General features: G+C 70.9%; 29 protein-coding genes (2 of these 29 only partly in view). 15 read left to right on the top strand and 14 right to left on the bottom strand.

Going from position 1 to position 57,671, the window contains the following annotated elements:
• The 3 genes in view from ORI60_RS02135 to ORI60_RS02125 are tightly spaced (at most 3 nt apart) and all read left to right on the top strand, a layout consistent with a single transcriptional unit that may run on beyond the window.
• Positions 1-349, top strand: partial view of a geranyl diphosphate 2-C-methyltransferase gene (locus ORI60_RS02135; RefSeq protein ID WP_266033367.1) — the 3' portion only. Its footprint begins 506 nt before the window's first position; 349 of the gene's 855 nt are visible here — the last part of the coding sequence; the start codon falls outside the window, past its left edge; the stop codon is at positions 347-349.
• Positions 349-1,413: a family 2 encapsulin nanocompartment cargo protein terpene cyclase gene (locus tag ORI60_RS02130; protein ID WP_266033364.1), complete on the top strand. Its 1,065-nt coding sequence runs from the start codon at positions 349-351 to the stop codon at positions 1,411-1,413. The genes ORI60_RS02135 and ORI60_RS02130 overlap by 1 nt, the downstream gene beginning before the upstream one ends.
• Before the next feature lie 3 nt (positions 1,414-1,416).
• A complete protein-coding gene (locus ORI60_RS02125; protein ID WP_266033361.1) occupies positions 1,417-2,232 on the top strand; it encodes a nucleotidyltransferase domain-containing protein in 816 nt (271 codons plus the stop codon).
• Here the strand turns inward: ORI60_RS02125 and ORI60_RS02120 are convergent.
• From ORI60_RS02120 to ORI60_RS02095, 6 genes are read right to left on the bottom strand one after another with little or no spacing between them, the layout of a single operon-like run.
• A complete protein-coding gene (locus ORI60_RS02120; RefSeq protein WP_266033359.1) occupies positions 2,212-3,099 on the bottom strand; it encodes an alpha/beta hydrolase in 888 nt (295 codons plus the stop codon). The two genes, ORI60_RS02125 and ORI60_RS02120, sit on opposite strands and share 21 nt — an antisense overlap.
• Complete coding sequence (locus ORI60_RS02115; RefSeq protein ID WP_266033356.1) at positions 3,096-3,914, bottom strand: carbohydrate ABC transporter permease; 819 nt, start codon at positions 3,912-3,914, stop codon at positions 3,096-3,098. Before ORI60_RS02115 ends, ORI60_RS02120 begins: the two co-directional genes overlap by 4 nt.
• Positions 3,904-4,791 (bottom strand): carbohydrate ABC transporter permease, encoded by an 888-nt coding sequence (locus ORI60_RS02110; RefSeq protein ID WP_266033353.1) that lies wholly within the window; start codon positions 4,789-4,791, stop codon positions 3,904-3,906. Before ORI60_RS02110 ends, ORI60_RS02115 begins: the two co-directional genes overlap by 11 nt.
• A complete protein-coding gene (locus ORI60_RS02105; RefSeq protein ID WP_266033350.1) occupies positions 4,788-5,981 on the bottom strand; it encodes an ABC transporter substrate-binding protein in 1,194 nt (397 codons plus the stop codon). The genes ORI60_RS02110 and ORI60_RS02105 overlap by 4 nt, the downstream gene beginning before the upstream one ends.
• Positions 5,982-5,996: 15 nt before the next feature.
• Positions 5,997-7,592 carry an FAD-dependent oxidoreductase gene (locus ORI60_RS02100; protein WP_266033348.1) on the bottom strand — a complete coding sequence of 532 codons (1,596 nt, stop codon included), beginning with the start codon at positions 7,590-7,592 and terminating at the stop codon, positions 5,997-5,999.
• Between the two features lie 14 nt (positions 7,593-7,606).
• Positions 7,607-8,614, bottom strand: a complete 1,008-nt coding sequence (locus ORI60_RS02095) for a LacI family DNA-binding transcriptional regulator (protein ID WP_266033345.1) — start codon at positions 8,612-8,614, stop codon at positions 7,607-7,609.
• A 135-nt stretch (positions 8,615-8,749) separates the two neighbouring features.
• Between ORI60_RS02095 and ORI60_RS02090 the strand changes: the two genes are divergently transcribed.
• The 3 genes from ORI60_RS02090 (at position 8,750) to ORI60_RS02080 (ending at position 11,761) form a co-directional block, all read left to right on the top strand.
• On the top strand, positions 8,750-10,528 hold the full coding sequence (locus tag ORI60_RS02090; protein WP_266033342.1) for a hypothetical protein: 1,779 nt from the start codon (positions 8,750-8,752) through the stop codon (positions 10,526-10,528).
• Between the two features lie 154 nt (positions 10,529-10,682).
• A complete protein-coding gene (locus ORI60_RS02085; protein ID WP_166051932.1) occupies positions 10,683-10,859 on the top strand; it encodes a hypothetical protein in 177 nt (58 codons plus the stop codon).
• 80 nt (positions 10,860-10,939) lie between these two features.
• Positions 10,940-11,761 carry a mechanosensitive ion channel family protein gene (locus tag ORI60_RS02080; RefSeq protein WP_266033336.1) on the top strand — a complete coding sequence of 274 codons (822 nt, stop codon included), beginning with the start codon at positions 10,940-10,942 and terminating at the stop codon, positions 11,759-11,761.
• A gap of 46 nt (positions 11,762-11,807) precedes the next feature.
• Here the strand turns inward: ORI60_RS02080 and ORI60_RS02075 are convergent, their stop codons facing one another.
• Positions 11,808-12,164 (bottom strand): DUF6401 family natural product biosynthesis protein, encoded by a 357-nt coding sequence (locus ORI60_RS02075; protein ID WP_266033334.1) that lies wholly within the window; start codon positions 12,162-12,164, stop codon positions 11,808-11,810.
• Positions 12,165-12,284: 120 nt separating this feature from the next.
• Between ORI60_RS02075 and ORI60_RS02070 the strand changes: the two genes are divergently transcribed.
• Genes ORI60_RS02070 through ORI60_RS02055 form a run of 4 tightly spaced genes read left to right on the top strand, consistent with a single transcriptional unit; the run spans position 12,285 to position 13,878 of the window.
• Positions 12,285-12,620: a hypothetical protein gene (locus ORI60_RS02070; RefSeq protein WP_266033331.1), complete on the top strand. Its 336-nt coding sequence runs from the start codon at positions 12,285-12,287 to the stop codon at positions 12,618-12,620.
• 57 nt (positions 12,621-12,677) lie between these two features.
• Positions 12,678-12,866 (top strand): DUF3072 domain-containing protein, encoded by a 189-nt coding sequence (locus ORI60_RS02065; RefSeq protein ID WP_266033329.1) that lies wholly within the window; start codon positions 12,678-12,680, stop codon positions 12,864-12,866.
• 55 nt (positions 12,867-12,921) lie between these two features.
• Positions 12,922-13,374 (top strand): general stress protein, encoded by a 453-nt coding sequence (locus ORI60_RS02060; RefSeq protein ID WP_266033327.1) that lies wholly within the window; start codon positions 12,922-12,924, stop codon positions 13,372-13,374.
• A gap of 3 nt (positions 13,375-13,377) precedes the next feature.
• Positions 13,378-13,878: an MSMEG_6728 family protein gene (locus tag ORI60_RS02055; RefSeq protein WP_266033325.1), complete on the top strand. Its 501-nt coding sequence runs from the start codon at positions 13,378-13,380 to the stop codon at positions 13,876-13,878.
• On the opposite strand, the gene ORI60_RS02050 is transcribed toward ORI60_RS02055, so the two are convergent.
• Positions 13,812-14,729, bottom strand: coding sequence for a sensor histidine kinase (locus tag ORI60_RS02050; RefSeq protein ID WP_266033323.1), 918 nt, complete (start codon positions 14,727-14,729; stop codon positions 13,812-13,814). The two genes, ORI60_RS02055 and ORI60_RS02050, sit on opposite strands and share 67 nt — an antisense overlap.
• 174 nt (positions 14,730-14,903) lie before the next feature.
• On the opposite strand from ORI60_RS02050, the gene ORI60_RS02045 reads away from it, so the two are divergent.
• Positions 14,904-15,266, top strand: a complete 363-nt coding sequence (locus ORI60_RS02045) for an STAS domain-containing protein (RefSeq protein WP_266033320.1) — start codon at positions 14,904-14,906, stop codon at positions 15,264-15,266.
• A gap of 7 nt (positions 15,267-15,273) precedes the next feature.
• Here the strand turns inward: ORI60_RS02045 and ppk2 are convergent, their stop codons facing one another.
• From ppk2 to ORI60_RS02030, 3 genes are read right to left on the bottom strand one after another with little or no spacing between them, the layout of a single operon-like run.
• Positions 15,274-16,224, bottom strand: a complete 951-nt coding sequence (ppk2, locus tag ORI60_RS02040; RefSeq protein WP_416234344.1) for a polyphosphate kinase 2 — start codon at positions 16,222-16,224, stop codon at positions 15,274-15,276.
• A 48-nt stretch (positions 16,225-16,272) separates the two neighbouring features.
• Positions 16,273-17,082, bottom strand: a complete 810-nt coding sequence (locus tag ORI60_RS02035; protein ID WP_266033314.1) for a lipoyl protein ligase domain-containing protein — start codon at positions 17,080-17,082, stop codon at positions 16,273-16,275.
• Between the two features lie 24 nt (positions 17,083-17,106).
• Positions 17,107-18,924, bottom strand: coding sequence for a sigma-70 family RNA polymerase sigma factor (locus ORI60_RS02030; RefSeq protein WP_266033311.1), 1,818 nt, complete (start codon positions 18,922-18,924; stop codon positions 17,107-17,109).
• Positions 18,925-19,169: 245 nt separating this feature from the next.
• Here ORI60_RS02030 and ORI60_RS02025 point away from each other — a divergent pair, with 245 nt between their 5' ends.
• The 3 genes from ORI60_RS02025 to ORI60_RS02015 all read left to right on the top strand — a co-directional run bounded on the left by ORI60_RS02025 (position 19,170) and on the right by ORI60_RS02015 (position 23,409).
• On the top strand, positions 19,170-20,048 hold the full coding sequence (locus ORI60_RS02025; protein WP_266033309.1) for a hypothetical protein: 879 nt from the start codon (positions 19,170-19,172) through the stop codon (positions 20,046-20,048).
• Positions 20,038-20,550, top strand: coding sequence for a hypothetical protein (locus tag ORI60_RS02020; protein WP_266033307.1), 513 nt, complete (start codon positions 20,038-20,040; stop codon positions 20,548-20,550). The genes ORI60_RS02025 and ORI60_RS02020 overlap by 11 nt, the downstream gene beginning before the upstream one ends.
• Positions 20,551-20,625: 75 nt before the next feature.
• Positions 20,626-23,409, top strand: coding sequence for an AfsR/SARP family transcriptional regulator (locus ORI60_RS02015; RefSeq protein ID WP_266033304.1), 2,784 nt, complete (start codon positions 20,626-20,628; stop codon positions 23,407-23,409).
• A gap of 315 nt (positions 23,410-23,724) precedes the next feature.
• On the opposite strand, the gene ORI60_RS02010 is transcribed toward ORI60_RS02015, so the two are convergent.
• From ORI60_RS02010 to ORI60_RS02000, 3 genes are all read right to left on the bottom strand, one after another.
• The gene (locus ORI60_RS02010; RefSeq protein ID WP_266033303.1) at positions 23,725-24,135 is read right to left on the bottom strand and encodes a Calx-beta domain-containing protein; all 411 of its coding nucleotides are present in this window, start codon (positions 24,133-24,135) and stop codon (positions 23,725-23,727) included.
• Between the two features lie 61 nt (positions 24,136-24,196).
• On the bottom strand, positions 24,197-25,138 hold the full coding sequence (locus ORI60_RS02005) for a hypothetical protein (protein ID WP_266033302.1): 942 nt from the start codon (positions 25,136-25,138) through the stop codon (positions 24,197-24,199).
• Between the two features lie 83 nt (positions 25,139-25,221).
• On the bottom strand, positions 25,222-26,727 hold the full coding sequence (locus ORI60_RS02000) for a glycosyltransferase family 39 protein (RefSeq protein ID WP_266033301.1): 1,506 nt from the start codon (positions 26,725-26,727) through the stop codon (positions 25,222-25,224).
• Positions 26,728-27,563: 836 nt separating this feature from the next.
• Between ORI60_RS02000 and ORI60_RS01995 the strand changes: the two genes are divergently transcribed.
• On the top strand, positions 27,564-57,671 hold the 5' portion of the coding sequence (locus ORI60_RS01995) for a non-ribosomal peptide synthase/polyketide synthase (RefSeq protein ID WP_266033300.1). Its footprint extends 792 nt past the window's final position; only the first 30,108 of its 30,900 coding nucleotides appear in the window; its start codon is at positions 27,564-27,566; its stop codon lies beyond the right edge, outside the window.

Below are 57,671 nucleotides of genomic sequence, written 5' to 3'. Positions count from 1 at the left end.
CGTGGACCTCCAGCAGCTGTACGGCGAGTTCGCGCGCCTGATCGCGCCCGGCGGCCGGTACGTCTGCATCACCGGCTGCTCCAACGACCTGACAGGCCTGCGTTCGCGCGCCGTCAGCCAGATCGACCAGCACTACATCTGCAACATCCACCCGCGCAGCGAGTACTTCAGGGCGTTGGCGGACAACGGGTTCGTGCCGATCAGCGTGGTCGACCTGACGCCGGACACGATCCCGTACTGGGAGCTGCGCGCCCAGTCGTCGGTCGCGACCGGCGTGGAGGACCCGTTCCTGACGGCCTACAAGGAAGGCAGCTTCCACTACCTGCTGATCGTCGCGGACCGCATCTGATGAAGGACCTCCTCACCGGGCCGTCCGGGCTGGGCACCTCCGCTGCCCGGCTCGGGCGGCCCGAGGCCGTCGCACTGCCACCGGAACCCGGTTACGCGGAACGCCCGTGGGGCGACGGCACCGCGCCACCGCTGTACGTGCCGATGCCCGAACGCGAGGACGCCCTGCTGGCGGCCGCCGTGGACGAGCGCCTCGTCGCGTGGGCGGGGGAGTGCGGGTTCTCCGAGCCGGAACGGTTCCTGGGCGGCATGTTCGGCCGGCTCGCGGTGCTGACCCACGTCGACACCGACGACGTCGACCAGCTGCTGATCGCGGCGAAGCTGAACGCGGCGTGGTGGGCCGCAGACGACCTCTACGCGGACGACACCGAGATGGGGGCGATCCCGGCCGAACTGCCGCCGCGCCTGGCCCTCGCGATGGCCGCGATGGACCCGGTCGCGCCCGCCGCCGAGTTCACCCTGGACCTGGAGGAGAGGATCTCGTCCGACCCGGTCCTCGTCGGCCTCCGCTCGGGCATCGCGCACCTCACGTCGCGCAGCACGGCGACCGTGGTGCAACGCGTCTGCTACTCGACGTTCGCGATGTTCGTGTCGTGGGGCGCCTACGCGGCCTGGCGGCACACCGGTGACTACCCGCCCGCGTGGCAGTACCTGGCGACGAGGCAGCACGACACCTTCTACACGTCGATGACGCTGATCGACGCCGTCGGCGGCTACGAACTACCTGCGCCGCTGTACTACGACCCGCGCGTGCGGCAGCTGCTCACGGCCGCGGGCACGGCGTCGGTGATGGTGAACGACCTCGTGTCGGTGGAGAAGGACGCCGCCGACGAGAAGCCGGTCTGCAACATGGTGCTGCAGATCGCCGCGGACCGGGAGTGCTCGATCGCCGAGGCCACCGCACGGACCGTGGAACTGCACAACCAGCTGGTGCGCGACTTCGAGGCGGGGCACAAGGCGTTGCTCGCGGTGCCGTCGGTGGAGCTGCACCGGTTCCTGAAGGGCACCAGGGCCTGGATGGGCGGCGGCTTCGAATGGCACACCACGCATCCGCGCTACAAGTAGAGAATGCTTGCCACCCGGAACGCGACCCGCTACCTCGCCGCGGCCGACAGGGTGCTGCCGGGCCGGATCACCGGGTTCTACCTGGTCGGCTCGGCGGCGCTCGGCACCTGGCGTCCTGACCTGAGCGACATCGACTTCATCGCGGTCGTCGACGGTGCCACGTCGACGCGCCGCCTGCGCGCGCTGCACGTGCTGGGCAACCTCACGGCAGCCGCGCGGGCGGTCAGCAGGGCTGATCCCACGATCCCGGGGACGGTGAACGGCGCGTTCGTCGCAGCCGCGGACATGGGGAAGCCGGTGACGGCGATCCGGCCGATCGCGTCCCACAGCGGCAGGAGGTTCCACGTGGGGCGCGGGTTCGACGTGAACCCCGTGATGTGGAAAGTGCTGCGGGAAAAGGGGATCGCGGTGCGTGGACCGGAGCCGGGCCTGCTCGGGCTGGATCCGGAACCGGCGAGGCTGCGGGAGTGGAACCTCGGTCAGCTGCGCGGTCACTGGCGGAGCTGGGGTGAGCGTTTGCTGAGCGGTCCGGCGAGCGACAAGCTGTTCGTGCCGGCGCATCGGGCGGCGATCAGCCGCGTGCTCGGGTCGCCGCGGCTGCACCACACGGTCCTCACCGGAGAGGTGATCTCCAAGGAGGCCGCCGCCGAGTACGCCCTCGACGTCTTCGGCGGAGCGTGGCAGCCGCTCCTGAGGGCAGCGCTGGCCCAGCGGAGTGGGAGACCGGTCGAACTGGCGCCTGCCGAGGCGGTCCGTGCGGCGGGGGAGTTCACACTGGCGGTGGTCGCCGACGCGGAGTCACGCGAAGGTTCGGCGTAGCCACGCCATCCGCGTGGCTCGGGCACGGCGTGACAACGCCGCTTCCGGTGCGAGCTGGTCGAAGCCGTGGCAGCCACCCGGCCACACGTGCAACTCCGCGTCCCCGCCCGCCTGCCAGATCCGCGACGCGTAGCCGACGGCCTCGTCGCGGAACACGTCCACCGACCCGACGTCGACGTAGGTCGGCGGCAGGCCGGACAGATCGGCCGCGCGCGCCGGAGCGGCGAACGGCGACACGTCCGGCCCGCCCCGCGCGTCGCCGAGCAACGCCGTCCAGCCGGTGATGTTCGAGGTGCGCACCCAGGTGGTGCCGTCGAGGAACTGGTGGCTGGACGGCGTTTCGCACCTGTCGTCGAGCATCGGGCACATCAGCAGCTGGCCGCGGACGTCCGGACCGCCGAAGTCGCGGGCCATCAGCGTCACCGCCGCCGCCAGCCCGCCGCCCGCGGACGTGCCGGCGACGACGGGAGAGGCGAGACCGTTGCGGGCCATCCACGTCAGCGTCCGGTAGCAGTCCCGCACCGGCGCCGGGTGCGGGTGTTCGGGCGCCAGCCGGTACTCGGGGGAGACGAGCGTGACGCCGAGCTCCGACACCCATTCGGCCAGCACGTGCAGGTCGGACCGGCGGGTGCCCGCGACCATCCCGCCGCCGTGGACGTGCAGCACGGGCGGACCGGCGGACCCGGCCGGGCGCAGCACCAGCACGGGTACGCCGTCCGCGTCCCGCTCGCTGAACGTCACCGTGCCGTCCCTGGTGAGCTCGGCGTCGGTGACGACCCGGTTGGCGGCCCGCCTCTCCGCGATCCGGTCCGGCGTCAGCGGTGGCCGGGAGAGGTCGGCCAGCGCCGCGATCTCCGGGTCGATCACCCCTTCACGCCCGTGTGCGCGAGGCCCTCGATGAACTGCCGCTGCGCCACCACGAACACCACCAGGATCGGCACGGCCGTCATCGTCGCGGCCGCCAGCTGGACGTTCCACATCGGACCGCCGTAGATGTCCACGAACTGGGTCAGCGCCTGCGGCAGCGTGAACATGTCCGGTGTGGACAGGTACACGATCGGCTCCAGGTAGAGGTTCCACGAGTGCAGGAACGTGAAGATCGCGACCGCCCCGAGCGCGGGCCGCGACAGCGGCAGGGCGATCCGGTAGAAGATCCCGGCGCGGCCGAGGCCGTCCATGCGGGCGGCCTCCTCCAGCTCCGGCGGGAGCGCGATGAAGAACTGGCGCATGATGAAGATCGCCAGCACGCACGGTGCCCCGAAGATCGGCACGATGATCAGCGGCCAGTGCGTGTTCGTCATCCCGAGCGACTGGAACAGCTGGAACAACGGGACGATCGTGACCTCGCTCGGGATGAGCAGGCCGGTCAGCACGACCACGAACAGCACGTTCTGGCCGGGGAACCGGATGCGCGCGAACGCGTAGCCCGCGAGCGCCGCGACGGCCATCGTGCCGGCCGTGACGACCACCGCGATGTAGAGGCTGTTCCAGTACTGCTGCCCGAAGGGCTGCATCTTGAAGACCGTCTCGTACGTGGAGAACGTCCACTCCGACGGCAGCAGCGACTCGGAGAAGATCTCGCTGATCGGTTTCATCGACGAGGTGACCATCCACCACGTCGGGAACACGAACGGCACGCACAGCAGGCACAGCAACCCGTAGAGCGCGACCTTACGACTCATGGAGCACCCACTTCCGGCGCATCTGCCACTGCAGCAACGTCAGGGCGGCGACGATGACGAACAGCAGCACCGAGATCGTCGCGCCGTAGCCGAAGTGGTGGAACTGGAACGCCTGCTGGTACAGGTAGTAGATCAACACGGTCGTGGACGTGCCCGGCCCGCCCTGGGTGAGCACCGCGATCTGCGCGAACACCTGCAGCGAGCCGACGATCGTGATGATCGACGTGAGCAGGATCGTCGGGCTGATCAACGGGATCGTGATGCTGCGGAACCGCCTCCACGCGCCCGCGCCGTCGATCTTCGCCGCCTCGTACAGCGGTGCCGGCACCCCCTGCAGCGCCGCGAGGAACAGCACCATGTTCAACCCGACGTTCTTGATCACCTGCACGACGACCACCGACACCATCGCGGTCGTCTCGCCCCGCAGCCAGTTCGGCCCGTCCACGCCGAAGACGCCGAGCAGCCCGTTGACGCTGCCCTCCGGCTGCAGCATCAGCTGCCAGACCAGCGTCCACGCCACCAGCGACACCAGCACGGGGGAGAAGAACAAGGTGCGGAACAGCGTGGTGCCGCGCAGCTTCTGGTTGAGCAGCACCGCGAGCAGCAGCGCCAGCGACAGGTTCAGCACCACCAGCCCGGCGGCGAACCAGGCCGTGGCGACGAGCGAGTCACGCAGCTTCTCGTCGGCGAGAAGCCGCGCGTAGTTCTCGCCGCCGATGAACTCGAACGTCCCGCCGAGCACGTTCCACTCGTTGAGGCTGTACCAGCCGACCATCCCCAGCGGGACGAGCACGAACGCGAGGCTGCCGAGCAGAGCAGGCGCGACGAACAGGTAGCCGACCAGGTTGTCGCGCCTGCGATACGTCCAGAACGTCACGGGCGCTCCAGCAGCGGCTTGATCTTCGCGCACACGCCGTCGAGCACCTGGCCGACGTTCGCGTCCGGCTTCCACAGCGGGTCGAGCGCCGCCCGGATGGTCTGGTTCAGCTCCTCCTGGCCTTGGTGGCTGGGCTTCACCACGCCCTTGCTGATGCCGTCGATCACGACCGACTGCAGCTGCTCCGGCTTGATGAGCGGGTTGCTCTTCGCCAGGGTCTCGGCGTTGAGCAGCGACTGGCGGACCGGCGGGAAGAACTGGGCGAGCTTCGCGGAGTTGGCCGCGTTGGTGAAGAAGCCCAGGAAGTCCGCGGCGGCCTCGGCGTTCTTCGACCGCTTGAGCACGCCGACGCCGGCCTGGCCGATCACCGCGTAGTCACCCTTCGGGCCCTGCGGCAGCGGCAGCAGCGTCCAGCCGAACTTGGCGTCCTTCAGCGCGCCCGCCCGCGAGATCTGGCTGACCGCCATGGCCGCGTTGCCCGCGAAGAAGTCCACGGTCGTGCCGGGGCCGGGGATCGCCTTGTCCGTGAAGATCGCCTTGTGGACGAACGTCATGGCGTCCTTCATCTCCTGGCTGGAGAAGCCGCACGTCCTGCCGTCCTCGCTCCACGCGTTCGCGCCCCAGCCGCGCCAGATCGCCGAGAGCACCGCCCAGTTCTGGTACTTGAAGTCCGGCAGCACGAGGTTCTTGCCCGCGGAAGCCGCGACGGCCTGCTCCCAGGTCTTCGGCAGCTCCTTCACCAGGTCGGTGTTGACGAACAGCCCGAACGGCGAGGTGGAGAACGGGTACGCGTAGAGCTCGCCGTCCTTCTCCCAGAGCTTGATGGCGGACGGCACGAGCTCGTCGGCCTTCTCCACCTTCGCCCTGATCGGCGCGAGCGCGCCGGAGGAGACGAAGTCCGGTGCGGACTCCTCCAGGATCCACGCCAGGTCCGGCGCGTTGCCACCGGCGATCTGGGTGGTGAGCGTGGTGGTGTAGCCGTCGGCCGGGATCGAGTCGAACTTGATCTCGGTGACGTCGGGGTGCGAGGCCTTGTACTCGGACGCGATCTCGTTGAGCAGCTTGAGATGCGCCTCGTTGGCGGTCCACACGGTCATGCGCAGCGACTTGGGGCCGGACTGCGCGGAGGAACCGCTGCAGGCGGTGAGGGCCAGCAGCGCGGCGACGATCAGAGCGGTGAGGCGGGACATCGTTGTCTCCCTGGACTAGTAACCGGACACGTCCGGCCAGCGGAGCTCGACCCCGTCGCGTTCCAGCCGGTGCTGGAAGTCCGCGAGGAGGCCGGGGGTGTTGCGCACCGCGCGAGGGGTGACTCGGTGCGCCAGGCAGAAGTCCGCGAGCGCGCCCGCGACCTCGCCGACGTTCCACTCGACCGGGTGCAGCCGGTGGGAACCGTTGGTGATGTGGGTGGTGCCGATGTTCTTGCCCGCAGGCAGCAGGTTCTCGACGCGCTGGGGGATGAGCGCGCCGAGCGGGATCTCGAACGGGCAGCTCGCGACGTCGAGGTAGTTGTCGCCGCCGGTCGAGGGGTGCAGGTCGATGCGGTACATGCCGACACCCACGGCGTCGGCGTGCTGCACGGCGCCCTTGTCGCCGCGCACGGCGAGCGAGAGGTCCTGCTCGACGATCGTGTACTCGGTCCGCATCCGCCGCGACTCGCGGATGTAGGGCGCCTGGGCCAGGCCGTCGGCGCTGCCGGTGACGTCGCCGCGCAGCCGCAGACCGGGGAAGCCCGTGCCGCCGTCCGCGCGGGGTGCCTCGGTCTGCAGCCAGTACAGCACCGATTTCGACAGCTCCCGTGCCGCCGCGACGTGCTTCTCCGCGTCCGGCACGTCGATCACCGGTGACTCGAAGTAGTCGATCATCGGCCAGTTGACCAGGCAGATGTCGCTGTCGTAGGCGCCTTCGGTGAAGTTGCGGCGCGCGGCGATGCGGCGGAACGTCCACAGGTTGCTGTCGCCCGCGCTCAGCCGCTGGTCGGAGAGCACCGACAGCGGGTCGTCGTCCGGGTTCGGGGTGAACGTGCGCTCGGCGGTGGTCAGCGTGCGCGGGTCGGGGGAGCGGAACGACAGCATCCGGTCGCCCCAGTAGGACGGCTGGTACTCGCGCCAGAAGTCGTACCGCTCGGGCTTGTCGATGGTGTGGTCGCCGTCGACGTGGTCGATCGCGAAGCACACCGACATCGCCTGCATGTTCGCCGGCTGGGCGGTCTCGGGCGCGCTGGGCTCGCCGGTGTCCAGGGTGGACTCGAAGCCCGTCACGTACTCGGTGCCGGACAACGGGAGCAGCTCGCCGGTCTCGGTCGCGTCGAGGACGTACGGCGCGGCCAGCTCGACCTCGGATCCGTTGTGCTCGACGGTGACCGACACGATCCGGTCCCCGTCGGTGCGCGCGGCGATCGGCCGGGCGGGCTGCAGGACCGTGAGCCTGCCGCTGCCCCGGTAGGGCGCCAGCATCTCGTCGATCACGGCGACGGCGACGCGGGGCTCGTGGCAGAGGCGGCTCACGTTGCCCGCGCCGGGGTTGAGCTCGCGCCACGCCCGTGCCCGCGGGGTCAGCGGGTAGTGGCGGCGGTAGTAGTCGCGGATGCCGTCGCGCAGCGCGCGGTAGGACGCGGTCACGCCGAAGCGCTCGACCCAGCTGTGCTCGTCCGGTGGGACGGCCTGGCTGGTGAGCTGCCCGCCGAGCCACTCGAACTCCTCGGTGAGCACGACCCGGCGGCCGGCGCGCAGCAGGGCGAGGGCTGCGGCGACTCCGCCCAGTCCGCCACCTACGACGACGACGTCAGTGTTGTGCGGCAACAGATTCCTCCAGATCAACGCTGAGCGGTTGAGTGGCCCAGCGTGGTGCCTTCGACGAACTCGCAGGCCAGCAGCTCCTGCGGGGTGGTGCCGTGTGCGAGCACCTCGGTCAGCGCCTGCACCGCCCGCCGCCCCATCTCGCGGCGCGGAATGCGGAAACCGGTCAGCCGGACGTCGTCCGGCGCGGGCCGGGTGGCGGCGCCGAGCGTCAGCACGGACAGGTCACCGGGGACCGACAGACCGCGCTCGCGGGCGGCGAGGACCAGCGCGGCGCCGTCGGAGACCTCCTCGGCGAGCACGCACGTGACATCCGCGTCGAGCAGCTGGGTGAGCCCGGCGAACTGGACGTGCGTGCCCTTGACCCCGTGCGCCGCGACGGCCTGCTTGAACCCGCGCAGCCTGTCGGCCGACGACTCCGCGCCCGTGCCGGCGCCCACGTAGGCGAACTCGCGGTGCCCGAGGGCCACCGCGCGGTCCACCAAGTCCCGCACGGCGGCGGGGTAGTCGGCGCCGATGTGCGGCACCGGGCCGCCCGCGTCGTCACGGCGGCCGACGGAGACGAACGGGATGGCCTCCGTCACGAGCTGGGCCAGGTCGTCGCGGTCGATCGACCGGCCGAGCAGCACGCACCCGTCCGCGAGCCGGATCCTGCTGTCGTCGCTGAAGATCCGCCGCTTCCCGCTCGTCGCCTTGGCGCTGGTGAACAGCAGCAGATCGCAGCCGGCTTCCTCGGCCTGCTCCTCGATGCCCTCGAGGAACGGCTGGTAGAAGTCGGCGCGGGTGCTCGGGAAGACGGCCTCGTAGGTGAAGACGCCGAGGATGCGGTTGCGCTGGTCGTGCAACCGGCGCGCGATCGGGTTCGCGACGTAGCCGGTCCGTCTGATCACCTCCAGCACCCTCGCGCGGGTCTCCTCCGCGATCCGGACGCCGCTGTCGGTCCGGTTGTTGAGCACCAGCGACACCGTGGCCTGGCTGACGCCCGCCATCCGGGCGATGTCCTGCTGGGTGAGCCTCTTCGCCATGAACACCTGCCAATTCGAATTGGCAGGGAGTCTGCGACAGCATCCGCACCGCCGTCAAGCCTGTAATAATTCGAATTAGCATCTTGACGGGCCGGGTGCGGGCGGGCGAGGGTGCCGCACCAAGGAGGTAGGCCCGTGAACGCATTCAGCCGTCGCAGCCTGATCACCGGTGCGGCCGCAGCCGGACTGCTCGCCGCTCTGCCGGCACCGGCGCACGCCTTGCCCGCGCCCCCGCCCGTCGTCCCGGACCGCCGTTCGTTCGCCCCGGACGAGCAGCGGTTCGCGCAGTACCTGATGCTCGTCTCGCCGATGGTCGCGGACATGAACGCGAGCGGTTTCTTCGGCGGGGGCTGGTGGCGCAGCCCCAACGCCTCGTACAACGCCCGCGTCCAGGAGCACGTCTACACGCTGGCCTGGTTCGCGACCCGGTCCCGCTCGTGGAACCCCTACCGCGGCAACGCGGAGGTGCTCGCCGCGCTCGACGCGGGACTCGGCCACTACCTCGGGCTGCAGCACGCCGACGGCTCGTGGCCGGAGTACTCGCGCGACCAGCACTCGCTGGCGGCGACCGGGTTCGCCATGGGATACCTGAGCAAGACCAACGCCCTGCTGAGACGCGCCGGAGCGCTGCGGTCGCGGCAGGCCCAGATCAGCGCCGCGCTGCGGCGGGCCATGACGTGGTTCCTCGACCCGTCCAACGGCACCGTCTGGCAGTCGCCGCTCACGTGGGCGAACCAGACGGCATCAGGCCTCGCCGGTGCGGCGCTGGCGCTGAGGCACGACCCGGACGCGGCGCTGCGGCAGCGGCTGACCGAGGCGTTCCGGCGGCTGGCGGCGGTCGGCCAGAGCCCCGCCGGCTACTTCTACGAGGAGTCCGGCGCGGACACCAACTACAACTTCGAGGTCATGCTGCCGGAGCTGGCCGACGCGTGGCGGCAGACCGGCGACCCGAACCTCGTCGCCATGACCCGGAAGTACACCGACTGGCTCGGCTACAACCTGCTGCGCGAACCGGACGGGTCCGGCTGGTTCGCCAACATCGCCCCGAACTCCCGGACGTCCTCGAAGTTCTACGCCGACGTGCGGCCCGATCCCGAACGGACCGCGCTCAACGCCCAGTTCGTGCCGGAGGTGCCCGATCTGGCCGCGTTCGTGTCGAGCCGTGAGGACCTGGCCGCCGCGCGCACGGCCTGGGCGGCCTCCACGGCGCCGGTGCCCGCGCTCGTCAAGCCGGACACCTCACCGCGCATCCTCGCGCACGCGATCTACGGCGAGCGCTACCCGAGCCGTGCCGAAAGGACGGTGGCCATCGCGCGGCTGCCCTACCGGCGCTCGCACTTCACCGAGCGGCGCAGCGATCAGGGGCAAGACTTCCTGTTCGTGCGCCGCCCGCGCTGGTACGTCGGCGGATACTTCGGCACGCGCCGCGCGACCTCGTTGGCGCGCACCGGGTTGACGTTCCTGTGGCACCCCGTCGCGGGCACACTGGTGCAGTCGGTCAACAACAACGACCACGCGTGCTGGGCCACCGTGCTGCCCGGTCAGGTGCCGGACTCCGACGGTCCGCAGCAGGCGGAGTTCCTCGGCGGTGAGCCGTACCGGTTCCGCTACCGCACGCCGTCCGGTTCGGTCGTGACGGAGGTGGCGGTGGGTGATCGGATCGTGCGGTCGGTGCGGGCCGGCGGCGCGGCCACCGAGCAGATTCCCTTGGTGGTAAGGGATTCCGACACGGTGGCGCTCGACTCGCGTGGCCTCACGCTCACCCGCGGCCGCACGGTGGTCCGGTTCGACTGGGGGCGGGAACTGCAGCCGCGGCTGCGGCCGGCGTCCACGATCACCTATCCCGGCCGCCGGATGCAGATCCTCACCGTGCCCCACGACGGCGTGTTCGCCTTGATCGTCACGGCGCGTTAGTCCACTGTGGACAGAAGAGTTCACTCTGATGTAGCAACGCTCTCGCGAATGTCTGCGCAGCTCACGGGGTATTCGATGATCCCAAACCCCAGGTCCACCGTTCGGGTGGTTGTCCGGACGCGTGCGCCCTCAGCGGTCGTGAGGAGTGGTTGTGATGGCACATCTGCGTCGTCTCGTCGACGTTCGCACCGGTGACGAGTTCGATCAGCCCGTTCCCTTCGGCCTGGTGTACCCGGTGTGCACCGCGGACGGTTCCGCACCGCCCAGCCAGCGCGGCCGGACCTGGGAACACCTCGTGGCCAGTGACCGCGAGTTGCGGCAGGTCTCATGAAGTCCGTGTGAAGGGCGCCCGCCCTGGGTACTGCCAGGTGCGGGTGACCCGGCCGGGCGCCCGTGTGAAGGGAGTTCAACATGGACTTCGGACAAGGGCTGACCGACGCCTGGCGCGCCGTGATCACGTTCGTGCCCAAGCTCGCGGCGTTCCTGCTGATCCTGCTGATCGGCTGGTTCGTCGCGAAAGCGGTGGCGAAGCTCGTCGACAAGGTGCTCGAGCGCGTCGGGTTCGACCGGCTCGTGGAGCGCGGCGGGATCCGCAGGATGCTCGCGAACAGCAAGTACGACGCCTCTGACCTGCTCGCGAAGCTGGTCTACTACGCACTGGTGCTGATCACGCTGCAGATCGCGTTCGGCGTCTGGGGCCCGAACCCCGTCTCCGAGCTGCTGACCGGCATCGTGTCGTGGCTGCCGAAGGCCGCCGTCGCGATCATCATCGTCGTCGTGGCGGGCGCGGTCGCCAACGCCGCCAAGGACTTCATCGGCGGCGCGCTGGGTGGCCTGTCCTACGGCCGCGTCCTCGCCAACATCGCGTCGATCTTCATCTGGGCGCTCGGCATCATCGCCGCGCTGAACCAGATCGGTGTCGCCACCACGGTCACCACGCCGGTCCTGATCGCGGTGCTCGCCACGGCCGGCGGCATCCTCGTCGTCGGCGTGGGCGGTGGCCTGGTGAAGCCGATGCAGCAGCGGTGGGAAGGCTGGCTGGGGCGCGCGGAGCAGGAGCTGCCGCAGGCCCAGGCCCAGGCGGAGGCGTACCAGCGCGGTCGTGAGGACGCCGTGCGCACCGGTACCCCCGTCCAGGCCGAGCCCGTCACCGAGCCGGTGCCGACCACCACCGCGCGACCGGTGGCGGGGCAGGACCCGGTGCTCGGCGAGCGGAGGCTGGACGAGCGCTGAACGAGGATCACCGGCGAGGCGCACCCGCTCGGGTGCGCCTCGTTTCTCATGTGAGCTTCGGAAGCGCGGGCACGTCGTCGGTCAGCGGCTTCGCGTCGTGCAGGTGCGCGAGCTGGCAGACGGCCATCAGGCGGACGCCGAGCCACGACGTCGGCGTCCAGTCCGGATCGAGCGCGTTGTCCAGCAGGCCTCGCCCGTAGGCGGCGAGGAGCACGACCGCGCCCACCGTGCCGGCGCCTTCGACGCCGAGCAGCAGGATGTCGCGCACCGCCGCACCGTGCTGGTCGACCTCGGCGGCGAGGGCGGGGGTGATGGCGAGCGCCGCCCACCCGGCCACGCCGATCCGGTCGGAGAGTTCGGAGATCCACTGTCGCGCGTTCTTCTCGCGCCAGGTCACACGCATTCCGACACCGTAGCCGCGTCCGGTGAAGTACCGGTTTGAGGGCACTCGAACCGGGTACACGTGCGCGTGCGCGCCAAGCAGTCGGCGCGGAACTTCCGGCTGTGAAGGCAGGCGATGACCATGACCACCGAACTCGACGAACCGTCGTCGCGGCACCAGCGCGCGGTCGTTCTGGAAAAGCTGGACAACGCGGTCTGCACCGCGCTCGCGGGTGTCGACCCGGACGTGGCCCGCCGAGGCCTCGACGAGGCGCTGGCCGCCTGCTCGGCCGCGCACGCCGCAGTGTCACCGCAGGTCGTGGGCTGTGTCGAGGCCGCGTGCGAGCACCTGCGCTACAGCGAGCGGATGGAAGCCCGGATGCTGCTGACCGTCGCTCACCGGCTGCTCAGCCGCGTCTCGCGCTCGATGACCGTGCCTGCTCCCTCGGCTCCCGGAGATGTCGTCCTCGGCCGGTGATTGGACCGGTGCGGCCCTGGGTACCTCGAACGCACGTTCGAGTGGAAGGGGATCGCGATGAACCGCACGCCCGAGAAGGACCCGCAGGACTGGACGACCGGTGACGAGCCGATGACCGGTCCGCAGGAGTCCTACCTGCACACACTCGCCCAGGAAGCGGGCGAGGAGGTGCCGGCCGAGCTCACCAAGGTGGAGGCGTCGCAGCTCATCGACCGTCTCCAGGAGAGGACCGGCCGGGGAAGCTGATCGTGTTGAACGTGGTGGCCGTGGGTAACCGGACGACGTGGACATCAAGCACGGAGTGACCCAGACGGAAGTGACCCAGGCGGATTCGTCTCTGCTGGCCAGTTTCCCGGACTACCTCGACGCCCAGCGCCTCGTGGACCGCATGTCCGACGACGGGTTCCCGGTGGAGAGCGTCCGGATCATCGGCGACGGTGTCCGGACGGTCGAGCAGGTGACCGGACGCATGACGCGGGCCCGCGCCGCGGCGACGGGCGCGGCCAGCGGTGCGTGGTTCGGTGTGTTCATCGGCGTGCTCTTCGGGCTGTTCACAGCCGGGCAGACCTGGGCCTGGTTCGTGTTCATCAGCCTCGCGGTCGGCGCGTTCTGGGGCGCGGTCTTCGGGTTCGTGGCGCACTGGAGCACACGCGGACGCCGTGACTTCGCGAGCACCATGACCCTGCAGGCACGCCGGTACGAGGTGCACGTCGACCGGGAACGTGCTGCCGAAGCGGCGAAGTACGTGCTCTGAGCCATGCAGACCTTCCTGCCGTACCCGGACTTCACCGCCACGGCCCGCGTGCTGGACCACAGCCGCCTCGGCAAGCAACGCGTCGAGACGCTGCAGATCCAGCGCGCGCTGGTGGTGCCCGGCCACGGCTGGCGCCACCACCCGGCCGTGAAGATGTGGGCGGGCCACGAGGAAGCTCTCGTCCGGTACGGCATGGAGATCTGCGCGCAGTGGCGGTCGCAGGGGTTCAGGGACACCTGCGAGGCGACGATGCGGTCGGACCTGGCCGAGGCCAGGGGGATCGTCGTCGTGCGCACGCAGGACGAGCTGGCCGCCGCGGACGATCTGCCCGCCTGGCTGGGCGACCCCGAGGTGCACCGCAGCCACCAGTCGGCGTTGGTGCGCAAGAACCCCGGTCACTACCGCAGGTTCTTCCCCGCCGTGCCGGACAACCTGCCCTACGTCTGGCCGCCGACGCTGACCCGCACGGTGAACCCGTCGGCGTCGCGGCCCATGGACACGTAGTCGCACGTGCGGTGCAGGATCCACAGCCCGAGCCCGGCCGACCGGGTCTCGGTCGTCGGCACCAGGCCCGCCATCGGATCCGACGGGCCGGGCCCGCGGTCGCTCACCGCGAGCACCACGCGCGACCCGTCCGCCCACAGCCGGAAGCGGACCGGCCTGATGCCGTGCGTCAAGCCGTTCGTGACGATCTCGCTGGCCGCGTAGACGGCGTCGTGCGCCGCGTCCTCGTCCAGATCCACCCCGTCGATCGCGGCGACCACGGCCTCGCGGACCACGTTGGCCGCCGGGTCGACGAGTTCGAGCAGCGGCAGGCGCTCTTCGAGCACGTCCGGGAGTTGCGGTGACGCGGCGAGACCCTCGCGGTAACCGGGGTTGGCCTCGTGCGTGCCGGGCGCGGTGGCGATGTTCGGGTGCGTGCGCACCACGTCGGCCAGCACCTCGGCGGGCGTCGTCCTCGTGTCGTACGGGCACAGGCCCCACACCGGGAACTCGGCGTACGCCTGGTTCGCCGCGGCCTCGTAGCGCGCCCACCAGTCCCAGCTCGCGCCCGTGCCGGGGTGGGGAACGTCACCGACCACGCGCATCTGGCGCGCACCGTCCGCCGTGTGCTCGCGGAAGAGGTCGCGGTAGCTCGTGATGGCGTCGGACGGGCGGGAGTACTGGTCGGCGCCCGGCCGGAAGAGCACACCGGTGCCACCGAGAACTCCGCGCAGCAGAGCGGTGTTCTGCTCCGAGCACGCCACGACGCACGGCTCCCCACCGCGCAGGCCGTTCTCGATGAACGGCACGGCGTGCGCGAGGAAGTCGTCGTCGGTGCCGTAGAAGGCGGTCTCGTGGAAGAAACCGGTCACGAGGACCGATGCTACGCCTCTTTTCCGGTGGTCCATCTGGGGGAACCTGGCTCCCGGCCGCTGGCCTGGAGACCGCCGAACCGCGTACACACGTGGACTGCGCTACCGTCGGCGGGGGTTGAGCAGCCAGCCCGTTGGACGGTCATGCGCACCGTCATAACTGGAGGTTGCCACGTGCTCACCGACGGTCAAGTTCCCTTCCGCACCGCCTGCGAGAGCGTGGGCGCCGCCGTGCTCGTGCACGTGGCCGGCGAAATCGACTTCACCACCGTTCCCGGTCTCGCCGAACGCCTCGGCGAGGCGGTCAGATCCGTCACCCCGCCCGCTCCCGTCGTCGCCGACCTGAGCGGTGTGCGGTTCCTCGGTGCCCAGGGCATCGGCCTGCTGCTCGACCACCAGGACCTGTGCCTGCGCCGGGGCAGCGCGCTCGTGGTCGTCGCGAACACCGCCGCGGTGCTGCGGCCGTTGCAGGCACTGGAACTGATGAGCGTGCTGGGCGTGCGTTCGTCCGTGCTGGACGCGCTGACGCCCGCGTAGTCCCGCGTCACGGGTGCAGGCCCGGCCCCGGTTCGGCGCTGGGAGCGATCGGGGTGGGGCTGAGGGCGGTGTCGTCCTCACCCTCTTCCAGCAGCGTCGCCGCGGGGCCGACGATGCGCACGTCCGGAGTGCCGACGGCGTCCGGATCCTTGTCGTCGTAGTCGAAACGGGCGAGGACGCTGCGCATGGCCTCGATGCGGGCCCGTTTCTTGTCGTTGCTCTTGACCACGGTCCACGGCGCGATCTCGGTGTCCGTGGCGCGCAGCATGGCGACCTTGGCCTCGGTGTAGTCGTCCCAGTGGTCCAGCGACCTGATGTCGTTGGGACTGAGCTTCCACTGGCGCACCGGGTCGATCTGCCGGATGACGAACCGGGTCCGCTGTTCCTTGCGCGACACGGAGAACCACAGCTTCACGAGCAGCACGCCGTCCTCGACGAGCATCTCCTCGAACACCGGCGCCTGCCGCATGAACAGGTCGTACTCGGCCTGGGTGCAGTACCCCATCACGTGCTCGACGACGGCGCGGTTGTACCAGGACCGGTCGAACAGCACGATCTCGCCCGCGGTGGGGAGCTGGCGCACGTAGCGCTGGAAGTACCACTCGCCCTGCTCGCGTTCGCTCGGCTTGTCGAGAGCGACCGTGCGCGCGCCGCGCGGGTCGAGGTGTTCGGTGAACCGTTTGATCGTGCCGCCCTTGCCGGCGGCGTCACGGCCCTCGAAGAGGATGACGAGGCGTTGCCCCGTCTCGGCCACCCAGTGCTGGAGCTTCAGCAGCTCGATCTGCAGCAGCCGCTTGATGTGGTCGTACTCGTCGCGGGGCATCCGCTCGGTGAACGGGTAGTTCTCCTGCCAGGTGAGCACCTCGCGGCCGTTCGCGTCCAGGAGGATCGGCTCGTCGGCGTCCGGGAACTCGGCGGTGTAGCCCTCGGCGAGTAATTCTGCAGAATCGACAGTCACGAATTCGTACATACCCGACGTATCTGCGGCAAAAACCGCCGTGGGGCGTTACCTGTCCGGGTCCGCCGGCATCGGGTTCGCCCGCGTCCAGTCGTCGACGTGGAACGGCGATCCGCCGCTCGCCCGGGAGGCGTGCGCGACCACCGCGGGCGGCAGCCGTCCGTCGGTCAGGCCGAGCCGGTCGCGGTAGTCGGAGGCGAACGCCGCGGCCACCTCGGCCGGGGTCAGCCCCGGTGCGTAGTCGGCGAGGCCGGCGATCGAGCTCTGCCGCAGGTCGTAACCGAGCGCGCGCGACACATCCGTGATCACGGCGCGCACCCGGTCCGAGACGGCGACCTGGACGACGGTGCTGAACAGGGAACCGGTGGCGGTGACGCGTTGGGCGGAACCCACGACCTTCGTGACGCCGCCGACGTTGACGCTGTACTCGCCGGGGCAGTACTCGCCCTCCACCTCGCCGATGCGGGCGTCGACGTCGCCGAGCCCGCGCAGCACGCGGACGTGGCTCTCGGCGTTCGCGGCGAAGGTCGCGCTGCCCGCGTGGCGGATGTCCGTGGTGCTGTCGAGGTGGTCGATCACGACGGCACCGGCGTCGTAGGCGACCATCCGCCCGCCCGGCGACCTGACCACCGGTGCGAAGCCCGCCTCGCGGGCCAGTGCGGTGGCCTCGGCGATGCCGGGCGAGCGGAGGTCCCTGCCGCTGAAGGCGACGGTGGGACCGGACGGCACGTAGATGTGGATCAGCTGGTGCCACGCCGCGCCGGGGGTGCGCAGCAGCAGGGCCGGGACCACGAGGTCGGTGGTCGCGGCCCCGGTGCTCCCGGTGACCAGCAGGCGGGTGTTCGTCGCGGTGGACACCCGGTGATTCTCGACGACGGCGGATCAGCCCGCGGCGCGGTACGCCTCACCGGCCTCGTTCGGGGTGCCGCCGGGGGTGTAGAGGCCGGTGCCGGGCTTGTCCGCGGGCAGTGCGAACCAGGCGTAGCGCTCGACGTACGGGAGGCCTTCCATCATCGCGCTGGAGCCTTTCGCGAAGGCGGCGAGCTGTGCCTGGGTCGGGAAGCGGGCCGTGCCGCCGGAGAAGTCGATCAGCGAGTACTCGGTCAGCCAGATCGGCTTGCCGTACCTCGCGTGCACCGCGGCGAGGTAGTCGCGCAGGTGCCCGACGGCGGCGTCGCTGAAGTCGGAGCCGTACCAGTGCACCGTGACGAAGTCGACGCGCAGGCCTCGCTGGGCGGCACCGGTCATGAACCGGTCGAGCCAGCCGCCCGCCTTGTCGCCGCTGTGCGCGACGGCCGGACTGCCCAGGCGCAGGCCGGTGGCAGCCAGCTTCGGCCACAGGTCGAGCGCCTGCTCCGGGGTCATGTTCGCCTGGTCGGGGAAGTCGGGCTCGTTGAAGCCGAGCAGCACCTTGCCGTTCGCCTTCGCCCTGGCCAGGGTCGCGTCGTCGGTGAACTTCGCACCCCAGATCATCGGCACGAACTCGACGTTCGGCGGCGTGGGAACGCCGTCCGGGTGCGCGGCCCAGTTGTAGTACCAGCCCGCGCGGACGTCGGTGAGCGCCTTGCCGGCACCGTCGAAGTTCCAGGTGCTCACGCCCTTCTTCACCGACGCCGTCACGGGGACCGCGGGCGGCGGCACGGGCTTGGCGGCCGTGGTGGTCGCCGGCGGCGGCGCCGAGGACGGGACGGATGTGGTGGTGGCGGGCGGGGACGTCGTGCTCTCGGCGGTGGCCACCGGGATCGCGCGGGCGACCGGCTCCTCGCGCGAGGGCAGCACGGCGACCACGATTCCCGCCGCCAGCACCGCGGCCGCGGCGGCAGCGAGGGGCTTCACCAGCGCGCCCTTCAGCAGCAGGCCGGCCTTGCCGCCGGTGACGGGAGCAGAGGTGACCTGGGTGATCGCCACGTGCGACCCGCTGAGCGCGGCCGGGTCGAACCCGAACGCGGCGGGCAGCGGCACCAGGGGCAGCCGCGCGAGCAGCCCTTCGACGGACGCGAGGTCGCGCCCGCAGCGTTCACACCGGGCGCAGTCCCGGCTGTGCCGGGCGATCCGCTTGCGCCACAACGGACTGGGCACGCCGTCCCACTCCGCCACGACGTAGGCCAGTTCCGGGCAGCGCGGCGTGCGCTCCAGCGTCCGCACGACGATGCGCGCGGCGTCGAGCTGGGCCTTGACCCGCTGCACGCGCACGGCGGTGTGCTGCGGCGTCAGTTCCAGCGCGGTGGCGACCTCCGCGCGGGTCAGCCGCCCGGCCGCCTCCAGCCACCACAGCGACAGCAGCTCGCGCTCGTCCTCGCTGAGCCACCGGGTGGCCGTGACGACCTCACGCCGCTGCCCGGAGAGCTGCAGGCGCATGATCGTGAGGTCGACGAAGTCCGCGCCGGGGTCGGCCACGTCCTCCGGCACCGGGCCGGTGACCGGCAGGCGCTGGTGGTCGCGGTGGCGCAGCCGGATCTGGTTCATCGCGATCACGACGAGCCACGACCGGAACCCGGCGGGGTCGCGCAGCCCGGGCAGGCCGTGCACCGCGCGCAGCATGGTCTCCTGGACCACGTCGTCGGTGTCCGGGTGACCGCCGAGCGCGTGCCCGACGATGTTGTAGACGAGGGGCAGGTACCCGCTCACCAGGTCGTCGAGCGCGCGCTGGTCGCCCTCCCGCGCGGCCGTCACCGTCGCGACGCCGGGTTCCTCGGTCATCGCCATGCCCACCTCACTTGCCAGTCCGGGGTCGTCTGACCAGGAGATGTCCCAGGCGGCCGGCGATAACGGAAAATTCCTGCCGACGTGCACCCTACGACGGGTGGCGTTGTGTGCAGGTGCGATCACAGCGGGCGTTCTGTGAAGGATCGCATAGATCGCCGATTGAACCCTTTTCGTCCTTGACGGCCGTGCTACCTGCGACAACACTGCCTCGGACAACGACGAACCAGCTGGGAGCGCCCTTGCTCAACGCCTCCGAGCCCTCGACGCACACGACGAGTCCGGGGCCTGTTCGCCGCTTCTGGTGGCGCAGCGGTCAGCGGACGAGACTCGCGATCGCCGCCGCCGGCGTCCTCGGGGCGCTCGCCGTCACCGGTGCGGCCGGCTTCAGCGGCGACGCGCTTCCCGGGCAGCGCGGCGGACCCGGGGTGGCGGTGCACCGGGGCGACTCCTTCGAGGTGACCGTCCGCGCGGTGTCCGCGGTGGACCTGTTCGAGGGCGTGGAGCCCGACACCGGCCGGGTCTTCGGCGCCCGTGTCGCTGGGGTGAACGCGGCGCCGTGCTGGCAGTCGCAGTCCCTGGCGGCCGCGGAGAACCTGTTGCGCGGCAAGAAGGTGCGGCTCACCGCGAAGAGCGACGGCGAGACCGGTACCGATCGCCTCCTGGTCGACGTGGAGCTGCCGGACGGGACGGACTACGCGTGGACGGTCGTGGGTGAGGGCACGGCGTCCGCGGACCTGGCCGCGCGCGGCGAACTGGCACCGGTCGAGTCGGCCGCGCGCCAGCAGCGCCGCGGCCTGTGGGCGGGCGGGTGCACCGGCTACCGCGACGACGCTCTGGCGACGCCGTCCAGCACGCCGCAGACCTCGTCCACCACCACACCGCCCCCGGCGACGACCACGACGACGACACCACCGCCGGTGCCCACCAGGACGACCGAGGAGCCCGCTCCGAAACCGCCGCCCACGACCACCGCGGAGCCCGGCGACGAAGAGTGGCTCGGCAGGTTCGTCGGCAGGAGGTGCTTCCTCGAAGGTGCGCGGAAGACGTCGCCGAAGGGGACCGAGATCGTCTGCACCCGCGGCCCCAGGGGACAGCTGAGGTGGCAGCGTGCGGACTGAGGACCACGTCGACCTGTTCGCCGAGCAGACCGACGCCGACCCGGCGCCCGCGAGGGCGGACGGCGGACGGCCGCGCGGGCTGACCGCCGAGGGCTGGGTGCGCACGACGGGCTGGCTGCAGGTCGGCGACCACCCCGTGAGCTCCGTGCTGCTGGCCGCGCTGGCGGGACTGCTGTGGGCACTGGTCGGAGCGGCCGCGCTGGTGACGGAGTTCCCGGTCGCCGCCGGCGTCCTGACGCTGACGACCCCGGTGGCGTGCGGGGTGGCGTGGTGGCTCTTCACGACGCGGCTGCGGCCGGCCTCGGCGGCCCGCAACGTCGACACGTGCCGCGCGGACGAGCTGGAGCCGGGTGACCTGGTCCGGTTGCACGGCTCGATAGGACCGATCGGCCAGGTGGTCGAGGTGGCAGTGGACGACGACGCGCGGGTCGTCCTGCACGGCGGAGGACAGCGGACGTGGGCTCGCGGCGACGTGGTCCACCTGGCGGAGCTGCTCGGCTGAGCAGCGCGAACTGCCGGTTCCGTCCCACGATCAGCGCTGCCACCAGCGCGTTGCGGGGAGCTAACGTAACGCGCTGTGCTGGGAACACGTGGCGAGGTGCGGATTCTCGGGCCCGTCGAGGTGTGCGGCCCGCGCGGCCTCGCCGTGCTGACCGGAGCCCGGCAGCGCAGCATCGTCGCGGTCCTGGCATTGCGCGCGGGCACACCGGTTCCCGTCGACCGCCTCGTGGACGTGCTGTGGGGTGAGGATCCGCCGCGCACGGCCGTTCGCTCGTTGCACAGCCACGTCGCGCGGGTGCGGCAGGCGCTCGCCGACTGCGGCCTGCCCGGCGCGCTGATGACCAAGCCCGGTGGCTACCAGCTCGACGCGTCCGTCGACGCGGTGACGTTCGAACGGACCAGGGACCTCAGCCTGTGGCGGGGCGAGCCGCTGACGGGCACCGAGCTCTTCGGGTGGGGCCGGGCGGAGATCGACCGGTTGCGGGACCAGCGGATCACCGCGCTGGAGACGTACTGGGGCGAGCGGCTCGACCGGCGCGACGCCGTCGAGGAGCTGGAGCGGCTGGTGGCCGGGCACCCGACGCGGGAACGGCTCGTCGGGCTGCTGATGCGGGCGTTGCACCTCGGCGGACGGCACACCGACGCGCTGGAGGTGTTCCGAAGACTCAGACACCGGCTCGCCGACGAGCTCGGCGCCGACCCGGGCCCGGACATCACCGCCCTGCACACCGCCATCCTCCGCCGCGATCCGTCGCTGCACAGCGCGAAGCCCGCCCAGCTGCCGGCCAGGGCGGGCCACTTCACCGGCCGCGCCGCCGAGTTCGCCTCTCTCGCGGGCCTTCCGCCGATCGTCGTCGTCTCCGGTGTCGCCGGGGTCGGCAAGACCACGTTCGCCGTCGAGTGGGCGCGCCGCGTCGCCGATCGCTTCCCCGACGGGCAGGTGTTCCTCGACCTGCAACGGCTCACCCCGGCCCAGGCGCTGACCGAGATGCTGCACAGCCTGGGCGTCCCGGCGGACCGGGTGCCCGCCGACCCGTCCGCGACGTACCGGACGTTGTTGCACGGCAAGCGAGTGCTCATCCTGCTCGACGACGTCCGCCACGCGCGCGACGTGCTGCCCCTCGTGCCCGGCGACCAGGGGAACCTGCTGCTGATCACGAGCCGCGACGCGCTCTCGGCCCTCGGCACGCGCCACGCCGTGCACACCATCAGCCTCGGCCTGCTGAGCGAACCCGAGGCGCACGACCTGTTCGCCGACATCCTCGGCGCGTCCAGGGTGCGTGCCGAACCCGGCGCGACCGCGGAGCTGGTGGTCCACTGTGGACGGCTGCCGCTCGCGCTGCGCATCGCGGCCGCGCGGCTCGCCGTCAGGCCGGGCAGGCCGATCGCCGACCTCGTGCGCGAGCTGAACCGCAACGACCCGCTGGACGTGCTGTCGGTAGACGGTGACGACCGCACGGTCCGCACCGTGTTCGCGAGCGCGCACCGCACGCTGAGCCCCCAGGCCGCGCGGCTGTTCCGGGTGCTGGGAGAACATCCCGGCGCGAGCTTCCCCGCCGACCTCGCCGACGCGGTGGGCCCGGGTCTCGACGAGCTGGTCGCCTCGCACCTCGTCAGCGAGGTGGGCAACGGCCGGTACGCGCTGCACGACCTGATCCGGCTGTTCGCCCGGCAGAGCGGCGACCTCGGCGACGGCGTGGAGCGCCTGCTCGACCGGTACCTCGCGATCGCCCACGCGGCGGGGGAGGTCCTCAACCCGCGCCACGACCTGGTGACGCGGCCGCGCTGCGACGATCTGCCGTTCACCGCGGACCGCGTCGAGGTGCTCGCCTGCCTCGACGCCGAACGCGACAACGTGCTGCACATGATCCGCCTGGCCGCGCGGTCGGGACTGCACCGCGAGACGTGGCAGCTGGCGTACCTGATGACGGGCTACTTCGAGGCACGGGGCAACTGGGCGGCGCGGGTCGAGCAGTGCGAGCACGCCGTGGCGGCCGCCCGCGCCCTCGGCGACCGACGGGCCGAGGCGGAGATGTTGCGGGGGCAGGGAATCGCGTTGCAGATGACCTCCCGCATCGCCGAAGCCATGGTGGTGCAACGGCAGGCGCTCGCCCTGGTGCGTGAAGCGGGTGACCTGCGCGGGGAAGCACGGCTGCACAACAACATCGCCAACGCGCACTCCGAACTGCGCGAGTTCGACCTCGCCCTGGACTCCTACCGCGCGGCGATGGACGTGCACGGGGCCGCGGGCGACGAGGTGGGCGTGGCGCTGGCCCGCCGCAACCTCGGCTACACCTACGTCCGGATGGGCCGGCCGGAACTGGCCGTCGAACCGTTGTTCGCGGCGCTGGAGACGTTCCGCGCCGAGGGCAACCTCCGGCTGGAGGCGGCGACGCTGATGTCGCTGGGCAACGCCTTCCACCGGCTCGCCGACCTCGCACCGGCGCTGCGCTACTTCGGCGACGCGCTGCGGATCAGTCGCGAGATCACCGACGACCGCTTCGAGGCGGACGCGCTGACCGGACTCGGCGTCACCCGGCTCGCGCTCGGAGATCCCGCCGGGGCAGGGGAATGCCTGACCGCGGCGCTCGCGGTGTGCCGGGCGCTGGGGGACGGGCACCGCGAGGCGTCGACCCTGCGCGACCTGGCCGACACCGCGCTCGCGCTCGGTGACCTCGCCGCCGCACGGGAGCACCTCACCGCCGCCCTGGAGGCCAGGACCCAGGCGCCGGACGGGTTCGAGCAGGCCCGGGCCCACCACACGTTCGCCGACCTGGAGGGCCGGAGTGGGCAATGGACCGAGGCTGCCCGGCACCTGGCTCAGGCCGTCATGCTGTTCACCTCGTGCCGCCGCGTGTGACTGCTTCGCCGGCGTTTGGGAGGCCAGGATCCAGGCGCCGGACGGGTTTGAGCAGGCCTGGGCCCACCGCACGTTCGCCGACCTGGAGGGCCGGAGTGGGCGGTGGACCGAGGCTGTCCGGCATCTGGCTCAGGCCGTCATGCTGTTGACCTCTTGCCGCCGCGTGTGAGCGCTTCGCCGCCGCCCTGGGGGCCAGGATCCAGGCGCCGGACGGGTTTGAGCAGGCCTGGGCCCACCGCACGTTCGCCGACCTGGAGGGCCGGAGTGGGCGGTGGACCGAGGCTGCCCGGCATCTGGCTCAGGCCGTCGTGCTGTTCACCTCTTGCCGCCGATCGTGAACACGGCGACGCGCTTGCCGATCTGGCCCGGCTTCACCGACGTGATCTCCAGGGTGAACGTCTTCTGCTCGCCCGTCACGCGCAACACCTGGTACGGCACACCGGCCTGGGCCTCGCCCGCCTTGACGGTGACCGTTCCGCGCGGCACGGCCTTGTAGTCCTCGCCCTGCTTCGCGGTGCCGTCGACGAACCTGTAGGTCACCTCGACGTCCTGCTGTGCCGGGCCGTTGCGCAGTTTCAGCGCCGCCGTGTACGAGTCCGCCGACTCGTGCACGGGCCCGTCGATCGCGTCCACGACGACCGGGCAGTCCGGCGGCTCGCAGTCCGCTGCTCCGTGCGCGGGCACGATCCCGAGCAGAAGCAGCAACAACACCATGATGGTTCTCATTGACAACCCTTTCGGTGGGTGCGTCTCCGAAGAACGGAGACGGACCCACCGGGGTTGATACTCAGTCCTTTTCGTTGACGAGGTATTGCGCTCCACCGAGATCCGTGCCCTGCGCGTCGGTCTGGCGCACGTGCAGCTCGGCCGGTCCGGCCTCCTCGGCGGTCTCGAACGTCAGCGCGGTCTGCACGCGTTCGTCAGCCTTGAGCGTCAGGTTGTCGAAGCGGGCCTTGGGATCGACGACCTGGAACTGCGTCTCGCCCACCTGCTTCACACCGGTGGCCCTGCCGCCGGCGGCCTTCCACCGCGCCGTGAGCTCCTGACCGAGGTCGAGCGTGATCGTGCCGGCGAACGGGCGGGTCTGTTCGAGGATCAGGTTCTGCCGGGCGTCGGTCCGTTCGGGGTTGCCGATCGTGTAGGGCACGCGGACGGGTTCGAACGGGCGCACCCGCACGGAGTCGACGTTGCGCCACGCGATGTTGTTGTTCCGCTGGGCGTTCTGCTGCGTGTTGCTGCCCTCGGCGAACGTCATCGGGTCGGCGTTCGACACCCACCGGGCGAGCAGGCAGAAGTGCGCGGGACCGGGCACGTTCCAGCCCGGCCAGGTGATCATGACCGTGGTGCCGCCGACCGGCACGGTGGAGCCCGCGGTGCCGATGTAGGTCCAGCCGCCCGGCCAGGCGGTGCCGCCGCCGAGGTTGCTGCGGTACAGGTGCAGGCTGCCGTCCACGGTGCCGATGCCGCCCGGCTTGCGTCTCAGGGTGACGAAGACGTAGTTGTTCACGCCCACGACGGGGTTCTGGGACACCGCGCACGGCACCGGCGTCGAGCACACCTTGATGTCCGGGCTGTAGTAGATGCTGCCGGTGCTGGGCTCGTTGCCGACGTCGCTCACGTTGTCCCGGACGAAGACGTCGCGTTGGAACGGAGTCGCGCTCACGGCCGGGGCGATGAGCGCCGCGGCCGCCAGCAAGCCTGCCAGCGCCGTTGCCAGTGTGGCTTTCACCATGTCCTCCATCGGTTCGTGGACTGCCGAGGGAAGAAGTACCGGCGCGCTGTTGTGGCGACGTTGTCGTGCTGTTGCAAGCCCTAATAGGGACCGATTAGCCGGTAGCCGGGCCACAGCTCGGCCCACGGCGCCCGCGGCTCGCGGCACACCGAGATGGCTCGGCCCTGTTCCATGGTCGCGAGCCCGTGCCCGTTGTCGATGCGCGCCGCCACGGAGCACTCGCGGAAGTCCCGCGCCAGCAGGTCCTCGTCCACCCCCACCGCGATCACGACGTCCGCGCTCTCGGGCGGCGATCCGCGGAAGTAGAGCTCGTTGTGCCCGCTGTAGATCCGGGGGAGCGGATGGTCGTCGCGCATCCAGTGCAGCGCGCCCGCCTCGCCGAAGTTCTTCGTCAGCACCACGGCGCGCGACCGTTCACCTTCGGGCAGTGCGGCGTAGGCGTCGGCGGTCTGCCGGGCCACCCGCTCCCAGCCGATGGTCTCGGTCGTGAGGCTCGTCGCCGGGAACCGGGCGAACATCCGCTCCGGCAGCACCGGCACGATCACGGCCACCTGCACCACGGCGAAGACGGACAGCACCAAGACAGCCACTGGCAACCGCGACCGTCCGCGGGTCAGCCACTCGTCCGCGATCACCCAGCCCGCGGCGACCAGCGGCACCAGGTAGCCCTCGGTGTAGTCGATGCCGCTGGGCGCGACGGCGAGCACCAGCGCAGTGCCGATGAGGTAGGCCGCCCCCAGCGCCCGCGCCGGTCGCCATCGCGGCCGCCGAAGCAGGCCTGCCACGCCCGCGACCAGGACGAGGGCCACCGCCGGTCCCGTGAGGAACGCGACGTAGAGGGGGAACATCAGCCCGTCGGTCCAGCTGCCGTCGGACAGCGTCCGCGCCATGACGAGCTGCGGCCAGCCGTTGACCGCCTGGTAGATGACGTTCGGCGCGCCGATCAGCAGGGTCAGCCCGGCGCCTGCCCACAGCCACCTGGTGCGCAACTCCTGGCGCGGCCCCACCACGAGCAGCGCCAGCACCAGCGTCACCGGCAGCAGAAGTACGACGTACTTGGCGTAGGTCGCCACTCCGCACGTGGCACCGGCGGCCAGCCACCACCGCCCGTCCCCGCGCAGTAGTGCCCGCAACGCGAACAGCGCCACCGCGCTCCAGGCGACGAGGTCCGGACTGTTGGTCAGCAGGAAGTGGGCCACGACGAGCACGGTCACCGACGTGCCGGAGGTGGCCGCCGCGAGCACCTGTGCCCGTGGCCCGCCTCCCAGTTCCGCGGTGATCAGCGCGGCGAGCACGACGACGGCCAGGCCGCACAGCAGAGCCGGCGTCCGGACACCCCATGCCGTGTCGCCGAACAGCACCGCGCCCGCCTTCGCCAGCAGCGGCGCGAGCGGTGGCTGGTCGAAGTACCCCCAGCGCGGATCGTCGCCCAGCATCCGGAAGTAGAGCTCGTCCGCCGAGAGTCCGTAGTTCCCGGCGAACGGGAACACCAGGGCCGCGTAGAGCACCGCGACCACCGCCACCGGGCGTCGCGCCAGCGGCACGGCCAAGCCGGTCCGCGCCGCCACGCCCTCGCTCGTCAACACCGAACCGCTCCCCTCGTGGGTGGCCCCAGCGCCCCCGCGCCGGCGATGCTATCGATGATCAGCTCCGCGCATTGCTCCAATCGGCAGCAATCGCTCTGACGCAGAATCAAACGCCGAGAAGATTGAATCCGATGGAACCGTCACAGGCCGTCGTGCGTCTATAGCACGTGCCGGGACACAGCGTTGTGCAACGGCTTGAAATGTGGAGTATTGGCCGAAGAACAACGCTCAGCTCGTCTTCGGCCCGTCTCAACTGGCTGGGCGAATCCGTGCGTGAATACAAATTCGCGCTGGATGCAAGTGCTTTTGACGCGTGGTGCAACAGCTCGGTCACTGCGGGTGTTCAAGTGGGTGCGCGAGGTGACAAAGTGCACCAATGCGCCGATTGGCGTATAAGCGATTTGATGAAGTTTGTAATATTTTGAATTGGGCTGTTCGGCGGATTCGTGCTGGTCGTGGGCATGGCTAATCTGCCTTTGTCGCTTCGGCGGCTCTGGGGGCTTCTTTGGGGTGGGGTGCTTTCGCCGACCCGCTGTTTCGCGTGCACTTCTCGCGAATGCGGTGGTGGCGGATGACGCAAGGGGGTTTTCATGTCTGTTGTGCAAGAATTAGCGCTTGAGTCACTCGCGGGCTGGTTACCCGCACGAGTGCAGCGTCGGTGAACCGCAGATCGCGGTTCGTCCTCAAGAACGCAACCTGATCCGCCGGCACCGTCGTGCCCGGTGGCAGTCCACGAGCCCGGACTTCGAATAGGGCTCCTTCACCCGCTGTATCTGTGACTTCAGCGGTCTCTCTGTCCTGTTGTGTCGGGGCAATCAGCAAAGAGGAGCAGTTCGGTGGTTGAGCGGGGCGCGCCCGGCGTTCGGTACTCGCTGACGGCGGCGCAGGTGGACATGTGGCTGTCCGCGGAGTTGCTCGGGGACACCCCGGAGTTCAGCCCCGCGCAGTACGTGGTCCTCCGCGGGCCTGTCGACGAGGAACTCCTGCGGGCCGCTGCCCGTGCCGCGGCGCGGGAGGCCGATGCGTACCGGCTCTTCTTCGGTGAGCACGCGGACGGGTCGCCGTGGCAGGCGCTCGCCGGTGAGCTTCCCGGCGACGTCATGCCGGTGGTGGACCTCCGCGGGGAGGCCGATCCGGCGGAGGCGGCGCGGGCGTGGATGCACGCCGACAGCGCCCGGCCGATCGACCACCGGACGGCGCCGCTGTGGCGCTGGGCGCTGCTGCGCGTCGCCGGAACCGAGTACTGGTGGTACCACCGGGCGCACCACCTCATCACGGACATCTTTTCCTTCAACCTGCTCACGCAACGCGTCGCGGAGATCTATTCCGGGGAGCACCGGCCGCGCTACTTCGGTTCCTGGGCCGATGTCGTGGCCGAGGACGAGGCCTACCGGCGGTCCGCCGACCGCGAGGCCGACGAGCGGTACTGGCTGGCCTCGGTCGCGGACGCGGTGCGGGACAGGCAGGACGAGCGGCGTGCCGACAGGCAGCGGCCGTCACGGCGGCGCACGGTCGCCGTCGACTCGGCGTTGCGGCAGGCGGTCCTCGACCGCTGCGCCGAGCTGGGCGTCCGCGTCCCGCACTTCCTCGTCTCGGCGTTCGCCGCCTACCAGCGGCAGGTGACCGACCGCGACGACGTGGTGTTCAGCCTCCCGACGGCCTCCCGGCGCAGTTCGCTGGCTCGCGCGACTCCCGGCCTGCTGGCCGGTGTCGCGCCGCTGGTCCTGCACGTGCCGGACGCGACGACGGTCCGGCAGCTGACGGGCGCCGCCACCGCACGGCTGGCCGAGATCAGCGCCAGGTCGCGGTACCGGGGTGAGGACCTGGCCCGGCTGCTCGGTGTCACCGGCACCGGCGCCTGGTTCGGTCCCACGCTCAACGTGGTCGACTTCAACCGGCCGCGGGACTTCGGTCCCGAGGTGCACGCCGAGGTGCCCCGCAACCTGGCGGTCGGTCCCGTTCGCGACCTCACCGTCACCACCTACGGCTGGTCCCGCGGTGATCAGGCGTGGCTCGACGTCGACGTCGAGGACGGCGTGGCCGCCGACGCCGAGCTGGTGCTGCACGAGCAGCGGTTCCTGGAGGTGCTCGACCGGTTCGCGCGCGGGCCGCTGGACGGCGGGATCCCCTCGTCCACTGTGGACCCGGTTCTCACGCAGCGGTGGGGCTCCGGAGCCACGCCGGGCGCCGCCGCGAGCGTCCCCGATCTCATCGCGGGGTTCGCTGAGACCCGGCCCGATGAGCCCGCCGTCGTGTGCGGTCAGGACCGGCTCTCGTTCCGCGAGCTGGGTTTCCGGGCCGACGCGCTCGCCGCCCGGCTCCAGCAGGCCGGGGTGACCGCCGAGTCGCCGGTGGCGGTGCTGGTGCCGCGCGGGCTCGATCTGGCGGTCGCCTTCCAGGGCGTGCTGCGCAGCGGTGGCGTCTACGTGCCCATCAACCCCGGGCTTCCCGCGGAACGGCTGGCGTTCCTGCTGGCCGACGCCGGCGCGGTCGTCGCGGTGACGACGCCCGAACTGGCCGGCGAGCTGGCCGGCTTCGCCGAGGTGCTGGTGCTCGGCCAGGCGTCTGAGGACGCCGGGGCGGTGCCGGTGCGCGTCGAGCCCGGCGCGCTGGCGTACGTGGCCTACACGTCCGGTTCGACCGGGCGGCCCAAGGGCGTGGCGGTGACGCATGCCGCGTTGTCGTCGTACGTGGCCGGGTGGCGCGAGGCGCTCGCGCCGCTGGGCGGCGCCGGCACCGTGCTGTCGATGTCGGGCCCGGCGTTCGACGTGTCCATCGGGGACATGACGCGGGCGCTGGCCTTCGGCCGGACGGTGGTGTTCCTGCCGCACGACGAGGTCGTGTCGGTCGACTCCCTGCACCGGACGCTGGCCGACCACCGGGTCGAGGTCGCCGAGATCGTGCCCGGCATGCTCCTGCGCGACCTCGCCGCCCACTGCAGGGAGGCGGGCCCGGTCGAGTCGTTGCGCCTGGTCATCTCCGGCACGGACATGTGGACCTACGACGCACTCGTGTCGGCCGTCGCGGCCGTGGCACCGAATGCCGTGCCGGGCAACGTGTTCGGCGTGACCGAGGCGGCGATCGACTCGATCTTCCACCCGGTCCTGGCGCGGCCGGAGCACGAGGGCGAGGTGGTCCCCGTCGGCGGACCGCTCGCCGGTGTCTGCGTCTTCGTCGTGGACGGCTCGTTGCGGCCGGTGCCGGCGGGCGTCGAGGGTGAGCTGCTGGTCGGTGGCGCCGGTCTGGCCCGGGGCTACGTGGGCCGTCCCGATCTGACCGCGGAACGGTTCCTGCCCGACGTGTTCGGTGGATCCGGCGGGCGGTTGTACCGCACCGGTGACCGGGCTCGGTGGCGCGCGGACGGTGTGCTCGAGTTCCTCGGCCGGGTGGACGAGCAGGTGAAGATCCGCGGTTATCGGGTCGAGCCTGGTGAGGTCGAGGTCGTTCTCGGTGATCACCCGGATGTGCGTGATGTTGTTGTGGTGGCGCGTGATGGTGGCCCTCATGGCGGCAAGCGGCTCGTCGCGTACGTCGTGGCGGAGGGTGAGTTCAGCGGTTCTGCTCTGCGGGCGTGGTTGCGGGAGCGGGTGCCGGACTACCTGGTGCCATCGGTGTTCGTGGCGTTGGACCGATTGCCGCTGACGGCTAACGGCAAGGTCGATCGCCGGGGGCTGCCCGACCCCGAGCCGGAGACGGGTGAGGTGTACGAGGCACCTCGGACGTCCACAGAGGACGCGCTGGCGGCGGTGTGGTCGCAGGTGCTGGGTGTCGAACGCGTGGGCGTGCACGACAACTTCTTCGAGCTGGGTGGCGACTCGATCCTGGGGCTGCAGATCGTGGCGCGTGCCCGTGCCGCCGGTCTGGGCCTCGGTGTGGCCGACGTGCTGTCCCGCCAGACCGTCGCCGAGCTGGCGGCCGCGGTGCGCGACAGCCCCGCGGTGACGCTGGCGGAACAGGGCGTGGTCACCGGTCCCGTGCCGCTGACGCCGATCCAGCACTGGTTCCTGGCGCAGGACGTGGAGAACCGGGACCACTGGAACTGGTCGGGTGTGTTCGAGCTCGCGCCGGGCGCCGATCCCGGCCGGCTCGCCGAAGCGCTCGACGTCCTGGTCGCCCACCACGACGCGTTGCGCCTCCGGTTCTCGCCCGACGGCCAGCACAACGCCGGCGTCGAGGCCGCGGACCTGCTCCGGGTGGTCGAGGGCGACACCGACGTGGTCGCGGAGATGACGGCGGCGCAGAAGTCGTTGCGGCTGGCCGACGGCCCGCTGGTGGCGGCCGTCTTCTTCGACCGCGGCGATCTGCCCGCGTGGCTCGGCCTGGTCGTCCACCACCTGGTGATGGACGGCGTCTCGTGGAACGTCCTGCTGGAGGATCTCGCCACCGCGTACCGCTCGGAGGCGTTGGGGCCCAAGACGACCTCGTTCCGGCAGTGGGCCGAGCAGCTCCGGTCGTTCGACCCCCGCGGCGAACGCGACCACTGGGCCGCGGCGACGTCCGGCGTGGTCGCTCTGCCGGTCGACCGCGACGGGCTCAACGACGAACGCTCCGCGCGGGTCTTCACCACGTGGCTGGACGCCGCGACGGCCGCCGCGTTGCTGGGCGACGCGCACAAGGCCTACCGCACGCAGGGCAACGACCTGCTGCTGGCGGCGCTGGTGCGCACGCTCGGTCCGTGGGCGGGCACCGACGAGCTGACCATCGACCTGGAGAGCCACGGCCGCGAGGCCATCGCCGACGGGGTCGACCTGTCCCGCACGGTCGGGTGGTTCACGTCGATCTTCCCCGTTCAACTGCGTCGGCACGAGGATCTCGGCACGACGGTGAAAGCCGTGAAGGAGCAGCTCAGGGCGGTGCCGCGCCGAGGTGTCGGCTACGGCGCACTGCGCTGGTTGCACGGAGAACTGGCCGATGCGCCGGATCGCCCCGTGCTGTTCAACTACCTCGGCACCGCGACGGCCACCGGCGATCTGCTGCGCCGCGAACTTCCCGTGGCCATGAGGGGCGAGGCGACGTCCGGCGAAGGCACGCGGTCCCACGTGCTGAACCTCGAGGTGACCCGCACCGCCGACGGGAGGCTGCAGGTCGAGTGGCACTACAGCGCCGGGCTGCACGAGGCCGCGACCGTCGAACGGCTCGCCGGCGCCTATCAGCGCGAGCTGGAGGCGGTGGTCGAGCACTGCCGGTCCGGGGTCACGGGTCTCACCCCGTCGGACTTCCCGCTGGCGTCGCTGGCGCAGCACGAGGTCGACCGGCTGGCGGCGCGGTTCCCCGGCCTGGCGGACGTGTACCGGCTGGCGCCGGTGCAGTCGGGCATGTTGTTCGGTGTCGTCGGTGCCCCGGCGGAGGACGGGCTCTACTGGGGTCAGGGGATCTACGAGCTCACCGGCACCGTCGACGCGGACCGGCTGGCCGGTGCCTGGCGCACGGTGATCGCGCGCCAGGCGGCGTTGCGCAGCGGGTTCGTGTGGGAGGGCGTCAGCGAGCCGGTGCAGGTCGTGCTGGCCGATGTGGACGTTCCGCTCCAGGTGCGCGACTGGTCCGGACTCGGCGAGGACGTCCAGCAGGCGCGGTTGCGGGAGTTGCTGGCTGAGGACCGTGCGCTGGGGTTCGACTTGGCTGCGCCGCCGTTGATGCGGCTGTACCTGGTCGACCGCGGCAACGGGCGGAGCTGGTTGGTGTGGGGGCTGTACCAGGGTTTGTGCGACGGGTGGAGTCTGCCTGTCGTCATGGACGAGGTGCTGGCTGCTTACGACCGTTCGCCGCTGGCTCCGGTGCGGTCGTACCGGGAGTTCATCTCGTGGCTGGACGGGCGTGACCCCGGCGAGGCCGAGGGCTTCTGGCGGTCCTGTCTGGACGGTTTCGAGGCGCCGACGCCGTTGCCGGTGGACCGCCTGGCCACCAGCCACTACGCGCAGGACCGGCGGCGCACGCACCTCGACGCGAACGTGACCGCCGGCCTGCTGGACCTGGCCCGCCGGGAACGCGTGACGTTGTCCGCCGTGGTGCAGGCCGCGTGGGCCAAGGTGCTGTCGGCCACCTCCGGTGAGGACGAGGTGGTGTTCGGCCTCACCGTGTCCGGCCGCCCGGCCGACCTGGCCGGGGTCGAGTCGACCGTGGGCCTGTTCATCAACACGCTGCCGGTGCGGGTCGCCGTGCCCGCCGACGTGCCGTTCGCGTCGTGGCTGCGGGAGCTGCGCGACAACCAGGGCGCGGTGCAGCGGTTCGAGTACACGCCGCTGGTCGACGCGCAGCGCTGGTCGTCCGTGCCCGGTGGCCGCGCGCTGTTCGACAGCATCGTCGTGCTGCGCAACTACCCCGGTGGCCGGAGCCGCGTCTCGGACTTCGAGCTGTCGCCGTTGCTCGACTCGGTGGAGCAGGGCAACTACCCGCTCACCTTCGCGGTCGACGTGGAGGCCGAGCTCAGGATCGAGGCGGAGTTCTCCACCGCCGCGTTCGACGCGACGACGGTCGAACGGATCCTCGACCAGCTCGTGGTCGTGCTGACGGCGGTGACCGAGCGGCCGGACCTGGCCGTTCAGGACGTGCCCCTGCAGCGGCCGGAGCAGGCGGCGGCGTTGGTGGCGTGGGGCGAGACGCCCGAGCCCGCCACCGAGCGGCCGGTGCCTGACCTGATCGACGACTGGGCGCGGATCTCGCCCGAGGTCGCGGTGGTCTGCGGTGCGGAGAGCCTGACGTTCGCCGAGCTGGGTTTCCGGGCCGACGCACTGGCCGGCCGGCTCCAGCGCGCCGGAGTGGTGGTGGGCTCGCGGGTCGCGGTGCTGATGCCGCGCGGGATCGATCTCGCCGTCGCCTTCCAGGGCGTGCTGCGCGCCGGTGGCGTGTACGTGCCGATCAACCCCGGGATTCCCGCGGAGCGGCTGGCGTTCCTGCTGGCCGACGCCGGTGCGACGGTCGCGGTCACGACTCCGGCGCTGGCCGGTGAGGTGACCGGGCTCGCCGAGGTGCTGGTGCTGGACGAGGACTCTCCGGGGTTCGGCGCCCTGCCGGTGCGCATCGATCCCGACGCGTTGGCGTACGTGGCTTACACGTCGGGATCGACCGGGCGGCCCAAGGGCGTTGCGGTCTCCCACGGCGCGTTGTCGTCGTACGTGGCGGGCTGGCGCGAAGGGCTCGCCGAGCTGGGTGGTCCTGGCACGGTGCTGTCCATGTCGGGTCCTGGATTCGACGTGTCCATCGGCGACATGACGCGAGCGCTGGCCTTCGGCCGGACGGTGGTGTTCCTGCCGCACGACGAGCACGTGACGGTGGAGTCGCTGCGCGAGACCTTGGTGGATCACGAGGTCGAGGTCGCGGAGATCGTGCCGGGCATGCTGTTGCGCGACCTGGCCGCTCACTGCCGGGAGGCCGGGCCGGTCAAGTCCCTGCGGCTGGTGATCTCGGGCACGGACATGTGGACGCACGACGCGTTGACCTCTGCGGTGGCCGACGTGGCACCGAACGCGGTGCCGGGCAACGTGTTCGGTGTGACCGAGGCGGCGATCGACTCGATCTTCCACCCGGTCGGCGAGGACCACCCTGCCGCGGTCGTGCCGATCGGCACGCCGCTGGCCGGTGCTCGTGCCGTGGTCGTGGACAGCAGGATGCGGCCGGCGCCGGTGGGTGTTCCCGGTGAGCTGCTGGTCGGTGGTTCCGGTGTGGCCCAGGGGTATGTCGGCCGACCCGACCTGACCTCCGAGCGGTTCGTTCCTGACGTGTTCGGTGGTTCCGGTGGCCGGTTGTACCGCACTGGTGACCGGGCTCGGTGGCGTGCGGACGGCAGGATCGAGTTCCTGGGTCGTGTCGACGAGCAGGTCAAGATTCGTGGCTATCGGGTCGAGCCCGGTGAGGTCGAGGTGGTCATCGGCGACCACCCGGATGTGCGTGATGTTGTTGTGGTGGCTCGTGATGGTGGGCCTCACGGCGGCAAGCGGCTCGTCGCGTACGTCGTGTCCGAGGGTGAGTTCAGCGGTTCGGTGTTGCGGTCGTGGCTGCGGGAACGGGTGCCGGACTACCTCGTGCCGTCGGTGTTCGTGGCGTTGGACCGGTTGCCGCTGACGCCGAACGGGAAGGTGGACCGCCGGGGCCTGCCCGAGCCGGAGCTGGAGGCGGTCGCCGAGACCTACGTCGCGCCCCGGACCGCTGTCGAGGAGACGCTCGCCGCGGTGTGGAGCGGTGTGCTCGGTGTCGAACGTCTTGGTGTGCACGACAACTTCTTCGAGCTGGGCGGCGACTCGATCCTGAGTCTGCAGATCGTGGCTCGTGTCCGTGCGGCCGGTCTGGGTGTGGACGTGGCGGACGTGTTCGCCCACCAGACCGTCGCCGAGCTCGCGCTCGCGGTGCGGGAGACGCCCGCGGTCTCGCTGGCGGAGCAGGGAGTCGTCACCGGGCCGGTGCCGTTGACGCCGATCCAGCGGTGGTTCCTGGCGCAGGACGTCCCTGAGCGTGACCACTGGAACTGGTCGGGCGTGTTCGAGTTGGCGCCGGGCACCGATCCGGTCCGGCTGAGCCAGGCGCTCGACGTCCTCATCGCGCACCACGACGCGCTGCGGATCCGGTTCGGGCAGGACGGCCAGCACAACGCGCCGGTCGAGGCCGGTGGGTTCCTGCGCGTCGTCGAGGGTGACGAGGCCGTGGTCGCGGAGATGACCGCCGCGCAGACGTCGTTGCGCCTGGCCGACGGCCCGCTGGTGGCCGCCGTGTTCTTCGACCGCGGTGATCAGCCCGCGTGGCTGGGTTTGACCGTGCACCACCTGGTGATGGACGGCGTCTCGTGGAACGTCCTGCTGGAGGATCTCGCCACCGCGTACCGCTCGGAGGCGTTGGGGCCCAAGACGACCTCGTTCCAGCAGTGGGCCGAGCACCTGCTGGAGCTGGAGACCGGCGGCGAGCGGGAGCACTGGGCGGCGGTGACGTCGGACGTGGTCGCGCTCCCCGCCGACGGCGACGGCCCGAACACCGAGGACTCCGGCGCCGTGGTGCGCACCTGGCTGGACGCGGACACGACCGCGGCGCTGTTCGGCGAGGCGCACAAGGCCTACCGCACGCAGGCCAACGACCTGCTGCTCGCCGCACTGGCGAACGTCCTCGGGGAATGGGCGGGCACCGATCACGTCACGGTCGACCTGGAGAGCCACGGCCGTGAGGGCCTGGACCTGTCGCGCACGGTCGGGTGGTTCACGTCGATCTTCCCCGTGCGGCTGAGCCGGTACGAGGGTGTCGGCGCGACGGTGAAGGCCGTCAAGGAACAGCTGCGGGCGGTGCCGCGCCTCGGTGTCGGTTACGGCGTGCTGAGGTGGGCTCAGAACGAGCTGGCCGATGCGCCGGATCGTCCGGTGTTGTTCAACTACTTGGGCGCGTTCGACGCGGTGGACTCGGCCGGGCTGATCCGCCGCGAGCTCGCCGCCGAGCTGGCCGGCCCGATGCAGGGACCGGGCGGGACGCGGGCCTACCCGTTGCAGCTCGAAGTGGTCCGCGCGGAGGACGGACGGCTGCGGATCGACTGGCTGCACAGCACCAACCTGCACCTCTCCGAGACCGTGGAACGGGTCGCCGCCCACTACGTCGAGGCGTTGCGCGCACTGGTGGCGCACTGCCAGACGGGTGTCACGGGCTTCACGCCTTCGGACTTCCCGCTGGCGTCGCTGACCCAGGCCGAGGTGGACGGGCTGGCGGAGCGTTATCCGCTGGTGGACGTGTACCGGTTGGCGCCGGTGCAGTCGGGCATGTTGTTCGGTGTCGTGGGTTCTCCCGTCGACGGGCTTTACTGGGGCCAGAGCGTCTACGACCTGGCCGGCCCGATCGACACCGGACGGCTGGCCGAGGCGTGGCGTCGGGTGATCTCCCGGCACGCCGCGTTGCGCAGCGGGTTCGTGTGGGAGGGCGTCGGCGAGCCGGTGCAGGTCGTGCTGGCCGATGTGGACGTTCCGCTCCAGGTGCGCGACTGGTCGGGTCTGGGCGGGGACGTCCAGCAGGCGCGGTTGCGGGAGTTGCTGGCCGAGGACCGTGCGCTGGGGTTCGACCTGGCGGCGCCGCCGTTGATGCGGCTGTACCTGGTCGATCGCGGTGAGGGCCGTCTGTGGCTGGTGTGGGGCCTGTACCAGGGTTTGTGCGACGGGTGGAGTCTGCCTGTCGTCATGGACGAGGTGCTGGCTGCCTACGACGGTGCGCCGCTGGCTCCGGTGCGGTCGTACCGGGAGTTCATCTCGTGGCTGGACGGGCGCGACCCGGACGAGTCGGAGTCGTTCTGGCGCAGGACGCTGGACGGGTTCGAGGCGCCCACGCCGTTGCCGGTGGACCGCTTGGCCACCAGCCATTACGCGCAGGACCGCCGCAAGACGACGCTGGACGAGCGCGTCACCGCCCAGCTGGTGGAGCTGGCGCGCAGGGAACGCGTGACGCTGTCGACCGTCGTGCAGGCCGCGTGGGCCAAGGTGTTGTCGGCGTCCTCCGGTGAGGACGACGTGCTGTTCGGGCTCACCGTGTCCGGCCGACCGGCTGACGTGGCCGGCGTGGAGTCGATCGTCGGCCTGTTCATCAACACGCTGCCCGTGCGGGCCGTCGTGCCCGCGGACGTGCCGTTCACGTCGTGGCTGCGCGAGCTGCAGGACAACCAGGTGGCGGTGCAGCGTTTCGAGTACACGCCGCTGGTGGACGTGCAGCGGTGGTCGGCTGTTCCGGGTGGCCGCGCGTTGTTCGACTCGATCGTGGTGTTCGGCAACTACCCCCATCGGGAACTGCCGGACGACCTCGCCGAGATCCCGGACGGGTACGCCTCCGTCGACTCGGTGGAGCAGGGCAACTACCCGCTGACCTTCGCGGTCGACCTGGAGCGCACGCTGCGCGTCGAGGCCGAGTTCTCCACGGCCGCTTTCGACGCCCTCACGGTCGAACGAGTCCTCGACCAGCTGGTGGTCGTGCTCACCGCCGTCGCGGAACGGCCTTCGCTGGCGGTCGCGGACGTGCCGTTGCAGCGGCCGGAGCAGGCCGCGGAACTGGTGGCGTGGGGCGAGACGCCCGTCCCGGCCACCGAGCCGTCCGTGCCCGAGCTGATCCACGGCTGGACGGACACCGACGCCGTCGCCGTGGTGTGCGGCGACGCACGGCTCACGTTCGCCGAGCTGGGTGTTCGGGCCGACGGCCTCGCCGTCCGGCTCCAGCGGGCCGGTGTGGCGGTGGAGTCCCCTGTTGCCGTGCTGGTGCCGCGCGGTGTCGAGCTGGCCGTCGCGTTCCAGGGCGTGTTGCGCTCGGGTGGCGTCTACCTGCCGATCAACCCGGGGCTTCCCGCCGAACGCCTCGCGTTCCTGCTGGCCGACGCCGGTGCGGCCGTGGCGGTCACGACCGCGGCGCTGGCGGCTGAGCTGGCCGGGTTCGCCGGCGAAGTCCTGCTGGTGGACGACGAGCCCGCAGACGCGGGCGAGCTCACCCAGGTCGACCCGAACTCCTTGGCGTACATCGCTTACACCTCGGGCTCCACGGGACGGCCCAAGGGTGTCGCGGTCACGCACGCCGCGCTGTCGTCCTACGTGGCAGGGTGGCGTGACGGGCTGGCCTCGCTGGGCGGACCCGGCCCGGTGTTGTCGATGTCGGGTCCCGGGTTCGACGTCTCGATCGGGGACATGACGCGGGCTTTGGCGTTCGGCCAGCGCGTGGTGTTCCTGCCGCACGACGAGCACGTGTCGGTGGAGTCGCTGCACGCGACGTTGGTGGAGCACCGGATCGAGGTCGCGGAGATCGTTCCCGGCATGCTCCTGCGGGATCTGGCGGCGCACTGCCGGGTCGCCGGTCCGGTCGAGTCGTTGCGCCTGGTGATCTCGGGTACGGACATGTGGACGCATGACGCGTTGACCGCTGCTGTGCGTGAGGTGGCGCCGAATGCTGTGCCGGGCAACGTGTTCGGTGTGACCGAGGCGGCGATCGACTCGATCTTCCACGCGGTCACGGAGGACCACCCGGCGGCCGTGGTGCCGATCGGCACACCGCTGGCCGGGGCCCGCGCGGTCGTCGTCGACTCCGCGCTGAGGCCTGTTCCCGTCGGTGTTCCGGGTGAGCTGCTGGTCGGTGGCGCCGGTGTGGCGCGCGGCTACCTGGGACGTCCCGATCTGACCTCGGCGCGGTTCGTGCCGGACGTGTTCGGCGCGGCCGGTGAGCGGTTGTACCGCACCGGTGACCGGGCTCGGTGGCGTGCGGACGGGACGATCGAGTTCCTGGGTCGTGTCGACGAGCAGGTGAAGATCCGCGGCTATCGCGTCGAACCGGGCGAGGTCGAGGTTGTTATCGGCGACCACCCGGACGTGCGTGATGTCGTTGTGGTGGCTCGTGACGGTGGCCCTCATGGCGGTAAGCGCCTGGTGGCCTACGTGGTCGCGGAGGGCGAGTTCAGCGGTTCGGTGCTGCGGTCGTGGTTGCGCGAGCGGGTACCGGATTATCTTGTGCCGTCGGTGTTCGTGGCGTTGGACAGGTTGCCGCTGACGCCGAACGGGAAGGTGGACCGGCGCGGTCTGCCCGATCCCGAGCCCGAGATGACGGGCGAGGCCTACGTCGCGCCCCGGACCGCCGCCGAGGAGACCCTCGCCGCAGTGTGGAGCGGGGTGCTCGGTGTTGAGCGCGTTGGTGTGCACGACAACTTCTTCGAGCTGGGTGGCGACTCGATCCTGAGTCTGCAGATCGTGGCCCGCGTGCGCGCCGCCGGGCTGGGTGTGGACGTGGCGGACGTGTTCGCTCACCAGACGGTCGCCGCGCTGGCCGCCGTCGTGCGGGACACCCCGGCGGTGACCCTGGCCGAGCAGGGCGTCGTCACCGGGCCCGTCCCGTTCACGCCGATCCAGCGGTGGTTCCTGGCACAGGACATCCCGGACCGGGACCACTGGAACTGGTCGGGCATGTTCGAGCTGGCACCGGGCACCGATCCGGAACGGCTCGGGCGGGCGCTCGACGTCCTGGTCGCGCACCACGACGCGCTGCGCCTCCGGTTCACGCCGGAAAGCCAGCACCAGGTGCCGGTCGGCGGCGGCGGGTTGCTGCGGGTGGTGCAGGGCGACGAGGCCGTGGTCGCGGAGATGACCGCCGCGCAGACGTCGTTGCGCCTGGCCGACGGCCCGCTGGTGGCCGCCGTGTTCTTCGACCGTGGCGATGAGCCCGCGTGGCTGGGTTTGACCGTGCACCACCTGGTGATGGACGGCGTGTCGTGGAACGTCCTGCTGGAAGACCTCGACGCTGTCCACGCGGGCCAGGAACTCGGGCCCAAGACGACGTCGTTCCAGCAGTGGGCCGAGGTGCTGCGGGACCTGGACGCCCAGGACGAACGTGAGCTCTGGCTGGGTCAGACAGCTGATGTCGTGGCGCTGCCGCAGGACCAGGAGGGCCCCAACACCGAGATCTCGGCCGGTGTCGTCCGGTCGTGGCTGGACGCCGGCACCACCGCCGCGCTGCTGGGCGACGCCCACCGCGCCTACCGCACCCAGGCCAACGACCTGCTGCTGGCCGCTCTCGCCCAGGCGCTGGGGGAGTGGACGGGCACCGGGCACGTCACGGTGGACCTGGAGAGCCACGGCCGCGAGGCGGTGGCGGACGGCGTGGACCTGTCGCGCACCGTCGGGTACTTCACGTCGATCTTCCCGGTGCGGCTCACGCACGAGAGCGATCCGGCGACGGCGATCAAGGCCGTCAAGGAGGAGCTGCGGTCGGTTCCGCGCCGCGGTGTCGGTTATGGCGCGTTGCGCTGGCTGCACGGTGATCTGGCCGACGTGCCGGACCGTCCGGTGTTGTTCAACTACCTCGGCGCGTTCGACGCCGTCGACTCGCTCGGGCTGATCAGGCGGGAACTGCCCGCCGAGCTGGCCGGCCCGAGCGAGGGACCGGGCGGGACGCGTTCGCACGTCCTGCAGATCGAGGCAGAACAGGACGCGGAGGGACGCCTGCAGGTCGACTGGCACTTCAGCCACAACCTGCACGACAGGGCCACCGTCGAACGAGTCGCCGCGCGCTACGTCGAGGCGTTGCGCGCGCTGGTGGCGCACTGCCGGTCGGGCGCCTCGGGCTTCACGCCGTCGGACTTCCCGCTGGCATCGCTGACCCAGCCCGAGGTGGACGGGCTGGCGGAGCGTTACCCGCTGGTGGACGTGCATCGACTGGCGCCGGTGCAGTCGGGCATGTTGTTCGGTGTCGCGGGTTCTCCTGTCGACGGCCTCTACTGGGGCCAGGGGGTCTACGACCTGGCCGGTCCGCTGGACGCCGACCGGTTGGCCGAGGCTTGGCGTCAGGTGATCTCCCGGCATGCCGCGTTGCGCAGCGGGTTCGTGTGGGAGGGCGTCAGCGAACCGGTGCAGGTCGTGCTGGCCGATGTCGACGTCCCGCTCGAACGGCGGGACTGGTCTCGTCTCGACGACGTGGAGCAGCAGGAGCACTTGCGGGTGCTGCTCGACGAGGACCGCGCGCTGGGCTTCGACCTCGCCGCGCCGCCGCTGACCCGCCTGTACCTGGTGGATCGCGGCGAAGACCGGTTCTGGCTGGTGTGGGGCCTGTACCAGGGGCTGTGCGACGGGTGGAGCCTGCCCGTCGTGGTGGACGAGGTGTCCGCGCTCTACCAGGGCCGGGCGCTGGAGCCCGTGCGGTCGTACCGGGACTTCATCGCGTGGCTGGGCCGGCGTGACCCGGCCGAGTCCGAAGGGTTCTGGCGCGAGTACCTGGGCGGCTTCGAGGCCCCCACGGCACTTCCGGTCGATCGGCCGGCCGCGAGCCACTACGACCAGGACCGGCGTCGCCTGCGCCTGGACGAGACCGTCACGGCCGGGCTGGTGGAGTTGGCACGGCGTGAGCGCGTGACGCTGTCGACCGTCGTGCAGGCGGCGTGGGCACTGCTGCTGTCGACGTACTCGGGTGACGACGACGTGGTCTTCGGCCTGACCGTCTCCGGCCGTCCGGCCGACCTGGCCGGGGTCGAGTCGATGGTCGGGTTGTTCATCAACACGCTGCCCGTGCGGGCCGTGGTGCCGGCGGACACGACGTTCGCCGCGTGGCTGCCGCGGTTGCAGGACAACCAGGTCGCGCTGCAACGGTTCGAGTACACGCCGCTGGTGGACGTGCAGCGGTGGTCGCCTGTTCCAGGTGGCCGCGCGTTGTTCGACTCGATCGTGGTGTTCGGCAACTACCCGCAGGAGGAGCTGCCGGAGGACCTGGGCGGGGTGCAGGCCGCCGACTCGGTGGAGCAGGGCAACTACCCGCTGACCTTCGCCGTCGACCTGGAGCGCACGCTGCGCGTCGAGGCGGAGTTCTCGACGGCCGCGTTCGACGCGGTCACGGTCGAGCGGATCCTCGACCAGCTCGCCGTCGTGCTGACCGCGGTGGCGGAGCAGCCGGACCTGGTCGTCCGGGACGTGCCGGTGCAGCGCCCCGAACAGGCCGCCGAGCTGGTGGCGTGGGGCGCGACCCCCGTGCCCTCCGCCGAACCGCCGGTGCCGGACCTGATCGCCGGGCGCGTCTCGTCCGAGGTCGCCGTGGTGTGCGGCGACGAGCAGCTGACGTTCGCCGAGCTGAACGCCCGAGCCGACGCGCTCGCGCTGCGTCTGCGCCGGGCCGGTGTGACGGTCGGGTCTCCGGTCGCCGTGCTGGTGCCGCGTGGTCTTGACCTGGCCGTCGCGTTCCAGGGCGTGTTGCGCTCCGGCGGCGTGTACGTGCCGATCAACCCGGGGCTTCCCGCCGAACGGCTCGCGTTCCTGCTGGCCGACGCCGGTGTGATCGCGGCCGTCACGACATCGGCTTTGGACGGGTTCGCCGGAGAAGTACTGCTGGTGGACGACGTGTCCGCGGTCGCAGGTGAGCTCACACCGGTCGACCCGAACTCCCTGGCGTACATCGCTTACACGTCCGGTTCGACGGGCCGCCCGAAGGGTGTGGCGGTGACGCACGCCGCGTTGTCGTCGTACGTGGCCGGGTGGCGTGACGGGCTGCGCACGCTGGGCGGTCCGGGCACCGTGTTGTCGATGTCAGGTCCTGGGTTCGACGTGTCGATCGGGGACATGACGCGTGCCCTGGCGTTCGGCCAACGTGTGGTGTTCTTGCCGCACGACGAGCACGTGACGGTGGAGTCGTTGCACCGCACCCTGGTCGACCACGACGTCGAGGTCGCGGAGATTGTGCCCGGCATGTTGTTGCGCGACTTGGCGGCGCACTGCCGGACGGCCGGGCCGGTGGAGAGCCTTCGGCTGGTGATCTCGGGTACGGACATGTGGACGCATGACGCGTTGACTGGCGCCGTGCGGGAGGTGGCGCCGAACGCGGTGCCGGGCAACGTGTTCGGTGTGACCGAGGCGGCGATCGACTCGATCTTCCACCCGGTCGGCGAGGACCACCCTGCCGCTGTGGTGCCGATCGGTACGCCTTTGGCCGGTGCTCGGGCCTTCGTGGTGGACGGGTCGTTGCGGCCGGCGCCGGTGGGTGTTCCGGGTGAGCTTTTGGTCGGTGGTTCCGGTGTGGCCCAGGGGTATGTGGGCCGTCCTGACCTGACAGCCGAGCGGTTCATCCCCGATCTGTTCACGGGCTCTGGTGAGCGGCTGTACCGCACTGGTGACCGCGCGCGGTGGCGTGCGGACGGCAGGATCGAGTTCCTGGGTCGTGTCGACGAGCAGGTGAAGATCCGCGGTTACCGGGTCGAGCCTGGTGAGGTGGAGGTCGTCATCGGCGACCACCCCGACGTGCGTGATGTCGTTGTGGTGGCACGGGACGGTGGCCCTCATGGCGGTAAGCGCCTGGTGGCCTACGTGGTTGCGGAGGGTGAGTTCAGCGGTTCGGCTCTGCGGTCGTGGTTGCGCGAGCGGGTGCCGGACTACCTGGTGCCGTCGGTGTTCGTCGCGTTGGACCGCCTTCCCCTGACGCCGAACGGGAAGGTGGACCGTCGCGGTCTGCCCGACCCGGAGCCGGAGACGACGGGCGAGGCCTACGTCGCGCCCCGGACCGCCGCCGAGGAGACCCTCGCCGAGGTGTGGAGCGGTGTGCTGGGCGTCGACCGTGTCGGCGTGCAGGACAACTTCTTCGAGCTGGGTGGCGACTCGATCCTGAGCCTGCAGATCGTGGCCCGGATTCGTGCCGCTGGGCTGGGTGTGGACGTGGCGGACGTGTTCGCCCACCAGACGATCGCCGAACTCGCCCTCGCCGTGCGTGACGCTCCTGCGGAGTCGTCGGCAGAGCAGGGCGTCGTCACGGGTCCGATCCCGTTCACACCGATCCAGCACTGGTTCCTCGCCCAGGACGTCCCGAACCGGGACCACTGGAACTGGTCGGGGATGTTCGAGCTGGCGCCGGGCACCGATCCGGAACGGCTCGGGCGGGCATTCGACGTCCTGGTCGCTCATCACGACGCGCTGCGCATCCGGTTCACGCCCGAGGGCCAGCACAACGCCGGTCTCGAAGCCTCCGAGGTTCTCCGTGTCGTTGCCGTGGACGACGTCACCGCGGAGATGACGGCGGCGCAGAAGTCGTTGCGGCTGGCCGATGGTCCGCTTCTGGCCGCTGTCTTCTTCGATCGCGGTGATCAGCCCGCGTGGCTGGGTTTGACGGTGCACCACCTGGTGATGGACGGGGTGTCGTGGAACGTCCTGCTGGAGGACCTGGACACCGCCTACCAGGGCGGTTCGCTCGCGCCGAAGACGACCTCGTTCCAGGCGTGGGCCGAGCAGCTCCAGACCATCGACGCCGTGGAGGAACGCGACCACTGGGCCGCCACGACGGCGGACGTCGCCGTCGTCCCGGTGGACGGGCAAGGACCGAACTCCGAGGCGTCCGCAGCGGTCGTGCAGTCGTGGCTGGATGCCGAGACGACGGCGGCGCTGCTCGGTGACGCGCACAAGGCCTATCGCACGCAGGGCAACGACCTGTTGCTGGCCGCTCTTGCCCAAGCCGTGGGTGAGTGGGCCGGTAGTGATCACGTGACGATCGACCTGGAGAGCCATGGTCGTGAGGGTGCGGACCTGTCGCGCACGGTGGGGTGGTTCACCTCGATCTTCCCGGTCCGGTTGAGCCGTCACGACGAACCCGGTGCGGCGATCAAGGCCGTGAAGGAGGAGCTGCGGTCGGTTCCGCGCCGCGGTGTCGGCTACGGCGCCTTGCGCTGGTTGCACGGTGAATTGGCCGATGTGCCGGACCGTCCGGTGTTGTTCAACTACCTCGGGGCGCACGACGCCGCCGACTCGGAGGGGCTGATCCGCCGGGAACTGCCCGTTGACCTGGCTGGGCCTGCTGAGGGCGAGGGCGGGACGCGCTCGCACTTGTTGCAGCTCGAGGTGCAGCAGACCGCCGATGGGCGGCTGTCGATCGAGTGGTTCCACTCCCGTGCTGTGCACGACACCGCCACCGTCGAACGGGTTGCCGCCCGGTACGTCGAGGCCTTGCGCGGACTGGTCGCGCACTGCAGGTCCGCCAGTGGGTTCACGCCTTCGGACTTCCCGCTGGCCGCGCTGACCCAGCCTGAGGTCGACCTGCTGGCGGAGCGCTATCCGCTGGCGGACGTGTACCGGTTGGCACCGGTGCAGTCCGGCATGTTGTTCGGTGTCGTGGGCTCTCCCGTCGATGGCCTCTACTGGGCGCAGAACGTTTACGAGCTGGCCGGGCCGATCGACGCCGAGTGGCTGGCGGCGGCGTGGCGTGAAGTGGTCGGCCGGCACGCGCCGTTGCGGAGCGGGTTCGTGTGGGAGGGCGTCGGCGAGCCGGTGCAGGTCGTGCTGGCCGGGGTCGACGTGCCGTTGACGAACCACGACTGGTCGGGTCTCGACGAGGCCGCACAACAGGTTCGGCTCCAGGAACTCCTGGACCACGACCGCGCGCTCGGGTTCGATCTCGCTCACCCGCCGCTCATCCGGCTCTACCTCGTCGACCGGGGCAACGGGCGGAACTGGTTGGTGTGGGGCCTGTACCAGGGTCTGTGCGACGGGTGGAGTCTGCCTGTTGTCATGGACGAGGTGTCGGCTGCCTACCAGCGGCAGGTGTTGCCGCCGGTGCGTCCGTACCGCGACTACATCGCGTGGCTGGGTCAGCGTGATTCCGCTGCCACGGAGGGGTTCTGGCGCACGTACTTGGAAGGCTTCGAGGCGCCGACCGCGTTGCCGGTGGACCGCCTGGCCGCGAGCCACTACGCGCAGGACCGCCGTCGCACACAGCTCAGCGAGGCCGTCACGGCCGGGCTGGTGGAGTTGGCGCGACGCGAACGCGTGACGTTGTCGACGGTCGTGCAGGCGGCGTGGGCCAAGGTGTTGTCCGCGTCGTCGGGCGAGGACGACGTGGTGTTCGGCCTGACCGTGTCGGGTCGTCCGGCGGATCTGGCCGGCGTGGAGTCGATGGTCGGGTTGTTCATCAACACGCTGCCGGTGCGGGCCTCGGTGCCCATCGACACGTCGTTCGCCGCGTGGTTGCCCGCGTTGCGGGACAACCAGGTCGCGCTGCAACGGTTCGAGCACACGCCGTTGGTGGACGTGCAGCGCTGGTCGGCGGTGCCGCACGGCCGTGCGTTGTTCGACAGCATCGTGGTGTTCGGCAACTTCCCCCAGGAGGAGCTGCCGGAGGACCTGGGCGGGGTGCAGGCCACCGAGTCGGTGGAGCAGGGCAACTACCCGCTCACCTTCGCGGTCGACCTGGAAGCCACGCTCAAGATCGAGGCCGAGTTCTCCACGGCCGCCTTCGACGCCGCCACCGTCGAGCGGATCCTCGACCAGCTCGTGGTCGTGCTCACCGTTGTCGCGGAACAGCCGGAGCTCGCGGTCGGCGACGTGCCGTTGCAGCGGCCCGAGCAGGCGGCGGAGCTGGTGGCGTGGGGGAGGACGCCGGAACCGGCGACCGAACGGCCGGTGCCCGACCTCGTCGGCGGCTGGGCTCACACGACGCCGGACACCGTGGCGGTGGTGTGTGGCGAGGAGAGCCTCACGTTCGCAGAGTTGGGCGCTCGGGCTGACGCGCTGGCAGCCCGGCTTCGGGGAGCCGGCGTGGCGGTGGGGTCGCCGGTGGCGGTCGTGGTGCCGCGCGGAATCGAGCTGGCGGTGGCGTTCCAGGGCGTGCTGCGCTCGGGTGGCGTGTACGTGCCGATCAATCCTGGGCTTCCGGCGGAACGGCTGGCGTTCCTGTTGGCCGACGCCGGTGTGGTCGCCGCTGTCACGACCTCGGCCTTGGACGGTTTCACCGGAGAAGTGCTGCGGGTGGACGACGTGTCCGCCGAACCTGGTGAACCGCTTGCCCCGGTCGACCCGAACGCCCTGGCGTACATCGCCTACACGTCGGGCTCGACGGGCCGCCCCAAGGGCGTGGCTGTGACCCATGCCGCGTTGTCGTCCTACGTGGCGGGATGGCGTGCCGGACTCGCCGCTCTGGGCGGTCCGGGCGCGGTGTTGTCGATGTCGGGTCCCGGTTTCGACGTGTCGATCGGGGACATGACCCGTGCCTTGGCGTTCGGCCAGCGCGTGGTGTTCTTGCCGCACGACGAGCACGTGATGGTGGAGTCGTTGCACCGCACCCTGGTCGACCACGACGTCGAGATCGCGGAGATCGTTCCGGGCATGCTGCTGCGCGATCTGGCGGCGCACTGCCGGACGGCCGGTCCCGTCGACAGTCTGCGGCTGGTGATCTCCGGTACGGACATGTGGACGCATGACGCGTTGACTGCTGCTGTGCGTGAGGTGGCGCCGAACGCGGTGCCGGGCAACGTGTTCGGTGTGACCGAGGCGGCGATCGACTCGATCTTCCACCCGGTGGGTGAGGACCGTTCCGCCGCCGTGGTGCCGATCGGCAGGCCTTTGGCGGGTGCTCAGGCGTACGTGGTGGACGGGTCGTTGCGGCCGGTTCCGGTGGGTGTGCCGGGTGAGTTGCTGGTCGGTGGTTCCGGTGTGGCCCAGGGGTATGTGGGGCGCCCGGACCTGACGGCGGAGCGGTTCGTGCCCGGCGTGGGCGGTCAGCGTTTGTACCGCACCGGTGACCGGGCTCGGTGGCGTGCCGACGGGACGATCGAGTTCCTGGGTCGTGTCGACGAGCAGGTCAAGATCCGCGGTTACCGAGTGGAGCCCGGTGAGGTCGAGGTGGTCATCGGTGACCACCCGGATGTGCGTGATGTTGTTGTGGTGGCTCGTGATGGTGGGCCTCACGGCGGCAAGCGGCTCGTCGCGTACGTCGTGTCCGAGGGTGAGTTCAGCGGTTCGGTCCTGCGGGCGTGGCTGCGGGAGCGGGTGCCGGACTACCTCGTGCCATCGGTGTTCGTCGCGCTGGACCGGTTGCCGCTGACGCCGAACGGCAAGGTCGACCGGCGAGGACTGCCCGATCCCGAGCCCGAGACGTCCGGCGTGGCGTACGTCGCGCCGAGGACCGCCGCCGAAGAAGTTCTGGCGGCCGTCTGGGCGCAGGTGCTCGGTGCGGAACGTGTCGGCGTGCACGACAACTTCTTCGAACTCGGCGGGGACTCGATCCTGAGCCTGCAGATCGTGGCGCGCACCCGTGCCGCTGGCCTGGGTGTCGACGTGGCGGACGTGTTCGCTCACCAGACCGTCGGCGAACTCGCTCTCGTGGTGCGTGATGCCCCGGCGGTGACCCTGGCCGAGCAGGGTGTCGTCACCGGGCCCGTCCCGTTCACGCCGATCCAGCGGTGGTTCCTGGCACAGGACATCCCGGACCGGGACCACTGGAACTGGTCGGGCATGTTCGAGCTGGCACCCGGCACCGAACCTGGTCGCCTCGCGTCGGCGTTGGACGCGGTGCTGGCGCACCACGACGCGTTGCGCATCCGGTTCACCCCGGACGGCCAGTACAACGCGCCGCTGGAGACCGGGGTTCTGCGTGTGGTCGAGGGCGACGAGGACGTGGTCGCGGAGATGACCGCGGCGCAGACGTCGTTGCGGCTGGCCGATGGTCCGCTGGTGGCCGCCGTGTTCTTCGACCGTGGCGACGAGCCTGCGTGGCTGGGTTTGACCGTGCACCACCTGGTGATGGACGGGGTGTCGTGGAACATCCTGCTGGAGGACCTCGACCTCGCTTACCGGGGCGGTGCGCTGGCACCGAAGACGACGTCGTTCAAGGCGTGGGCCGACCAGCTCCAGACCATCGACGCCGCCGGCGAACGCGAGCACTGGATTGCGACCACCGCGGACGTGGTCGCGCTTCCGGCGGACGGCGACGGCCCCAACACGGACGCGTCCGAGGCGATCGTGCAGTCGTGGCTGGATGCCGAGACGACGGCGACTCTGCTCGGTGACGCGCACAGGGCGTATCGGACGCAGGGCAACGACCTGTTGCTGACGGCTCTCGCCCAGGCTTTGGGCGAGTGGGCCGGTAGTGATCACGTGACGATCGACCTGGAGAGCCACGGCCGTGAAGGCGCTGACCTGTCGCGCACGGTCGGCTGGTTCACCTCGATCTTCCCGGCGCGGTTGAGCCGACACGACGAACCTGACGCGGCGATCAAGGCGGTCAAGGAGGAGTTGCGCGCTGTGCCGCGTCTCGGCGTGGGCTACGGCGCGTTGCAACTGGTCGATGTGCCAGAGCGTCCGGTGTTGTTCAACTACCTCGGCGCGTACGACGGCAACGACGACCCGGCGGGGCTGATCCGCCGTGAGCTGGACGCCGATCTGGCCGGTCCGAGCGAGGGCGAGGGCGGGACGCGCTCGCACCTGTTGCAGCTCGAGGTGCAGCAGACCGCTGACGGCCGGTTGTCGATCGAGTGGTTCCACTCCAGTGCTGTGCACGACACCGCCACCGTCGAACGGGTCGCGGCCAGGTACGTCGAGGCGTTGCGCGAGTTGGTCGCGCATTGCCGGTCGGCCGGTGGCTTCACGCCGTCGGACTTCCCGCTGGCGTCGCTGACGCAGGCCGAGGTGGACGGGCTGGCGGAGCGTTATCCGCTGGTGGACGTGTACCGGTTGGCGCCGGTGCAGTCGGGCATGTTGTTCGGTGTCGTGGGCTCTCCTGTCGACGGGCTTTACTGGGGACAGAGCGTCTACGACCTCGCGGGCCCGATCGACGTGGAGCGGTTCGAGGCGGCGTGGCGTGCGGTGATCGCGCGGCACGCGTCCCTGCGGAGCGGCTTCGTGTGGGAGGGCGTGGCGGAGCCGGTTCAGGTGGTGCTCGGCGACGTCGAGGTGCCGCTGACGGTCCACGACTGGTCGGGTCTCGACGACGCCGCACAACAGCAGAAGCTTCAGGAGCTGCTCGCCGACGACCGTGCGCTCGGCTTCGACCTGGCCCGGCCGCCGCTGATGCGGCTCTACGCCGTGGACAGGGGCAACGGGCAGTACTGGCTCGTCTGGGGGCTGTACCAGGGTCTGTGCGACGGGTGGAGCCTGCCCGTCGTGATGGACGAGGTGTCCGCCGCCTACCAGGGTGGCGCGCTCGAACCGGTCCGGCCCTACCGGGACTTCATCGCGTGGCTCGACGGGCGCGACCCGTCCGCGCCGCAAGCCTTCTGGCGCGAGTACCTGGCCGGGTTCGAGGCGCCGACCCCGCTGCCCGCCGATCGGCTGGCCGCGAGCCACTACGCCCAGGACCGCCGTCGCACGCACCTGGACGAGGGTGTGACCGCCGAACTGGTGGCGCTGGCACGACGCGAACGCGTCACGTTGTCGACGGTCGTGCAGGCCGCGTGGGCCAAGGTGTTGTCGGCGTCCTCCGGCGAGGACGACGTGGTGTTCGGCCTGACCGTCTCCGGTCGTCCGGCGGATCTGGCCGGCGTGGAGTCGATGGTCGGCCTGTTCATCAACACGTTGCCGGTCCGGACGGTCGTGCCCGCGGACGTGCCGTTCACCTCGTGGCTGCACGACCTGCGGGACAACCAGGTTGCTCTGCAACGGTTCGAGTTCACGCCGTTGGTGGACGTGCAGCGGTGGTCTGCCGTGCCGCACGGCCGCGCGTTGTTCGACTCCATCGTGGTGTTCGGCAACTACCCGCAGGAGGAGCTGCCGGAGGACCTGGGCGAGGACTGGTTGCAGGCCACCGAGTCCGTGGAGCAGGGCAACTACCCGCTCACGTTCGCGGTCGACCTGGAGGCCACGCTCAAGATCGAGGCGGAGTTCTCGACGGCCGCGTTCGACGCGGTCACGGTCGAGCGGATCCTCGACCAGCTGGTGGTCGTGCTGACCGCGGTGGCGCAGCGGCCGGGACTGCGGGTGCGGGACGTTCCGCTGCACCGCCCTGACCAGGCCGCCGAGATCACCGCGTGGGGCAGCACGGCCACGCCGGTGGCCGAACGGCCGGTGCCGGACCTGATCGCCGCACAGGCCCCTTCCGGGGTCGCCGTGGTCTGCGGCGGCGAACGGCTCACGTTCGCGGAGCTGGGTGTCCGGGCGGACGCGCTGGCTGCCCGGCTCCAGCGGGCCGGTGTGACCGTGGAGTCGCCGGTCGCCGTGCTCGTGCCGCGCGGGATCGACCTCGCGGTGGCCTTCCAGGGCGTGCTGCGCAGTGGTGGCGTCTACGTGCCGATCAACCCTGGGCTTCCTGCCGAACGGCTCGCTTTCCTGCTTGCCGACGTCAGTGCCGTTGTCGCGGTCACGACCGCGGCTCTGGCCGGTGAGCTGGCCGGCTTCACCGGCGAGGTGCTGGTGCTGGACGACGAGTCGCCGGCCCCGGACGCCGTGCCGGTGCGCATCGATCCCGGTGCGTTGGCGTACGTCGCCTACACCTCCGGGTCGACGGGGCGGCCCAAGGGCGTGGCGGTGTCCCACGGCGCGCTTTCGTCGTACGTGGCGGGATGGCGCGACGGGCTCGCCGAACTGGGAGGGCCCGGCACCGTGTTGTCGATGTCAGGTCCCGGATTCGACGTCTCCATCGGGGACATGACGCGGGCACTGGCGTTCGGTCAGACGGTGGTGTTCCTGCCGCACGACGAACACGTGTCGGTCGAGTCGTTGCACCACACGCTGCGCACGCACGACGTCGAGGTCGCCGAGATCGTTCCGGGCATGCTGCTGCGCGATCTGGCGGCGCACTGCCGGACGGTCGGTCCCGTCGACAGTCTGCGGCTGGTGATCTCCGGCACCGACATGTGGACGCATGACGCGTTGACCGCTGCTGTGCGTGAGGTGGCGCCGAACGCGGTGCCGGGCAACGTGTTCGGTGTGACCGAGGCGGCGATCGACTCGATCTTCCACCCGGTCGGTGAGGACGATTCTGCCGCTGTGGTGCCGATCGGCACGCCGTTGGCGGGTGCCGAGGCTTTCGTGGTGGACGGGTCGTTGCGGCCGGTCCCGGTCGGGGTGCCGGGTGAGTTGCTGGTCGGCGGTCCGGGTGTGGCCCGGGGGTACGTCGGTCGGCCTGACCTGACGGCCGAGCGGTTCATCCCCGACGTGTTCACTGGCTCTGGCGGGCGGTTGTACCGCACTGGTGACCGGGCTCGGTGGCGTGCGGACGGCAGGATCGAGTTCCTGGGCCGGGTGGACGAGCAGGTCAAGATTCGTGGCTACCGGGTCGAACCCGGTGAGGTCGAGGTCGTCATCGGCGACCACCCCGACGTGCGTGATGTCGTTGTGGTGGCTCGTGATGGCGGTCCGCACGGCGGCAAGCGCTTGGTCGCGTACGTCGTGGCGGAGAGTGAGTTCAGCGGTTCGGTGTTGCGGGCGTGGTTGCGGGAGCGGGTGCCGGACTACCTTGTGCCATCGGTGTTCGTCACGCTGGACCGGTTGCCGCTGACGCCTAACGGCAAGGTCGACCGGCGAGGACTGCCCGACCCGGAGCCCGAGTCGGCCGGTGAGCAGTACGTCGCGCCCCGGACCGCTGTCGAGGAGACCCTCGCCGCGGTGTGGAGCGGTGTGCTGGGCGTCGAACGCGTGGGCGTGCACGACAACTTCTTCGAGCTGGGCGGCGACTCGATCCTGAGTCTGCAGATCGTGGCGCGCACCCGTGCCGCCGGACTCGGCATCGACGTGGCGGACGTGTTCGCGCATCAGTCGGTGGCGGAGCTGGCGTCAGCAGTGCGTGACGCCCCGGCGGAGTCGCCGGCCGAGCAGGGTGTGGTGACCGGGCCTGTTCCGTTCACACCGATCCAGCGGTGGTTCCTGGCGCAGGACATCCCGGACCGGGACCACTGGAACTGGTCGGGCATGTTCGAGCTGGCACCGGGCACCGATCCTGCAAGGCTCGGGCGGGCGCTCGACGTCCTCGTCGCGCACCACGACGCACTGCGGATCCGGTTCACCCCGGACACCCAGTTCAACGCGCCGGTCGACGGCGGCGGGTCGTTGCGGGTGGTCGACGGTGACGAGGCCGTGGTCGCGGAGATGACCGTGGCGCAGAAGTCGTTGCGGCTGGCCGATGGTCCGCTTCTGGCCGCTGTCTTCTTCGATCGCGGTGATCAGCCCGCGTGGCTGGGTTTGACGGTGCACCACCTGGTGATGGACGGGGTGTCGTGGAACGTCCTGCTGGAAGACCTCGACATCGCCTACCAGGGCGGATCACTGGCGCCGAAGACGACCTCGTTCCAGCAGTGGGCGTTGCAGCTGCAGGAGGACGACCCGAGCGGTGAACGCGAGCACTGGCTGGCGGCGACCGCGGACGTGGTCGAGCTCCCCGCCGACGGCGACGGCCCGAACGTCGACGCGTCCGAGGCGATCGTGCAGTCGTGGCTCGATGCCGAGACGACGGCGGCACTGCTCGGCGATGCCCACAGGGCGTACCGCACGCAGGGCAACGACCTGCTGCTGACCGCCCTCGCCCAGACGCTGGGCGAATGGTCCGGCAGCGATCACGTGACGATCGACCTGGAGAGCCACGGCCGTGAAGGCGCGGATCTGTCGCGCACGGTGGGGTGGTTCACGTCGATCTTCCCCGTGCGACTCACGAACCACGGCGCTCCGTCGGCCGCGATCAAGGCGGTCAAGGAAGAACTCCGTGCGGTGCCGCGTCGTGGTGTCGGCTACGGCGTGTTGCGCTGGCTGCGGGACGAACTGGCCGGTGCTCCGGATCGGCCGGTGTTGTTCAACTACCTCGGTGCGCACGACGGCAACGACGACTCGGCCGGGTTGATCCGTCGTGAGCTGGACGGCGATCTCGCCGGCCCGAGCGAAGGTGAAGGTGGGAATCGGTCGCACTTGTTGCAGCTCGAAGTGCAGCAGACCGCCGACGGGCGTCTGTCGATCGAGTGGTTCCACTCCCGTGCTGTGCACGACACCGCCACCGTCGAACGCGTCGCGGCCCGGTACGTCGAGGCCTTGCGGGAACTGGTCGCGCACTGCCGGTCGGCCGTCGGTGGGTTCACTCCGTCGGACTTCCCGCTGGCCACCCTCACCCAGGACGAGGTCGACGGGCTCACCGGACGTCATCCGTCGCTTGTGGACGTTCATCGGCTCGCGCCGGTGCAGTCGGGCATGTTGTTCGGTGTCGTCGGCGCTCCGGACGAGGGGGACGGCCTGTACTGGGGTCAGGGCGTCTACGACCTGGCCGGTCCGATCGACCCCGAACGGCTGGCCGGTGCCTGGCACCAGGTGATCTCCCGGCACGCCGCGCTGCGCAGCGGGTTCGTCTGGGAGGGTGTCAGCGAGCCGGTGCAGATCGTGCTGGCCGGGGTCGACGTCCCGTTGACCACCCACGACTGGTCGGGGTTCGACGAGGCGGCACAACAGCTGCGGCTGCAGGAGTTGCTGGCGGACGACCGTGCCCTCGGCTTCGACCTCGCCCGGCCGCCGTTGACGCGCCTGTACCTCGTCGACCGGGGCAATGGGCGGAACTGGCTCGTCTGGGGCCTGTACCAGGGTTTGTGCGACGGGTGGAGTCTGCCTGTCGTGATGGACGAGGTGTCGGCGGCCTACCAGCGGCAGGTGTTGCCGCCGGTGCGTCCGTACCGCGACTACATCGCGTGGCTGGGGCAGCGTGATTCCGCTGCCACGGAAGGCTTCTGGCGCACGTACCTGGACGGTTTCGAGGCCCCGACGGCTCTGCCGGTGGACCGCCTGGCCGCGAGCCACTACGCGCAGGACCGCCGGCGCACGCACCTCGAGGAGAACGTCACCGCCGGGCTGGTCGAGCTGGCCCGGCGCGAGCGCGTCACGTTGTCGACGGTCGTGCAGGCGGCGTGGGCGAAGGTCCTGTCCGCGAGCTCGGGCGAGGACGACGTGGTGTTCGGCCTGACCGTGTCGGGTCGTCCGGCCGATCTGGCCGGGGTCGAGTCGATGGTCGGCCTGTTCATCAACACGCTGCCCGTGCGGGCCGAGGTCCCCGGCAGGACGCCGTTCTCCGCCTGGCTGCACGAGCTGCGGGACAACCAGGTCGCGCTGCAGCGGTTCGAGTTCACCCCGCTGGTCGACGTCCAGCGCTGGTCCGCGGTGCCACACGGCCGCGGCCTGTTCGACAGCATCGTGGTGTTCGGCAACTACCCGCAGGAGGAAGCACCCGCCGACAGCGGCGAGGAGTGGGCCGACGCGGTCGAGTCGGTCGAGCAGGGCAACTACCCGCTCACGTTCGCGGTCGACCTGGAGGCCACGCTCAAGATCGAGGCTGAGTTCTCCACGGCCGCCTTCGACGCCGCCACCGTCGAGCGGATCCTCGACCAGCTCGTCGTCGTCCTCACCGCCGTCGCCCGCGAGCCGGACCTGGCCGTCGCCGACCTGCCGTTGCAGCGTCCGGAGCAGGCCGCGCGGCTCGTGGCGCAGGGCGAGACCCCGGCGCCGATCACCGAACTGCCGGTGCCCGAGCTGGTCCACAGCTGGGCACGCTCCGGCGCCGTGGCCGCGAAGTGCGGCGACGAGCGCCTGACGTTCGCCGAACTGGACGCCCGCTCCGCCGGACTGGCGGAACGGCTCCGGCGCGCCGGCGTGACGGCGGAGTCGCCGGTGGCGGTGCTGGTGCCGCGCGGGATCGACCTGGCGGTCGCCTTCCAGGGCGTGCTGCGCAGCGGCGGTGCGTACGTGCCGGTCAACCCCGGCCTGCCCGAGGAACGTCTCGGGTTCCTGCTCGCGGACGCGGGTGCGGTCGCGGCGGTCACCACCGCGGACCTCGCGGGCGAGCTGGCCGGGTTCGCCGGTGAGGTGCTCGTGCTGGACGACGCGGTGCTCGACCACCTGCCGGTGCGGATCGACCCGGATGCGGTGGCGTACATCGCCTACACGTCGGGGTCGACCGGACGGCCCAAGGGAGTGGCCGTGACCCATCGCGCACTCTCGTCGTACGTGGCGGGATGGCGTGCCGGGCTCGCCGATCTCGGCGGTCCGGGTGCCGTGTTGTCGATGTCGGGTCCCGGTTTCGACGTGTCGATCGGGGACATGACCCGCGCGCTGGCGTTCGGTCAGACGGTGGTGTTCCTGCCGCACGACGAACACGTGTCCGTGGAGTCGTTGCACAGCACGCTTTCCGGTGACGGTGTGGCGATCGCCGAGATCGTCCCGGGCATGCTCCTGCGCGACCTCGCGGCGCACTGCCGGACGGCCGGTCCCGTCGACAGCCTGCGGCTGGTGATCTCCGGCACCGACATGTGGACGCACGACGCGCTCACCACCGCCGTCGCCGAGGTGGCGCCGAACGCGGTGCCGGGCAACGTGTTCGGTGTGACCGAGGCGGCGATCGACTCGATCTTCCACCCGGTCGGCGACGACCACCCGCAGGCCGTGGTGCCCATCGGCACCCCGCTGGCCGGTGCCCGCGCCGTCATCGTCGACGACGCGATGCGGCCGGCCCCCGTCGGTGTCCCCGGTGAGCTGCTGGTCGGCGGTCCGGGTGTGGCGCGTGGCTACGTGAACCGGCCTGACCTGACCGCGGAACGGTTCGTGCCGGACGTGTTCGGCGAGGCCGGCGGCCGGTTGTACCGCACCGGTGACCGGGCTCGGTGGCGTGCGGACGGGACGATCGAGTTCCTGGGTCGTGTCGACGAACAGGTCAAGATCCGCGGCTATCGCGTCGAGCCGGGCGAGGTCGAGGTCGTCATCGGCGACCACCCTGACGTGCGTGATGTCGTTGTGGTAGCAAGGGATGGCGGACCGCACGGCGGCAAGCGCCTCGTCGCGTACGTCGTCGCGGAAGGCGAGTTCAGCTCGAAGGAGCTCCGGACCTGGCTGCGCGAGCGCGTCCCGGACTACCTCGTCCCGTCGGTGTTCGTGGCGCTGGACCGGTTGCCGCTCACGCCGAACGGCAAGGTCGACCGCAAGGGTCTGCCCGACCCGGAGCCGGAGACGACGGCCGAGGTCTTCGAGGCACCCCGGACGTCCGTGGAGGACGTGCTGGCCGAGGTGTGGTCGCAGGTGCTGGGCCTCGAACGCGTTGGTGTGCACGACAACTTCTTCGAGCTGGGCGGCGACTCGATCCTGAGCCTGCAGATCGTGGCGCGCGCCCGTGCGGCCGGTCTGGGTGTGGACGTGGCGGACGTGTTCGCCCACCAGACCATCGCCGAGCTGGCCCCTGTCGTGCGGGACACCCCCACTGCCATGCTGGCGGAGCAGGGTGTCGTCACCGGTCCCGTTCCCCTCACGCCGATCCAGCACTGGTTCGTCGAGCAGGACGTCCCGGACCGCGATCACTGGAACTGGTCCGGCGTGTACGAACTGGCCTCCGGCACCGATCCGGAGAGGCTCGCGCGGGCGCTCGACGCCGTCATCGCCCACCACGACGCCTTGCGCATCCGGTTCCGCCAGGAGGGCGACACCTGGGTGCAGGACAACGACGGTGAGCTGACGCAGGTCCTGCGCGTCGTCACCGCCGGGGACGACGCCGAGGTCGTCGCGCACATGACCGAGGCGCAGACGTCGTTGAGCCTGGCGGACGGCCCGCTCGTGGCCGCGCTCTACTTCGACCGCGGCGCGGATCCGGCCTGGCTGGGGCTCACCGCGCACCACCTCGTCGTGGACGGCGTGTCGTGGAACGTCCTGCTGGAGGACCTCGACACCGCCTACCAGGGCGGACCGCTCGGGCCGAAGACGACGTCGTACCAGCAGTGGGCCGAGGTGCTGCGCGCCGACGACCCGGACGCCGAACGCGCCCACTGGGCCGCGCAGACGGAACGGGTCATGACG

Origin of the sequence: Lentzea sp. NEAU-D7 (assembly GCF_026242055.1) — a bacterium.
GTDB lineage: Bacteria > Actinomycetota > Actinomycetes > Mycobacteriales > Pseudonocardiaceae > Lentzea.
Note: the sequence above shows the minus strand (reverse complement) of the source record. Positions and strands in the feature narration are given on the sequence as shown.

Excerpts from the sequence above, each read along its gene's own strand:
- ORI60_RS02085 (WP_166051932.1), top strand. The coding sequence starts at position 10,683 with ATGGCACATCTGCGTCGTCTCGTCGACGTTCGCACCGGTGACGAGTTC.
- ORI60_RS02055 (WP_266033325.1), top strand. The coding sequence starts at position 13,378 with ATGCAGACCTTCCTGCCGTACCCGGACTTCACCGCCACGGCCCGCGTG.
- ORI60_RS02065 (WP_266033329.1), top strand. The coding sequence starts at position 12,678 with ATGAACCGCACGCCCGAGAAGGACCCGCAGGACTGGACGACCGGTGAC.
- ORI60_RS02070 (WP_266033331.1), top strand. The coding sequence starts at position 12,285 with ATGACCACCGAACTCGACGAACCGTCGTCGCGGCACCAGCGCGCGGTC.
- ORI60_RS02030 (WP_266033311.1), bottom strand. The coding sequence starts at position 18,924 with ATGACCGAGGAACCCGGCGTCGCGACGGTGACGGCCGCGCGGGAGGGC.
- ORI60_RS02125 (WP_266033361.1), top strand. The coding sequence starts at position 1,417 with ATGCTTGCCACCCGGAACGCGACCCGCTACCTCGCCGCGGCCGACAGG.
- ORI60_RS02010 (WP_266033303.1), bottom strand. The coding sequence starts at position 24,135 with ATGAGAACCATCATGGTGTTGTTGCTGCTTCTGCTCGGGATCGTGCCC.
- ORI60_RS02075 (WP_266033334.1), bottom strand. The coding sequence starts at position 12,164 with ATGCGTGTGACCTGGCGCGAGAAGAACGCGCGACAGTGGATCTCCGAA.
- ORI60_RS02115 (WP_266033356.1), bottom strand. The coding sequence starts at position 3,914 with ATGAGTCGTAAGGTCGCGCTCTACGGGTTGCTGTGCCTGCTGTGCGTG.
- ORI60_RS02105 (WP_266033350.1), bottom strand. The coding sequence starts at position 5,981 with ATGTCCCGCCTCACCGCTCTGATCGTCGCCGCGCTGCTGGCCCTCACC.
- ORI60_RS02130 (WP_266033364.1), top strand. The coding sequence starts at position 349 with ATGAAGGACCTCCTCACCGGGCCGTCCGGGCTGGGCACCTCCGCTGCC.
- ORI60_RS02080 (WP_266033336.1), top strand. The coding sequence starts at position 10,940 with ATGGACTTCGGACAAGGGCTGACCGACGCCTGGCGCGCCGTGATCACG.
- ORI60_RS02095 (WP_266033345.1), bottom strand. The coding sequence starts at position 8,614 with ATGGCGAAGAGGCTCACCCAGCAGGACATCGCCCGGATGGCGGGCGTC.